54 protein-coding genes and 1 pseudogene (1 of these 55 only partly in view) are annotated in these 57,102 nt (G+C 52.2%); 25 read left to right on the plus strand and 30 right to left on the minus strand.

Annotated elements, in window-relative coordinates; translation table 11 throughout:
- Positions 1–306 precede the first annotated feature (306 nt).
- The 3 genes from RHH81_RS11980 to rsmI are packed head-to-tail and all read left to right on the plus strand — an operon-like array spanning position 307 to position 2,258.
- Positions 307–792, plus strand: a complete 486-nt coding sequence (locus RHH81_RS11980) for an RNA-binding protein (protein ID WP_206200366.1) — start codon at positions 307–309, stop codon at positions 790–792.
- A gap of 18 nt (positions 793–810) precedes the next feature.
- The gene (cbiT, locus tag RHH81_RS11985; protein WP_206200367.1) at positions 811–1,413 is read left to right on the plus strand and encodes a precorrin-6Y C5,15-methyltransferase subunit CbiT; all 603 of its coding nucleotides are present in this window, start codon (positions 811–813) and stop codon (positions 1,411–1,413) included.
- Positions 1,413–2,258, plus strand: a complete 846-nt coding sequence (rsmI, locus tag RHH81_RS11990; protein ID WP_206200368.1) for a 16S rRNA (cytidine(1402)-2'-O)-methyltransferase — start codon at positions 1,413–1,415, stop codon at positions 2,256–2,258. Before cbiT ends, rsmI begins: the two co-directional genes overlap by 1 nt.
- On the opposite strand, the gene cofG is transcribed toward rsmI, so the two are convergent.
- The 5 genes from cofG to RHH81_RS12015 all read right to left on the minus strand — a co-directional run bounded on the left by cofG (position 2,239) and on the right by RHH81_RS12015 (position 5,653).
- Positions 2,239–3,186 carry a 7,8-didemethyl-8-hydroxy-5-deazariboflavin synthase subunit CofG gene (gene cofG / locus RHH81_RS11995; RefSeq protein ID WP_302677417.1) on the minus strand — a complete coding sequence of 316 codons (948 nt, stop codon included), beginning with the start codon at positions 3,184–3,186 and terminating at the stop codon, positions 2,239–2,241. The genes rsmI and cofG overlap by 20 nt on opposite strands.
- A 58-nt stretch (positions 3,187–3,244) precedes the next feature.
- Positions 3,245–3,478, minus strand: coding sequence for a hypothetical protein (locus tag RHH81_RS12000; RefSeq protein ID WP_149819801.1), 234 nt, complete (start codon positions 3,476–3,478; stop codon positions 3,245–3,247).
- An 11-nt stretch (positions 3,479–3,489) separates the two neighbouring features.
- The gene (locus RHH81_RS12005; protein WP_302677416.1) at positions 3,490–3,735 is read right to left on the minus strand and encodes a ferredoxin-thioredoxin reductase variable chain; all 246 of its coding nucleotides are present in this window, start codon (positions 3,733–3,735) and stop codon (positions 3,490–3,492) included.
- A gap of 119 nt (positions 3,736–3,854) precedes the next feature.
- Positions 3,855–4,847 (minus strand): CHAD domain-containing protein, encoded by a 993-nt coding sequence (locus RHH81_RS12010; protein ID WP_310743103.1) that lies wholly within the window; start codon positions 4,845–4,847, stop codon positions 3,855–3,857.
- Between the two features lie 203 nt (positions 4,848–5,050).
- Positions 5,051–5,653 carry a superoxide dismutase gene (locus tag RHH81_RS12015; protein ID WP_149819807.1) on the minus strand — a complete coding sequence of 201 codons (603 nt, stop codon included), beginning with the start codon at positions 5,651–5,653 and terminating at the stop codon, positions 5,051–5,053.
- Positions 5,654–5,845: 192 nt separating this feature from the next.
- On the opposite strand from RHH81_RS12015, the gene RHH81_RS12020 reads away from it, so the two are divergent.
- The 3 genes from RHH81_RS12020 to folP are packed head-to-tail and all read left to right on the plus strand — an operon-like array spanning position 5,846 to position 9,633.
- On the plus strand, positions 5,846–7,324 hold the full coding sequence (locus RHH81_RS12020) for a phosphoglucomutase/phosphomannomutase family protein (RefSeq protein ID WP_302678410.1): 1,479 nt from the start codon (positions 5,846–5,848) through the stop codon (positions 7,322–7,324).
- Positions 7,325–7,360: 36 nt separating this feature from the next.
- Positions 7,361–8,794 (plus strand): MFS transporter, encoded by a 1,434-nt coding sequence (locus RHH81_RS12025; protein ID WP_310743104.1) that lies wholly within the window; start codon positions 7,361–7,363, stop codon positions 8,792–8,794.
- Complete coding sequence (gene folP, locus RHH81_RS12030; RefSeq protein WP_206200373.1) at positions 8,791–9,633, plus strand: dihydropteroate synthase; 843 nt, start codon at positions 8,791–8,793, stop codon at positions 9,631–9,633. The genes RHH81_RS12025 and folP overlap by 4 nt, the downstream gene beginning before the upstream one ends.
- Here the strand turns inward: folP and RHH81_RS12035 are convergent.
- Positions 9,630–10,229: a hypothetical protein gene (locus RHH81_RS12035; RefSeq protein ID WP_310743105.1), complete on the minus strand. Its 600-nt coding sequence runs from the start codon at positions 10,227–10,229 to the stop codon at positions 9,630–9,632. The two genes, folP and RHH81_RS12035, sit on opposite strands and share 4 nt — an antisense overlap.
- 162 nt (positions 10,230–10,391) lie before the next feature.
- On the opposite strand from RHH81_RS12035, the gene RHH81_RS12040 reads away from it, so the two are divergent.
- Positions 10,392–11,351 (plus strand): ARPP-1 family domain-containing protein, encoded by a 960-nt coding sequence (locus tag RHH81_RS12040; protein ID WP_310743106.1) that lies wholly within the window; start codon positions 10,392–10,394, stop codon positions 11,349–11,351.
- Between the two features lie 3 nt (positions 11,352–11,354).
- Here RHH81_RS12040 and RHH81_RS12045 read toward each other — a convergent pair whose 3' ends face one another.
- From RHH81_RS12045 to RHH81_RS12055, 3 genes are read right to left on the minus strand one after another with little or no spacing between them, the layout of a single operon-like run.
- The gene (locus tag RHH81_RS12045) at positions 11,355–11,825 is read right to left on the minus strand and encodes a hypothetical protein (RefSeq protein WP_206200376.1); all 471 of its coding nucleotides are present in this window, start codon (positions 11,823–11,825) and stop codon (positions 11,355–11,357) included.
- An 11-nt stretch (positions 11,826–11,836) separates the two neighbouring features.
- On the minus strand, positions 11,837–12,130 hold the full coding sequence (gatC, locus tag RHH81_RS12050) for an Asp-tRNA(Asn)/Glu-tRNA(Gln) amidotransferase subunit GatC (protein WP_206200377.1): 294 nt from the start codon (positions 12,128–12,130) through the stop codon (positions 11,837–11,839).
- Positions 12,131–12,140: 10 nt separating this feature from the next.
- Positions 12,141–12,662, minus strand: coding sequence for a photosystem I assembly protein Ycf3 (locus RHH81_RS12055; RefSeq protein WP_149819824.1), 522 nt, complete (start codon positions 12,660–12,662; stop codon positions 12,141–12,143).
- A 280-nt stretch (positions 12,663–12,942) separates the two neighbouring features.
- On the opposite strand from RHH81_RS12055, the gene RHH81_RS12060 reads away from it, so the two are divergent.
- The 3 genes from RHH81_RS12060 to RHH81_RS12070 are packed head-to-tail and all read left to right on the plus strand — an operon-like array spanning position 12,943 to position 15,560.
- Positions 12,943–13,797, plus strand: a complete 855-nt coding sequence (locus RHH81_RS12060; RefSeq protein ID WP_310743107.1) for a universal stress protein — start codon at positions 12,943–12,945, stop codon at positions 13,795–13,797.
- 15 nt (positions 13,798–13,812) lie between these two features.
- A complete protein-coding gene (locus RHH81_RS12065; protein ID WP_310743108.1) occupies positions 13,813–14,436 on the plus strand; it encodes a DUF4129 domain-containing protein in 624 nt (207 codons plus the stop codon).
- The gene (locus RHH81_RS12070) at positions 14,433–15,560 is read left to right on the plus strand and encodes a DUF4350 domain-containing protein (protein WP_206200380.1); all 1,128 of its coding nucleotides are present in this window, start codon (positions 14,433–14,435) and stop codon (positions 15,558–15,560) included. Before RHH81_RS12065 ends, RHH81_RS12070 begins: the two co-directional genes overlap by 4 nt.
- Before the next feature lie 28 nt (positions 15,561–15,588).
- On the opposite strand, the gene RHH81_RS12075 is transcribed toward RHH81_RS12070, so the two are convergent.
- Positions 15,589–15,915 (minus strand): 2Fe-2S iron-sulfur cluster-binding protein, encoded by a 327-nt coding sequence (locus tag RHH81_RS12075; RefSeq protein ID WP_206200381.1) that lies wholly within the window; start codon positions 15,913–15,915, stop codon positions 15,589–15,591.
- Between the two features lie 189 nt (positions 15,916–16,104).
- Between RHH81_RS12075 and psbB the strand changes: the two genes are divergently transcribed.
- The 4 genes from psbB (at position 16,105) to RHH81_RS12095 (ending at position 20,577) form a co-directional block, all read left to right on the plus strand.
- Entirely contained in the window at positions 16,105–17,637 is a 1,533-nt protein-coding gene (gene psbB, locus RHH81_RS12080; protein WP_149819834.1) for a photosystem II chlorophyll-binding protein CP47, read from the plus strand.
- 19 nt (positions 17,638–17,656) lie between these two features.
- Entirely contained in the window at positions 17,657–17,755 is a 99-nt protein-coding gene (locus tag RHH81_RS12085; RefSeq protein WP_011057371.1) for a photosystem II reaction center protein T, read from the plus strand.
- Between the two features lie 260 nt (positions 17,756–18,015).
- The gene (locus RHH81_RS12090) at positions 18,016–19,308 is read left to right on the plus strand and encodes a histidine phosphatase family protein (protein WP_310743109.1); all 1,293 of its coding nucleotides are present in this window, start codon (positions 18,016–18,018) and stop codon (positions 19,306–19,308) included.
- Between the two features lie 3 nt (positions 19,309–19,311).
- Positions 19,312–20,577, plus strand: coding sequence for a dihydroorotase (locus RHH81_RS12095; RefSeq protein ID WP_310743110.1), 1,266 nt, complete (start codon positions 19,312–19,314; stop codon positions 20,575–20,577).
- On the opposite strand, the gene fumC is transcribed toward RHH81_RS12095, so the two are convergent.
- From fumC to RHH81_RS12115, 4 genes are all read right to left on the minus strand, one after another.
- A complete protein-coding gene (gene fumC, locus RHH81_RS12100) occupies positions 20,529–21,932 on the minus strand; it encodes a class II fumarate hydratase (RefSeq protein ID WP_310743111.1) in 1,404 nt (467 codons plus the stop codon). The two genes, RHH81_RS12095 and fumC, sit on opposite strands and share 49 nt — an antisense overlap.
- A 232-nt stretch (positions 21,933–22,164) precedes the next feature.
- The gene (locus RHH81_RS12105; RefSeq protein ID WP_310743112.1) at positions 22,165–27,912 is read right to left on the minus strand and encodes a DEAD/DEAH box helicase; all 5,748 of its coding nucleotides are present in this window, start codon (positions 27,910–27,912) and stop codon (positions 22,165–22,167) included.
- Between the two features lie 2 nt (positions 27,913–27,914).
- Complete coding sequence (locus RHH81_RS12110; RefSeq protein WP_310743113.1) at positions 27,915–29,267, minus strand: hypothetical protein; 1,353 nt, start codon at positions 29,265–29,267, stop codon at positions 27,915–27,917.
- 17 nt (positions 29,268–29,284) lie between these two features.
- Positions 29,285–30,949, minus strand: a complete 1,665-nt coding sequence (locus tag RHH81_RS12115) for a hypothetical protein (protein WP_206200387.1) — start codon at positions 30,947–30,949, stop codon at positions 29,285–29,287.
- A 659-nt stretch (positions 30,950–31,608) separates the two neighbouring features.
- On the opposite strand from RHH81_RS12115, the gene RHH81_RS12120 reads away from it, so the two are divergent.
- Both RHH81_RS12120 and hisH read left to right on the plus strand, forming a co-directional pair.
- The gene (locus RHH81_RS12120) at positions 31,609–32,220 is read left to right on the plus strand and encodes a cation diffusion facilitator family transporter (protein WP_206200388.1); all 612 of its coding nucleotides are present in this window, start codon (positions 31,609–31,611) and stop codon (positions 32,218–32,220) included.
- 65 nt (positions 32,221–32,285) lie between these two features.
- The gene (gene hisH / locus RHH81_RS12125; protein WP_399375694.1) at positions 32,286–32,903 is read left to right on the plus strand and encodes an imidazole glycerol phosphate synthase subunit HisH; all 618 of its coding nucleotides are present in this window, start codon (positions 32,286–32,288) and stop codon (positions 32,901–32,903) included.
- Between the two features lie 49 nt (positions 32,904–32,952).
- Here the strand turns inward: hisH and RHH81_RS13100 are convergent, their stop codons facing one another.
- The 9 genes and pseudogenes from RHH81_RS13100 to RHH81_RS12165 all read right to left on the minus strand — a co-directional run bounded on the left by RHH81_RS13100 (position 32,953) and on the right by RHH81_RS12165 (position 37,599).
- The gene (locus RHH81_RS13100; protein ID WP_399379005.1) at positions 32,953–33,045 is read right to left on the minus strand and encodes an IS630 transposase-related protein; all 93 of its coding nucleotides are present in this window, start codon (positions 33,043–33,045) and stop codon (positions 32,953–32,955) included.
- A gap of 163 nt (positions 33,046–33,208) precedes the next feature.
- Positions 33,209–33,678 (minus strand): annotated as a pseudogene (locus RHH81_RS12130) (DUF2887 domain-containing protein); the annotation flags it as partial.
- A gap of 30 nt (positions 33,679–33,708) precedes the next feature.
- Entirely contained in the window at positions 33,709–34,368 is a 660-nt protein-coding gene (locus RHH81_RS12135; RefSeq protein ID WP_149819856.1) for a Na(+)/H(+) antiporter subunit B, read from the minus strand.
- Entirely contained in the window at positions 34,365–34,895 is a 531-nt protein-coding gene (locus RHH81_RS12140) for a DUF4040 domain-containing protein (protein ID WP_302678426.1), read from the minus strand. The genes RHH81_RS12135 and RHH81_RS12140 overlap by 4 nt, the downstream gene beginning before the upstream one ends.
- A complete protein-coding gene (locus RHH81_RS12145) occupies positions 34,888–35,166 on the minus strand; it encodes a monovalent cation/H(+) antiporter subunit G (protein ID WP_181496944.1) in 279 nt (92 codons plus the stop codon). The genes RHH81_RS12140 and RHH81_RS12145 overlap by 8 nt, the downstream gene beginning before the upstream one ends.
- Positions 35,167–35,180: 14 nt before the next feature.
- Positions 35,181–35,441 carry a hypothetical protein gene (locus tag RHH81_RS12150; protein WP_181495024.1) on the minus strand — a complete coding sequence of 87 codons (261 nt, stop codon included), beginning with the start codon at positions 35,439–35,441 and terminating at the stop codon, positions 35,181–35,183.
- Positions 35,438–35,827 (minus strand): Na+/H+ antiporter subunit E, encoded by a 390-nt coding sequence (locus tag RHH81_RS12155; protein WP_206200391.1) that lies wholly within the window; start codon positions 35,825–35,827, stop codon positions 35,438–35,440. Before RHH81_RS12155 ends, RHH81_RS12150 begins: the two co-directional genes overlap by 4 nt.
- Positions 35,824–37,248 (minus strand): cation:proton antiporter, encoded by a 1,425-nt coding sequence (locus RHH81_RS12160; protein WP_310743115.1) that lies wholly within the window; start codon positions 37,246–37,248, stop codon positions 35,824–35,826. The genes RHH81_RS12155 and RHH81_RS12160 overlap by 4 nt, the downstream gene beginning before the upstream one ends.
- 9 nt (positions 37,249–37,257) lie before the next feature.
- Entirely contained in the window at positions 37,258–37,599 is a 342-nt protein-coding gene (locus RHH81_RS12165; protein ID WP_149819866.1) for a cation:proton antiporter subunit C, read from the minus strand.
- Positions 37,600–37,911: 312 nt separating this feature from the next.
- Here RHH81_RS12165 and RHH81_RS12170 point away from each other — a divergent pair, with 312 nt between their 5' ends.
- The 5 genes from RHH81_RS12170 (at position 37,912) to RHH81_RS12190 (ending at position 43,253) form a co-directional block, all read left to right on the plus strand.
- The gene (locus tag RHH81_RS12170; RefSeq protein ID WP_310438608.1) at positions 37,912–39,513 is read left to right on the plus strand and encodes an NAD(P)H-quinone oxidoreductase subunit 4; all 1,602 of its coding nucleotides are present in this window, start codon (positions 37,912–37,914) and stop codon (positions 39,511–39,513) included.
- 127 nt (positions 39,514–39,640) lie between these two features.
- Positions 39,641–39,868, plus strand: coding sequence for a Calvin cycle protein CP12 (locus RHH81_RS12175; RefSeq protein ID WP_011057657.1), 228 nt, complete (start codon positions 39,641–39,643; stop codon positions 39,866–39,868).
- An 11-nt stretch (positions 39,869–39,879) separates the two neighbouring features.
- Entirely contained in the window at positions 39,880–40,737 is an 858-nt protein-coding gene (locus RHH81_RS12180) for a fructosamine kinase family protein (protein WP_310743116.1), read from the plus strand.
- 132 nt (positions 40,738–40,869) lie between these two features.
- Entirely contained in the window at positions 40,870–41,517 is a 648-nt protein-coding gene (gene lepB, locus RHH81_RS12185) for a signal peptidase I (RefSeq protein ID WP_225901585.1), read from the plus strand.
- Positions 41,514–43,253, plus strand: coding sequence for an FAD-dependent oxidoreductase (locus RHH81_RS12190; RefSeq protein ID WP_310743117.1), 1,740 nt, complete (start codon positions 41,514–41,516; stop codon positions 43,251–43,253). Before lepB ends, RHH81_RS12190 begins: the two co-directional genes overlap by 4 nt.
- Here RHH81_RS12190 and RHH81_RS12195 read toward each other — a convergent pair.
- The 3 genes from RHH81_RS12195 to rpsN form a co-directional block, all read right to left on the minus strand.
- Positions 43,250–44,887, minus strand: coding sequence for an acetolactate synthase large subunit (locus RHH81_RS12195; protein WP_206200397.1), 1,638 nt, complete (start codon positions 44,885–44,887; stop codon positions 43,250–43,252). The two genes, RHH81_RS12190 and RHH81_RS12195, sit on opposite strands and share 4 nt — an antisense overlap.
- Before the next feature lie 86 nt (positions 44,888–44,973).
- A complete protein-coding gene (locus RHH81_RS12200; protein WP_206200398.1) occupies positions 44,974–45,261 on the minus strand; it encodes a 4a-hydroxytetrahydrobiopterin dehydratase in 288 nt (95 codons plus the stop codon).
- 43 nt (positions 45,262–45,304) lie between these two features.
- Positions 45,305–45,607 (minus strand): 30S ribosomal protein S14, encoded by a 303-nt coding sequence (rpsN, locus tag RHH81_RS12205; RefSeq protein ID WP_011057663.1) that lies wholly within the window; start codon positions 45,605–45,607, stop codon positions 45,305–45,307.
- Between the two features lie 98 nt (positions 45,608–45,705).
- Between rpsN and cysS the strand changes: the two genes are divergently transcribed.
- Both cysS and pyrE read left to right on the plus strand, forming a co-directional pair.
- Positions 45,706–47,172, plus strand: a complete 1,467-nt coding sequence (gene cysS, locus RHH81_RS12210) for a cysteine--tRNA ligase (protein ID WP_206200399.1) — start codon at positions 45,706–45,708, stop codon at positions 47,170–47,172.
- Positions 47,173–47,186: 14 nt separating this feature from the next.
- Positions 47,187–47,756 carry an orotate phosphoribosyltransferase gene (gene pyrE, locus RHH81_RS12215; RefSeq protein ID WP_149819886.1) on the plus strand — a complete coding sequence of 190 codons (570 nt, stop codon included), beginning with the start codon at positions 47,187–47,189 and terminating at the stop codon, positions 47,754–47,756.
- On the opposite strand, the gene purB is transcribed toward pyrE, so the two are convergent.
- Genes purB through ftsH form a run of 4 tightly spaced genes read right to left on the minus strand, consistent with a single transcriptional unit; the run spans position 47,753 to position 54,308 of the window.
- Positions 47,753–49,048, minus strand: coding sequence for an adenylosuccinate lyase (gene purB, locus RHH81_RS12220; RefSeq protein ID WP_310743118.1), 1,296 nt, complete (start codon positions 49,046–49,048; stop codon positions 47,753–47,755). The genes pyrE and purB overlap by 4 nt on opposite strands.
- A gap of 52 nt (positions 49,049–49,100) precedes the next feature.
- Positions 49,101–50,189: an LOG family protein gene (locus tag RHH81_RS12225; protein ID WP_206200402.1), complete on the minus strand. Its 1,089-nt coding sequence runs from the start codon at positions 50,187–50,189 to the stop codon at positions 49,101–49,103.
- A gap of 31 nt (positions 50,190–50,220) precedes the next feature.
- Positions 50,221–52,365 (minus strand): ATP-binding protein, encoded by a 2,145-nt coding sequence (locus RHH81_RS12230; protein ID WP_302678436.1) that lies wholly within the window; start codon positions 52,363–52,365, stop codon positions 50,221–50,223.
- A gap of 14 nt (positions 52,366–52,379) precedes the next feature.
- The gene (gene ftsH, locus RHH81_RS12235) at positions 52,380–54,308 is read right to left on the minus strand and encodes an ATP-dependent zinc metalloprotease FtsH (protein WP_310743119.1); all 1,929 of its coding nucleotides are present in this window, start codon (positions 54,306–54,308) and stop codon (positions 52,380–52,382) included.
- 136 nt (positions 54,309–54,444) lie between these two features.
- Between ftsH and RHH81_RS12240 the strand changes: the two genes are divergently transcribed.
- Complete coding sequence (locus RHH81_RS12240; RefSeq protein ID WP_206200405.1) at positions 54,445–56,244, plus strand: aspartate kinase; 1,800 nt, start codon at positions 54,445–54,447, stop codon at positions 56,242–56,244.
- Positions 56,231–57,102 carry the 5' portion of a DMT family transporter gene (locus RHH81_RS12245; protein WP_310453778.1) on the plus strand. 43 nt of this gene lie beyond the right edge of the window, so only the first 872 of its 915 coding nucleotides appear in the window; the start codon lies at positions 56,231–56,233; its stop codon lies beyond the right edge, outside the window. Before RHH81_RS12240 ends, RHH81_RS12245 begins: the two co-directional genes overlap by 14 nt.

Consider the following 57,102-nt stretch of genomic DNA (forward strand, 5'->3'; position numbering starts at 1 on the left):
TTGGGCTTGCGCTGCCACAGCAAAATTTTTCCGCAAAATCCTAGCCCTAGGTGGAGGAACTGTGATACCCTAAGTAGGAACAATTAAGGAGCTAGGCGCTCTCATTGCTTTTGCTCCATTACGTCCATGCAGGTTCTCAATTAGCAACAATCGCTGTGAACCCATCCAGTTATTTTACACCACTAATCAAGGCAGGGGCTTTGCGTACCCTTGGGGGACGTAGACCTCAGTTGCGAGCGGTTTCTCACGCCCGACTGTCCATTTTTGAATCGTGTTGTTTTTAAGCTGCCTAAGGGAGGTTTCTTTATGTCCGTACGTTTATATGTGGGCAATCTGCCGCGTGAACTGAGCCGCGAAGAGCTAGAAGCCCTATTTAACCAAGAAGTGGGCGAAGTGGGCACCACCAAACTAATTACCGATCGCAAGACTGGTAAGTGCCGCGGTTTCGGCTTTGTCACCGTTGAATCCGAGGAAGTGGCGGATCAGGTGATTGAGAAACTCAACGGCTACACCTTTAAGGACAATCCCCTCAAGATTGAGAAAGCCAACGAGAAGCCCAAATCTGAAGCTAAGGAAAATAAGGAAAAAGAAGAAACAGTGGCCGAAAAACCCACTCCCAGCAACCGCAATAATCGCAAAAATAATAAAAACAATGGGCGGCGTACCCCAGCCAATTCGGCGCCGGCTGAATATAGCTCCATGGATACCGAGGCGGCTCAACCGGATCCCCGCTGGGCAGATGCCTTAGCACAGCTTAAGGAACGGCTCCTCGCCCAAAGCAGCAACGCTTAAAGGTTTTAGGCAGTTTCTATGACGGTGGATCCCTGGCCATTTGTGACCCCGGGTATCCCCGATGATCTCTTTGAGCGCTTACCAGGTATTCCCCTCACCCAACGGGAAACGCGATTATTGATGCTTTCCTATTTGCGGCTTGAGCCGGACTCTTGTCTTTGGGATGTGGGCGCGGGCACGGGTACGATCGCTGTTGAGGCAGCACGCTTGGCGAAGCGGGGACAGGTGATTGCCATTGAACGGGATGAGGAAGTCGTTGATCTGATCCAACGCAATTGCGATCGCTTTGGCGTCAAAAATGTGCAAATTGTTGCTGGTTCGGCTCCAGATTGCTTTCCCCAGTTACGTCGCACCCCGCAGCGCATTTGTCTCGAGGGGGGGCGCCCGATTAAGGAAGTTTTGCTGCAAGCGTGGGAGTATCTTGCGCCCGGTGGTCGCTTGGTGGCGATCGCCAGCAGTTTAGAAAATCTCTATGCCCTCTCTGAAGGGTTCGCGACAGTCCAAGCCCGCAGCCTAGAGGTGGTGCAATCGGTCATCAATCGCCTAGAAACGCGGGGCGGCCACCAAATTTTTGCAGCAGTGGAACCGATCTTTATTCTCAGTGGCGAGAAAATTTCCTAATGGGCAGCGGGCAACTGTGGGTGGTGGGTACCCCCATTGGCAATCTTGAGGATATAAGCGCTCGTGCCCTGCGCATTCTCAAGGCAGTGGATCTCATTGCTGCGGAGGATACACGCCACACCGGCCGCCTGTTACAGCATTTTGGCATTACCACACCCCAAATCAGTCTCCATGAGCACAATACCCAACAGCGCGTGCCCCAACTGCTTCAGCGCCTAGAGGCGGGTCAACAGATTGCCTTGGTTAGCGATGCAGGGTTACCGGGGGTGTCGGATCCCGGTTATGAACTGATCACGGCCTGTATTGCCGCAGCCATTCCGGTCACACCGATTCCCGGCGCGAATGCTGCCTTAACAGCCTTAATGGCCGCAGGATTACCGATGAATCGCTTTTGTTTTGAAGGGTTTTTGCCGACTAAGGGGCGCGATCGCCAGCAGCGATTAGCAGCACTGAAACAGGAAACGCGCACAATTCTTCTCTACGAAGCCCCCCATCGCTTGCTGCAAACGGTAACAGAGTTACGTCAAATCTTGGGGAGCGATCGCCCCCTCGTCCTCGCCCGCGAACTCACGAAGCGCCACGAAGAATTTTGGCGGGGAACCCTCGGCACTGCCTGCACTTATCTACAGGAGCATCCCCCCCGTGGCGAATACACACTGGTTTTAGGCGGTGCCCCTGAACACTCTGTGGCCGTGAATCCCCATCATCTCGCGGACGAATTAGCGACACTTCTTAGCCAAGGCCTTTCCCTTACCCAAGCCAGCCGTCAACTGGCAGATCTCACAGGGCTTTCGCGGCGCGACATCTATCAACTGGGACTCCAGCTCAAACAGGCATCCCCTTGACTTTCCCCCTCAATGGCGGCGGCAACCCATCCACAAACTGGGGATAGACGGGGAGTCGTGGCACTAATTCCCATCCCCACGCCTGTAATTGTTCCCTTAGGGCTGTCACATCGGTATGGGGATAGTCGGGATTGACATGATCCAAGGGAACGATGCCCCCCAAATCGCGAGCGCCCGCGTTTAGGCACGCCCGAAAGACCTCTGGATCTGTGACGAGATTCGCAGGAATTTGAATCGTGATGTCTTCAGGCAAGAGCGATCGCGCCCAGTGTACCACGTTCGGTAATTGCCTCAGATCAAAGGGGGGCAACGCTGCTTCCTGTTGCTGGCCGGGACTGTGGGGCTGCAAAATCACCTCCTGAATATGTCCCCACCGCCGATGACACTCAGCAATGGCCGTGAGCGTTTCTGCCCAATCCTGCGGCTCTTCACCAATGCCCAAGAGCAAGCCCGTAGTGAAGGGAATACCCAGTTCCCCGGCCTGTTCCAGTTGGTGTAAACGCAGTTGCGGATCCTTGCTAGGGGCATGGCGATGGACGCTTTGCAACAACTTCGGTGTTAATTGCTCTAGCATCAGTCCCATCGAGACATTCACCGCCTTGAGAGCGGCCATTTCTGCTCGATTGAGGGGACCCGCATTGGTATGGGGCAGAAATCCCTGATCTAAGGCTAAGGCGGCTAGATCATAGAGACGCTCTAACCATTGGGAACGCTGGGGACTGTTGGGGGCAACTTCGCCACTGAGAATCAAAATTTCTCGCACCTGTTGGGGGTCAAGCCCTGCCAACTGTTGAGCCGCCGCCTCTAAACTCAACCAACCACTCGTGCCAATATCCTGACGGAAGTTGCAGTAGGTACAGCGATTAAAACACTCGTACGTCGGTACAAGAGTAAAAGCTGGACTATAGGTGATGGTGCGATCGCTCATGGAGACTCACGAAAAAGTGCTCTTATCTCAGCACCACTGCGTTCAAGGAGATAATTTCTCAATAACGGGCGATCGCGAACACGTAGAGGGCATGGCCTGCCAATAACGTTAACCACACCAGCGTTACCGTTGGCATAAAGGGTACTGCCGTGGGTTGCACCTGATGCCAAAACCAGCCACCAGAGTTAAAAGCAGCAAAAAGGGCAACATGAACCGCAAAATTCATGCGATCGTCCAAACGGCGATAGCTCGGATCACGGCGATCGGGCTTACGGGGCCAACGGGGAGGCATATAGAGCGTACCTAAATCACTTCCAGCTCGTCGGGGTGCAAATGAGCAATGAACTTGGGACTAAACCGCACCTGAATCGGGTAGTTGGGACTAATGGGACGGCCCTGCCAGTCGCTGAGAATGGCGAAAATCTCTCCTTCCATTCCTTGAATGTCAAAGGGCTGATTGCGGTGATCAGGGTGGTGATAGACGATGGTAGGGGTCTTAACGCGTACCCGCAGGCCTACACTTAGGGTTGGTTGCTCTACAACGCTCATTTGCTTGTTGTTCTCCTGGACCGGCAAGGGTTTTATTTTTATCGTCGCATACGGATCGGCAAGGGCGATCGCCCTAGGACAATTGAACATCAATTGTTACCATTGCCGCCCGACCTCTGTCAGTTGGCAGAGGAGATCATCGGATGACCGAGGGAGTTGCCATTGGCGCTTATTGTCATTGGTGGCATGAGGAGTAGAGAGCGCACTTGATGGCGTTTTTTGGGGCTGAGGTATTCCTGCTGGACGGAGCGCCAAGTTTGCCACTGGCGTGTTTGCTCAAGGGCAATCATTTCTGCGAGGCAAGGAGAGGCTTGGCGAAGATTGAGTCCAAGTTGGGTACGGAAAAAGTCATGGAGGACAACGCCATCGTGAAGTGCGCCTAGGAGTTCTTGCAACTGAGCAAAGGCATCTACCTGTTCAGTGAAGGTGTCTCCATAGACACTGCTAAAGAGTTCCATTTGGTAGCGTACCCGCTTGGTTTGCTTGCGTAGATCGTGGAGATCTTCACCCGCTGTTTGCAGCCACTGGGGCGGGTTACTCACCGCAAGGAAAAGGGGGCGATCGCCCTGCCATTCAATGGCCACTTGCCACCCCGGATGCAGCAACAGTTGACACACCAAGGGCAACAAAATATCTGGGGCAATCAGTTCTGTGGGTAAGTTAGCAATCTCACGATATTGAGGGGCAGCTAGCCATTCTTCTAGCCCCTGTTGCAATTTGCGATAGCGATCGCTGCGCAGCAATTGAAGGGCTTTTTGTAGCAGTTCTGTCCGTTGCTTTTCGAGTTTTTTGATCAGTTTTGCCAGTTGTTGTTGCTCAGGGCGAGGTAGGTGAGGGTAATACTGCTCCTTGAGCGCCAGCATCATCACATCCAAATCCCGTACGGGACTGAGACTGCCGGCGATCGCCCGCACCCGTTGAATGGAGACTCCCTTGGGCAAACGTACGGTATTACAAAACACTTCCAGAGCCGTTCGCAGGCGGCGCAAACCTACCCGCATCTGGTGAATTGCCTCAACATCGCGATCGCGAATCACCCCCGGCTCGTGTTTGCTAATTTTGCGGTAGTACTTTTCAAAAGCGGCGTACGCGATATGCCCTAGGGTTTCCATAAGACCCCCTCCCTGCTCAACGCCTAAAGGAATACCACTATTAAATTAACGTTTATTAACCAAGGTTACTTTTATCTTAATTTTAACTTAACCATAGTTGTGGCCGAATCATGGCTCAGCAAAAAAAGCCCCGCTCGATCAGAACGGGGATCAGTGAAATCAGTGAAGTAGTTCAGTAAGAGCGGAACAAAAAATTGGGAAACTTAGGCAGCCGCTAGATTTTTAGCAACAAAGTCCCAGTTCACCAGTTGGTTGAGGAAGTTATCAATGAAGTCTGGACGGCGGTTTTGGTAGTCGAGATAGTAGGCGTGCTCCCAAACATCAATCGTCAGGAGGGGCACTTGACCGTGAACCAAGGGGTTTTCGGCATTGGGGGTTTTGGTCACTTTCAGCGTACCCGCTTCGAGCACCAACCATGCCCAGCCACTACCAAATTGGGTCGCCGCTGCATTTTTGAACTGGGACTTGAACTCATCGTAGCTACCAAAGGCACTGTTGATCCGGGCGGCCACATCACCCGTAGGAGCGCCACCGCCACCGGGCTTGAGGCTATTCCAGAAGAAGGTGTGATTCCACACTTGAGCCGCATTGTTGAAGATGCCCACCTTGGCAGCATCGCCATAGGTCATGCGAATGACATCTTCAAGGGATTTGTCAGCGAGTTCCGTATCTTGAGTCAGTTTATTGAGGTTGTCCACGTAGGCTTTATGGTGCTTGCCATAGTGAAATTCAAAGGTTTTCGCAGACATCCCATAGGGTTCAAGGGCACCCGGATCAAAGGGAAGGGGTTCTTGTACAAATGCCATAGTGCTCAATACCTCTCTAAAGGTGATGCAGGTTTAGGCTACTAGAGATCAGTCATCGCCAAAAGGCACCTAGCAGCAGTGCCCATCGCCTAATTAACAATTCGCAATAATTATATCATCCTCCTTTCCGCTTCAGAAAAGAGCTGTCTCGCAGCATGATATGTTCAGAGGGGTTCTTGGGTCTTGGGTTCTATGGTTGCTTCTGTCCTTCGCCTCGATCAGGTTTTGATTCCTGAGGATGCCCCGATTCGCTTTGGTACCGATGGCTGGCGCGGCATCATTGGCGCTGAGTTTACTTTTAACCGTTTGCTGCGGGCAGCCAAGGCAGCAGCGGCAGTGCTCCATCAAACCTATGGCAAGGGCACAACGCCTCGGATCATTGTGGGCTACGATCGCCGGTTTTTAGCGGAACAGTTTGCCGCAGCCGTTGCCCAATTACTGGCGAGCCAAGGCTATGAGGTGTGGCTTTCAAATTGTGCGGCGCCAACCCCCGCCTTTAGTTGGGCTGTCAAAGCCGAGGGAGCCATTGGCGGCTTGGTAATGACGGCAAGTCACAATCCCGCCATCTATGCAGGACTCAAGGTGAAGGGCGCCTTTGGTGGCTCCGTACCCACGACCGTCACCCAAGCCATTGAAGCGCAGTTAGCTCAGGGAGAGCCGCCACCCGTGGGTGAGGCCAAAACAGACTATCAAGCCTTTGATCCGTGGCCCAGCTATTGTGCGGCCTTGCGCACTCATGTTGATCCAAGACCCATTCGTGAGGCGATCGCCAGCGGTAAGCTGCGGATCTGTGCCGATGTTATGCATGGGGTGGCCGCAGGAGGGCTAGAGCGCTTGTTGGATTTAGCGATACCAGAGTTTCGGCGCGATCGCGATCCCCTCTTTGGGGGAGGTGCTCCTGAACCCATTGGCCGTTATTTAACCGCAACCCAAGAGCAACTGCGACAACAACACAGTGCCACCCCAACAGTGTGTTTCGTCTTTGATGGGGATGCCGATCGCCTAGCAGTCATTGATGGCGAGGGGGTGCTGTACACTGCCCAAGAAATTATTCCCATCTTGATTGATCATCTGGCACAACACAGTAGCTACCGAGGGGCTGTGATCAAATCCATTAGCAGTTCTGATCTGGTGGCGCGAGTGGCCGCCCACCATGGTTTAGCGGTGATTGAAACGCCCATTGGCTTTAAGTACATTGGCGATCGCATGCTGGCAGGGGAAGCTGTCCTCTTAGGTGGTGAAGAATCGGGGGGAATCGGCTATGGCCATCATCTTCCTGAGCGAGATGCCTTACTCTCAGCACTGTACCTACTACAAGCCCTAGTGACATCTGGCTTGAGCGTAGGGGAATACTATCAACAGTTGCAGGCAACGACGAACTTTTACAGTGCCTACGATCGCGTTGATCTCACCCTCGCGTCCTTAGCGCAGCGACAACAACTAGAAGCAATCCTAGCAGCGCATCCCTTCACCCAGATTTTGGATAGCCCCGTGAGCCACTGGGAGAGCATTGACGGCTACAAGTTTCATCTAGCTGATGGCGGTTGGTTACTGATTCGCTTTAGCGGCACCGAACCCCTGCTACGCCTCTACTGCCAAGGGAAAACGCCTGAAGAAGTGCAGCGCATTTTAGAATGGGCAAGTCAATGGGCAGTTGCAGTGGCTAGCTAATCGTTAAAAAAAAACAATCGTAATGGACAACGCATCATGCCACTAGACCCATCCAGCCCAAATTCCCCTGCCACCGGTGCCCGTTCGCCCCTTTCCCTATGGACAAAACTTGCCTTTGGCGCCGGTGATCTCGGAACCGCCATCACTGCCAATTTACAGGTGTTTTTCCTGATGGTGTTCTTGACCAATGTGGCTGGCCTCAATGCGGGCTTGGCAGGCAGTGTGTTGATGATTGGCAAAATCTGGGATGCCATCAATGATCCGATCATCGGCTACCTCAGCGATCGCACCCCTGTGGGCAAGTGGGGACGCCGCCACATCTGGATGATCCTAGCAGCCCTTCCCTTTGGCATTTGCTTTTTCTTGAACTGGTGGGTACCAACGACGGATCAAGGGTTGCTCTTTGGCTACTACGTTCTCATGGGTCTCCTCTTTAACACGTTTTACACCGCAGTCAACCTACCCTACAGCGCCCTAACACCAGAACTAACAGAAGACTACAACGAACGTACTAGTCTGAATAGTTTTCGCTTTGCCTTTTCCATTGGCGGCAGTATTGGCTCACTCCTATTGGCGCAAATTCTCTTCCAAGTCATTCAGGAACCCAAAACTCAGTACATTGTCCTGGGGGGCATTGCCGCTGTATTATCTGTGCTGCCCATCTATTGGTGTGTCTGGGGCACACGGGGACGGGTGCGCGAGTTTGAACGGCATACCCCCAGCAGTGGCCAAAGCCCTTTACCCTTGAAGACGCAACTGCGGTTGGTCTTTAGCAATCGGCCCTTCCTATTCGTGATGGGCATTTACCTCTGTTCTTGGCTGGCGGTGCAAATTACTGCCTCACTGATTCCCTTTTTTATTGGCGATTGGTTGCAAATGTCCCCCGCTGAATATACGCAAGTGGCGCTGGCGGTGCAATCGACGGCGATGATCATGCTTTTTGTTTGGAGTGCCGTGAGTCGGCGTATTGGCAAGAAGGCGGTCTATTACATGGGCATGGCACTGTGGATGATTGCCCAAGCTGGCTTGTTTTTATTGCAGCCGGGACAAACAACGCTGGTCTATATCTGCGCGATTCTGGCGGGGTTTGGGGTTTCAACGGCCTACCTTGTCCCTTGGTCAATGATTCCCGATGTGATTGATCTCGATGAACTCAACAGTGGCCAGCGGCGGGAGGGGATCTTCTATGCCTTTATGGTGCTACTGCAAAAAATTGGTCTTGCCTTGGGGTTATTTCTCGTCGGTCAGGCCTTGCAGTGGGCAGGCTACCTCTCCAGCGTTGCCGGTGAACCGCGCCCCGTTCAGCCCCCCTCGGCACTGTTGGCAATCCGCATTGCCATTGGACCGCTACCGACTTTTTTTCTCATTATTGGCATTGTTTTGGCCTACCTCTATCCGATTACGCAAGCGGTACACCAAGAGATTCTCTTAAAGCTGCACGCTAAACGGCAAGGAGAGGCTAGTGCATGAAGGGCTGGTACGTGGGCGATCGCGCTTTTGTTTGGGGGGAGCGCACCTACATCATGGGGATCTTAAATATCACCCCTGACAGTTTTAGCGATGGCGGTGACTTTTTTAATCCCGCCAGTGCCGTTGCCCATGCCTTTGAGATGGTGGCGGCAGGGGTTGATGTCATTGATATCGGCGGTGAGTCCACCCGTCCGGGCGCCAGTGAAGTGCCCATTAGTGCTGAGTTAGCGCGGGTGTTGCCCGTGATTGAGGGCATCCGTCAGCAGTCGCAGATTCCCATTTCCATTGATACCACCCATGCGGTGGTGGCGCGCGCAGCGGTTGAGGCAGGGGCGAATATTGTCAACGATGTCTCCGGCGGGCAGGCGGATCCGGAAATGTTTGCCACGGTAGCGGCATTGGGGGTGCCCTATATCCTCATGCATCGGCGGGGAACGCCAGCCACCATGCAGCAATTAACAGACTACGGGGATTTGATTGGTGATTTGCTTCGCTATTTTCAGGAACAAACGCAGCGGGCAGTTGCCAGCGGCATTCCCCCCGAGCATCTGATGATTGATCCCGGTATTGGCTTTGCCAAAACCACGCCCCAGAATCTCACCCTTTTACGAGAACTGCGACAATTTCACAGCCTTGGCTATCCTCTCCTGCTGGGGCCATCGCGCAAACGCTTTATTGGTGACGTGCTGAACCTGCCCAATCCTAAAGACCGGGTTTGGGGTACTGCAGCGGTCTGCTGTCATGCCATTGCCCAAGGGGTCGAGATGGTGCGTGTCCATGATGTGGCGGCCATGGTGCAGGTGTGTCGGATGGCCGATGTGCTCTGGCGATCGCCCTAGGGAGACTCAAGCCACTTGAGGACACCCACCGCTATGAGAAAAAGACTCGCCAAGCCCTCTAAATAAGGGCCAAAGCGCAAGGGGGTTTGTTCGCGGAGTTGCTGCCCCAACCAAAAGCCACTACCAATGCAGACCCAACTGGTTACTGTACTCGCTATCACAGCACTAGCGATCGGTAACTGTGCCAAACCCGCAGCTACCCCTGTAGCAAAGTTTGTGAGAGTCAATGCTAAACCCAACAGCAGCGACTGGTAGAGCGTGAAGTCATAGGCATAGTCAAGAATTGGTAATAAGTTCGGCTTTGTGGTTTTAGAGGGATGATTCAAGTTGAGCCAGACTCCCCCCAGTGCCGATGCCCCCATGACTATTAGTAAGCCACTGCCAAGCCGCTGTGTCCAAATCAACGGCACATACTGCTGTACCCACCCACCCAACCCCATGGCCAAAAAGGTACTGCTACCCGAAAGAGCCGCAATCAGGACATTCCCCAGCCAACTCATACGATAGCGGCGCAGACCATAGCTAACGGCCACGCTAAAGTTATCCATATTGGTGGCAAAACCAAAGAGTAGGGAGGCGATCGCGACTGGGAGCATTGGAACTTCTCAAGAATTCACCCTGAGCATAAGCGATTTCTAAGGACAAAGGCACCTGTTAATTAGGATGGTCTGGCGGGGCGATCGCAAATTTTCTGGGTGGATGCATATCCCTAACAACAGCAATGGATAACCAGATGTACACCCTTGCGAGGTGATCCCATGAATCTTCTCCAAGAACTCCTACAAACCGTTGAAATTGGCACTCCCCAAACCTTTGGTGGCATGACGCTGTTTCCCCTGCTGCACGCGATCGCGGCAGAACCCGACTATTGGACGCTGACGGAAGCAATGAACCAAAACCTGCTGAAGATTACCGAGGTGTCTGAAGGGGGGCATGTGCCTGAACTCCTGTGCCATAACTGGAGCGATCGCTCGGTACTGCTTGTGGATGGGGAAGAACTCGTCGGTGCCAAGCAAAACCGTATTCTTAACCTCACAGTACTGGTGCCCGCCCACACTGATCTGAAAATTCCCGTTTCCTGTGTTGAACGGGGTCGCTGGCACTACCGCTGCCGTGAGTTTGCCGCTGCTGATCGCGCCTACCATGCCACAGGGCGCGCCAAGAAACTCCGCTATGTTACAGAGTCGTTGAAACGCAGGGGAAGCCGCCTTGCTGATCAGGGGGAAATCTGGGCGGATGTCGATGACCATCTGCTTTTCTTTGCTTGCAAGTCCGCCACCGATGCCCTCGCTGATGTTTATGAAAAAGAAGCCCACTCCCTCGATGAGTACGTCCAAGCATTTCGGGCGATCGCCCAGCAGATTGGTGCGCTTTTCGTCGTGCACGGTCAAATTTTGGGCTTGGAACTCTTTGACTTCCCTGCTACCTTTGGCAAACTGCTCCCCAAATTCAGCCGCAGCTACGGCCTTGAAGCCCTGAAACCCTCTCTTTCTCACGGTTCAGAAGTCACAACTGCCGATGCTAAAACCTTTTTGACGACTGTGGCGGCTGCAACGGCTGAAACCTTTGAGGCCTTGGCCGAAGGCACGGATGTGCGGCTCACCCATCCCGAAGTCATTGGTAGTGCCCTTGTAGCCAAGGGGCGAGTAGTGCACTTGAGCGCCTTTCCCACCGAGATCACCCAGTCCAAACGCCGGCGGTCAGGTTGGGAAATTTAAGTCCTAGGGACAATTGCTGCGCCCCGGTGCCGGCACACACAACTCCCATTCCGCATTGAAGGGTTCGTAGCCGAGAGCCACCCCCGCCCGTTCTGCTTGGTAGCGCACCTCCTCAAAGCAGTCAAAGCCATCGGGGCGCACGGCAATAATAATGTACTCGCGATCGCGCTGACGGCGGAGATTGGCCAACAAAATGGCCAGTGGCGAGGTCGGTTTGGCCAGATCTGCTGCCCGCACAAGCACCTTTCGCGGATGAATGATCACCCCCTCGCGACGGCACTCTAGATAGCGGGGGGTACGCCCGTCATTTTGGGCATTTTCCCGTGCCAAAATTTGCACATTGGTACGTTCTCGCCCAAGGCTGCTGGCACTGATGACCACCACTAACAGGATCAGCGTGCCAATGGTGCAGGCCAAGATCGACAGGAAGGGAAATAAGTCCAGTTGTAAATGGTGGGATTGACGCCGCCGCACAGCCTGATGCCTTACATAATTTTGGGCACACGGAAAAAGTCATCCTCGCGATCCGGGGCGATCGCCAGCAAGTCCTCCCGATTTGGCCAAGGCTCCAACACGTCGGGACGGGTTACATTACTGACTTCAATCGCACGGGTCGTCGGTGGAATATCCGTGACATCCAGTTCCCTGAGTTGATTCACATAGTCGAGAATGCGATCCAATTGCTGGGTGAGGGCTTCAATTTCGCTTTCCTCAAGGGCGAGGCGAGCCAAGTGAGCCACCTTGCGCACATCCTCTGTGGTAATAACTTTTGTTGCCATGGGTAATCCCTTAGAAATAAACATCCATGCTGGAGCGACCCGTGGTCTTCAGCCAGTTTTGCGCCTCGATATAGTTATTGGGCGCCAGTTGAATCGCCCGTTTCCAGTAGTCTGCGGCGCGATCGAAGAGTTGTTCAGCCTCCTCGGAGCGCTGTTGCTCCTCTGCCTGTGTGCCCAAGTAGTGGTAGATCACCGCAATATTATTGAGGGCTTGGGGCATGCGGGGATTGAGTTCAAGGGCTTGGTGATAATACTCTAGGGCTTTTTCATGATCGCCGTTACTGGCGTGGATCAGGCCAATGTTGTAGAGAATGTAGCTGCGATCGTTGGGGTCTTCCTCTAGTTCTAGGGCTGCTTGGTAGTTCTCCAGTGCCTCAGCATATTCCCCGTCCGCTTGGGCAGACATGCCATCGCGATAATAGGCAAAGGCGGTTTTTGACTGCGAACTGGTGGGCAAGACCTTGAGAATGAGGTCAGCCATGACCGTAAAGGTTTTGTCAATAAAATTGTCGTTCCGTTGCGATCGCGGCATAGGGCTTCCTTGAACGGCCTCTTGCCTAGTGTATCAAAAGCACCCCCAGCGATCGCACCCCTAGCCAATGCCTAAGATTTGTAGCGTTCCACCAAGAAGCCCCTAACCCAGACCTAAGATCGTCATACAGCCCTTTTCTTGAGATGTGGCGTGTACGAATGAGGAGAGCATCCTATCCTCCAGCAGTTTTGACTGTTTTCAGCGTGTGCCATCCTTGGGAAAAGGGCTGTAGTGGCCATCCGTGCCTTGATGCTCACCAGATGTTGGGAGTTTGAGATTTATGATTGAAAATATTCTATTGGCAGACTCAGGAACTGGACAATCCGAACAAATGCTCAAGTCGCTGATGGAGTTGCCAGCGATTCAACGCGCTGCCGTCACTGTTTTGCACGTGATTCCACCGAAAATTACTGCCGAGGAGATGGCCGAACAACGTCAAGCGGGTGCCAAACTCCTAGCGGAAGCCGTTGCCCGACTGCATCTTGACCCCGTCATTAGTGTCAATACCATGCTGCGGGAGGGGGATCCCAAAGATACCGTGTTGCACGTGGCCGATGAAATCAATGCCGACTTAATCATCATGGGATCGCGGGGACTCAAGCGCCTGCAATCCATTCTCGAAAACTCTGTCAGCCAGTATGTGTTTCAACTGTCTTCCCGACCGATGTTGCTGGTGCGCGATGACCTCTTTGTGAAGAAAATCAACCGCATCATGGTAGCGCTCAATAATTCTGCTGCAGCCAAGGCCTCCTTGGACTTAGCCGTGCGCCTAATAGAGGGGGTCAAGGGGGGCAAACTCATTCTTGCCCACGTCAATCCCGACCTCAAGGGTCATGCTGATACCCCTAGCACGGCTGCTGAAAAAGATCCGATTCTCTCGGAAGCCGCAACGGTGGCCAAGCAGCGGGGTGTGGAATACCAGTGTGTGCTAACCACTGGCAAGCCCGGTGAAGAAATCTGCCGCATTGCTGCTGACACCAATGCCGATCTCCTCGTTCTGGGTTCCCCGGATCGGCGTCCGTCCATCGCTCGCAGTTTACCCGACTTGGATCGCCTTTTGGGCACCTCCCTTTCTGACTATGTGCGGGTCTATGCCGAGTGCCCCGTGCTCTTTGTGCGACAATCGGAGGCGTAGTCTGGTCTGGCGACGGTGACCTTTTTCGATGATCTGCGCTGGCAGGGCGATCGCCAGTGGCGACAATTGGGTGAAGCCCTTGAGTACAGCTTTCTCCAACTCTTTCGCCAGCAAACGGAGCCATTTTGGCAGGACTCCCCCTCCTTAGAGGCATGGCTACGCTGGTTCTTGCAAGGGGTCTTGCTCGTTGGCCTTGGACTCGCCCTCTATTTCCTAGGGCGCAGCCTGTGGCGATGGTGGCAGCGGCGATCGCGATCCTCCTCAGCAACACTGGCTTCTACCCTTGAGGAGCGCCCCAGACCCGTACGGGAATGGTTAGAACTCGCCCAAAGCCTACAATTGGCGAGAGACTACCGAGGGGCCTGCCGTGCCCTCTACATGGCCTTGCTCTATCGGTTGCAGGAAGCGGGCTGGCTACGGCTACAGCCCCACTGCACCAATGGCGACTATCTACGGGAATTGGAGCGACTCTTTCAACTGGGGGAGCGATCGCCAGCCGTGCGGCGGAGTATTCAGCACCTCTTTCAAGTTCACAGTCGCAGTTACTATGGCGCCGAAGCGGTGGATGCCCAAACCCTAGCCACCTGTCAAGCCGCCTATTTTGAGGTGGAACCCTTCCTGCGGGAGCGCCAGCAATGATCGCGATCAACCGTCGCCAGTGGTTTTTCCTCGGCTTCGCTGTCCTTGTGCTGTTGGTGGTTGGTCTCCTGATTTTGGCGGTGGCGCCCAGTAGCCGCGCTGGCTCCTCCTTTGATCCCTCCCCTTGGGGCACGCAGAAATTTTATGCCTATCTGGAGCAGCAGGGGTTCCAAGTGGCGCGTTGGCAGCGGGACTATGCCAACCTCAAGGGTGAGGGGCACGTTTTCATTCAAATAAGTAGTCGTCCCATTGGCTGGTCACCGCCTCTTTTGGAGTGGCTGGCTCAGGGCAATACGCTGGTGCGCTTTTACTGGCATGGGGAACCCACCGCAGCCCCCTTTGTACAGCGCCTCTCCACTCCTCAGGGCAAGGTGTTGATTGAAACGCGCCGCCGCGTCCCCCGTCAGCGGGGCGATCGCCCCCTGCTCAAGGATGATCATGGTTCAATTGTCTATCTCAGGCAAGCCACTAGTCCCCAGAACCATGGACAACGAATCCTTGGGGTCTATCCTTGGCTGGTGGCCAATGTCTATGGCGGTGACCCCCCCCTTGCGAACTTTGCCGTTGTGGCCGAGATTTTGCAGAACGTGGTTACGCCGGGGGCAACGATTTACTTTGATGAATGGCTCCACGGCTATCGCCAACGCTCCCCAGAGGATGTGGTCAGGGAGACAGTGCCTCAAACCCTCTTCGACTACTTCAGTCGTACCCCTTGGTTGGCGGTGGGGTTGCAACTTGCCCTCTTGGTTCTCTTTTTGCTATGGCAGCAAAGTCAACGTTTTGGCCCACCCTTATTGGAGAAAGAACCCGTCTCCAGTAATAGTGCCGCCTACATTGAAGCACTAGCGGGCGTTTTGCAACGGGCACAGCAGCGGACGTTTGTTCTAAAACAGCTTCAGGATCGTCTCCGCTATGATCTGGCAAACCAATTAGGCCTTGCAACCACTGCTGCCGATCTGCCCAAGGATGCTGAACTCCTACAAGCTTGGCAACGCACCACCGGGCGATCGCCCGAACTCCTGCAAGATCTCTTCAGTGTGACCAACAGCCTCGACGATTCTCAGTTACTCAGGTGGCTAGAGCAGGCCGCCAGTGTTGTGCAGGCTCTGCAAACGGTTGACTAGTCTAATTGACCCCATCAGCAAGCCTCACCTAGCTTTTGGGCTTTGTCTTCACACACACGGGTCCATAGACAAGGGTTTGGCAAGCCAAGCGATAATTCTCTGGCTTACGGCGGAGCTTGCGTTCTTCCACTGGTGTGCGGGGGGAGAGGTTTTCCATACCCTCGACGATCTCAACAATACAGGTGCCACACTGGCCATAGCCCCCACAATTAAAGAGCTTGCCCTTGAGGGTATAGAGGTCAACCCCCGCTTCCATTGCTTTTAAGCGCAGATTCGCGCCGTCGGCAGCAATCACTTCTTTGTTTTCGTTAACAAACTTAATATTTGTGCCCACAAATTCAGCTTTGCTTGCCATAGGAACCGACGCTAGTTACCATTCTTAATACATTCTCATTTTGGCAGAAAAACTGCCCAACCGTAGCTGAAGTTACGGGTAAATTGGCCGTTAAACTCTTAGTAGGGAAGCGGTTGTTACCGTGATCCGGCTGCTTAATAAAATTTGTTCATGCAAACGCTAAATTTTTGTATAGGAGGAGCGTAGTCAATGGGACTACCCTGGTACCGAGTCCACACTGTCCTGATCAACGATCCAGGACGGTTGATTGCCGCCCACCTGATGCACACGGCATTGGTCGCCGGTTGGGCAGGGTCGATGGCTCTTTATGAGCTAGCTATTTTTGATCCCAGTGATCCCGTTCTCAACCCAATGTGGCGGCAGGGAATGTTTGTCTTGCCCTTCATGGCACGGTTGGGGGTCACGGGGTCTTGGAGCGGTTGGAGTATTACTGGCGAAACAGGGATTGACCCTGGTTTTTGGAGCTTTGAGGGGGTTGCCCTCGCTCACATCGTCCTGTCAGGTCTGTTGTTCTTGGCGGCCTGCTGGCACTGGGTCTATTGGGATTTGGAACTCTTCCGCGATCCTCGCACCGGTGAGCCTGCCCTCGACTTGCCGAAAATGTTTGGCATTCACCTGTTCCTTGCCGGTTTACTCTGCTTTAGCTTTGGTGCTTTTCACCTGACCGGTCTCTTTGGTCCTGGGATGTGGGTCTCTGACCCCTATGGCTTGACGGGCAGTGTCCAGCCTGTGGCACCCGAATGGGGACCCGATGGCTTTAATCCCTACAACCCCGGTGGTGTGGTTGCTCACCATATCGCCGCAGGCATTGTCGGTATTATTGCTGGTTTATTCCACCTGCTGGTACGTCCACCCCAACGGCTGTACAAAGCTCTGCGCATGGGGAATATTGAAACGGTACTCTCCAGCAGTATTGCTGCCGTCTTCTTTGCTGCCTTTGTTGTTGCCGGCACGATGTGGTATGGCAGTGCCACCACGCCCATTGAACTCTTTGGGCCGACGCGCTATCAGTGGGACAGTGGCTACTTCCAACAGGAAATTAACCGCCGTGTGCAGGCCTCCCTCGCCAGTGGCGCCACCCTTGAAGAGGCTTGGTCAGCCATTCCAGAGAAACTGGCCTTCTACGATTACATTGGCAACAACCCCGCCAAAGGTGGTCTCTTCCGTACTGGCCCGATGAACAAAGGGGATGGCATTGCCCAAGCTTGGAAAGGCCATGCCGTCTTCCGCAACAAAGAGGGTGAAGAACTCTTTGTCCGTCGCATGCCTGCCTTCTTTGAAAGCTTCCCCGTCATCCTCACCGATAAGAATGGCGTTGTCAAAGCCGACATTCCCTTCCGGCGTGCCGAGTCGAAGTATAGCTTTGAGCAACAAGGCGTGACCGTCAGCTTCTACGGTGGTGAATTGAACGGCCAAACCTTCACCGATCCACCCACCGTCAAGAGCTATGCCCGTAAAGCTATCTTCGGTGAGATCTTTGAATTCGATAAGGAAACCCTCAACTCCGACGGGATTTTCCGCACCAGTCCCCGTGGCTGGTTTACCTTCGGCCATGCAGTGTTTGCCTTGCTCTTCTTCTTTGGTCACATTTGGCATGGTGCCCGCACGCTGTTCCGCGATGTCTTCTCTGGGATTGATCCCGAACTGTCGCCGGAGCAAGTGGAATGGGGCTTCTACCAAAAAGTGGGCGATGTCACCACTCGTCGCAAAGAAGCTGTCTAGTCATTCCTAGGGGACTACTATGGAAACCATCACCTACGTTTTCATCTTTGCCTGCATTATCGCGCTGTTCTTCTTTGCCATCTTCTTCCGTGAGCCTCCTCGGATCACCAAGAAGTAGCCTCTGATCCATCAGCGAATAGGTCTTTAATACTTGCCGATCGCCCCTGCGGTCGGTTTTTTGATTTTTATGTGATGCTCAAGAGATGATGCCCGCCAATTCTCGAATCTGTCGCTCCTGAAGCCACAGTTTCTGCTAAAGTCTGTATGGCAAGGTGGGATGGCCAAGTTTGTTGTCTGTGAATTGTTAAGGAGAAACCTCTGAGTACCCGAGTCATCATTGTCCGCCACGGTGAAAGCACGTTTAATGTCCAAGAGCGGGTGCAAGGTCACAGTGATGCTTCTTCGCTCACGGAACGCGGTCGTTGGATGGCAGCCCAAGTGGGTCTCGCTCTACAGGGCATTCCCATCCGCAAGATTTACACCAGTCCCCTGAAACGGGCAAAGGAAACCGCAGAGGGCATCCATGCTCAGCTCCAAGACCCGCAACTCAAGCCACCCCATTCCCTTGATTTACTCAAAGAGATTGCGCTGCCCGCTTGGGAAGATCTGCCCTTTGCCGAAGTGAAGGCACGGTTTCCCGAGGACTATCGCCGCTGGCAGGAAGCCCCAGAAACCTTGATGATGAAAATCACCACGGAGAGTGGCCAAACCCAGGAGTTTTTTCCGCTATTGGATCTCTACGATCGCGCGGGCATGGTTTTGGAAGCGCTGCTGACGGCTCACGAAAATGAAACGATTGTCATTGTCGGCCACAGCGGTATGAATCGTGCCCTGATTTGCACGGGTCTCGGCTTGGGGGTCAAGGGCTATTTACGGCTCCAGCAGGCCAATGGCGGCATTAGTGTCCTCAATTTCAGCAATGGCTTGCGGCAACCCGCACAACTAGAAGCCCTCAATCTCACGAGCCATCTCAATGATCCTTTTCCGCAACCCCGTTTCAAGGAGCAAACGCTGCGCATCTTTCTGGTACGCCATGGTGAAACGGACTGGAATCGCGAGGGACGCTTCCAAGGGCAAATTGATGTGCCCCTGAATGAAAATGGCCGTGCCCAAGCGGCGGCGGTGGCCGAGTTCCTCAAGGAGGTGCCCTTTCACCATGCCTTGAGTAGTCCCCTACGGCGGCCCAAGGATACGGCCTTGGCGATTTTGCAGTATCACCCTGATGTCGAGCTAGAGCTAGAACCAGCCCTTGCCGAGATTAGCCACGGGGATTGGGAGGGCAAGTTTGAACCGGAGGTGGCGGCGGCCTATCCGGGGGAACTGGAACGCTGGCGCACCACCCCGGCTCTAGTGCAAATGCCCAATGGGGAAAACCTCGAACAGGTGCGCGATCGCGTGGTTAAGGCATGGGAAGAGTGGCTGAAGCGCTGGAAAACCAATGCTCCCACCCCCCACAATGTTTTGGTTGTGGCTCATGATGCCACTAATAAGGTCTTGCTCTGCCACATTGTTGGCCTAGGCATTGAAAACTTCTGGCTCTTTAAGCAGGGCAATGGCAGCGTCACGGTAATTGACTATCCCCTCAAGGGCGGTCTGCCGCGATTGCAGGCAGTGAATATCACCACCCATTTGGGGGGCGTGCTGGATCGGACGGCGGCGGGAGCCTTGTAGGCGATGGTGTGGCGACTGTTGCAACAGGTGCGGCTGCTGGATCCGGTCAACCGCCAAGATTATCGCGCCGATGTGCTGCTGGCGGCGGATCAATTGGTGGCGATCGCCCCCCAAGAGGTACCTGCTGACGCCGAAATCATTGATGCCTCAGAATGGGTGTTGGCTCCCCCCTTGGTAGATCTCTATAGCCACAGTGGTCAGCCGGGTTATGAGGCGCGAGAAACCCTTGAGACACTCTTGGCCGCTGCCGCTGCCGGTGGGGTGCAGCATTTAACCCTCTTACCGACTACAAACCCCGTGATTGATGATCCTGCCGTCTGGCAAGGGCTGCAGCAGGAGATACCGCGGACGACTTGGTCACAGGTACGGGCTTGGGGGGCACTCACCCAAGGATGCCAAGGGACGGCTTTAACCGATTTAGCGGAACTGGCCGCCAGTGGGGTAGTTGGCTTTTGTGATGATCGGGGGTTGACCCATTGGCCTTTGGTGCAGCGGGCACTCACCTATGTCCAGCCCCTAGGCAAACCCGTTGCCCTTTGGCCCTTTGACCCGGCCTTGGCCGCCAATGGGGTGGCACGGCAAAGTGGGGTAGCCACTCGTCTCGGATTGGTGGAGCAACTGGTCTGCTGTGAAACCATTCCTCTATTGGCGATTTTGGAGCTGGCCCGCACCGTCTCAACCTCAATTCACCTCATGCGCCTGTCAACCGCTCGCAGTGTCGAGATTCTTGCTAAGGACAAACCTGAACAGGTCAGTGCCAGTGTGTCGTGGTTACATTTGCTCTTTACGGTTGAGGATCTAGCCAGTTACGATCCGCATCTGCGCCTTGACCCGCCCCTAGGAACGGCCAGCGATCGCCAAGCCCTGATCGAAGGACTCAAAACGGGGGTTATTGAGGCGATCGCCATTGACCACACCCCCTTGCTCTATGAAGAAAAAATGGTTTCCTTTGCCGAGGCACTCCCCGGTGCCATTGGTCTCGAATTAGCCCTACCCGCCCTCTGGCAGGAACTGGTTGCCAAGGAATACTTGAGTGCCCTTGACCTGTGGCATGCCCTCAGTACGTCACCGGCGCGGATTTTGAGCATTGAGCCACCCCGCCTCGAACTGCACAGTCGCCACTTTGTGCTTTTTGATCCGACGGTGACTTGGACAGTGACGCACCAAAGCCTGCGATCGCGCGCTCGCAATACGCCCTTTTGGCAGCACTCCCTGCGGGGTCAATTAGTGCCCTTTTCACCCAGCATCAACTCTGGCCGCACCCACTGATCAAATTCCTCAGCCGTAAGATACCCCAATTCCACCGCCGCTTCCTTCAGGGTTTTACCTTCGCTGTAGGCCTTTTTCGCGACGGCTGCTGCCTTGTCATAGCCGATGTGGGGGTTCAAAGCCGTCACCAACATGAGCGATCGCTGCAAATGGCGCTGAATTTGCTCCCGATTGGGTTCAAGGCCGATTAGACAAAACTCAGTAAAGGCTTGACCGGCATCACTCAGCAGTTCAATGGAACGCAGCACATTGTGAATGATCAGGGGCTTATAAACATTGAGTTCAAAATTTCCTTGACTGCCCGCGATGCCCACTGCGGCGTCGTTGCCCATCACTTGCACACAGACCATTGTTAGGGCTTCACATTGGGTGGGGTTGACCTTACCCGGCATAATCGACGACCCCGGCTCATTAGCAGGTAAGATCAGTTCTCCTAGACCACAACGGGGGCCTGAAGCCAGCCAGCGAATGTCGTTGGCCATTTTCATCATTGCTGCGGCCAAGGTTTTCAGGGCACCACTGAGCATCACCAAGGGATCATGGGCGGCCAAGGCAGCAAAGGGGTTCTCGGCTTTGCAGAAGGGATACCCCGTCATTTGGGCTAATTCTGCCGCCACGCGATCGCCAAAACCGGCGGGGGCATTCAAACCCGTCCCCACGGCCGTACCGCCAATGGCGAGGGGATACAGATGCTGGAGTGCGTACTCAATATGGGCTTGACAGGCTGCAATTTGACTGGCGTAACCCGAGAATTCTTGGCCAAGGGTGAGAGGCACGGCATCCATCAAGTGGGTGCGGCCAATTTTAATAATGTCGGCAAAAGCGGTGACCTTTTCCTGCAATACGGCCAGTAAGTGCCGCACCATCGGCAGCAGTCGCTCCTGCAGCTCAATCACTGTGGCAATATGCATCGCCGCCGGAAAGGTGTCATTAGAAGACTGGCTACAGTTCACATGGTCATTGGGATGAATTGGCGTTTTGCTCCCCTTCACCCCCCCCGCCAGTTCAATGGCACGGTTAGCAATCACCTCATTTACATTCATATTGGTTTGGGTACCACTGCCCGTCTGCCAGATGGAGAGGGGAAACTGATCATCCCAGCGCCCTTCAATGACCTCATCGGCCGCTTGCATAATCCATGCCGCTTTATCGGCAGCTAAAACCCCGAAATCGCGGTTGGCGATCGCGGCTGCCTTTTTCAGCCGTGCCATGGCATGAATAACCTCGAGGGGCATGCGCTCGTGACTGATGGGAAAATACTTTAGGGAGCGCGCCGTCTGGGCACCCCAGTAGCAGTCCGCTGGTACCTCAATGGCGCCGAGGGAGTCGTATTCTAGGCGAGTTGCAATTGTCATGATTCGTCATACCGAGGGGGAAAACCCATCTCTCATCATTGCAGAAGAAGAGCCAATGCTTACCTTAGACCTATCAGAGATAGAGTGGCAACAACTGAAATAGTCTAAGTCAATATTCCGAGTCAGAGAACTTAGCGTCGGGAAATTTGGCTGGGAATGATTTAAGTTATATTGTAAAGCCGATTTTATTGCCTGATCTCTCATCAAATCAAATGAATTTACCAGTGCTCATCTAAACATAATCTCCGGGTCGTCGGAGGGCAATCAGAGGATTAGCATGTTCAATCTGATAGTTAGGGTATCGTGTTCTAGCATCTGCCACAGCTTCTATCCATTCAGGATGCTGATCGTTCCACAAGGGATGGCGGATAATTCGAATCACACTGTTGTTTCTCTGATTTTTCACAAAACCAGTTAGATTAGCAAACTGAGTAGGACTGCCATAACCAAGGTGTTGAAAAGTTGTAGAAATTGCACCAGTGACTAAACTTTGCCAAGGATTAGGGACATTCCCCCAATTAGAGGCTAAGTCTATAGTAACGGATGAGTCTCTGACCAATCGAGCCATATCCAAAGCCAATCGCCAGTCTAGGAGACCATGATAGGCAAGATTTCGATAATCCCGCAAACAGTCATTACAAGAAGTATCACAGTTTCTGCCGTGACCTTGAGAATTCAGCCAACGGTAGGCTATTGACAGAGAATTATTAGGGTCTGATTGAGCCATGACTTTCTCAAATTGATGAGGATTGGCTAAAAAATTGCAGTAGCCTGCACCATTCTCCAAACTGTCACAGAGAAACGCTTGGCCTACAACTTTGCCATCTTGAGCTAATGTACGAAATCCTGCTTGCAATTCCAGCGGATCGACATCTAAATAAGCAGAGGCGGCAATCCTGAGCCAAAAAGCGAAGGAATACCATGCCGCTCTCCCTTCTACCGTCATTGGATCAGCAAATACCCCCTCACTCCACCGGGCAATGCTTACCAAGAGAATATCACTTTTGCGGCGTGCAAGGAGTGCAATTCTATATTTCTGTCCTGAACCAGTAACAGGACTGCTCTCTTCAATGGCATCGGCAACTACATAAGCTCCTGATTTGCGTTCATTGAATACTAAAGCATCTTGAAAATTGAACCCTCCCCTCCCGCCATTATCATTGATTGAAATAATATGATCGCTTACAGAAGAAACATTAGCGTTCAAAACTAAGATTGGATTACCAGCAGGAGAATTGATACTAACAGTGGGACGTGTAGAACGAGGTTGCCACTCAAACTGCCCATCATAATTCTCTGGTTTCAAATTCGTAAAAAAACCTTTTGGTTCTCTAGCATCCAAAGATCGTAAACTTTGTTGATGGCACACAGGGCATTCAAAAAGTTGATCTATTTTACTGCCAGTAATAGATTGATCAGGTTGATAGGGATAAACTACGGCTTGACAATTACTGCATAACCCCAGTGCTTGGTTAGGCTCAGGTAAAGGGGGCGAAAAACCAGGCTTAACATCAACGTAGTTACCATTGTTTTGAGGTACTAATTCCACAACTCCACAGGCGGTATGCACTGCTCTATCTCTTACAGTCTGAGAACCAGGCGCAAACTGACCAATCGCTATATCCAAATCACGATCGATGGTTTCTCTATTTGACCATTTGGTGTAAAGCAACCTTACCCTAGTTGGAAACCCAAACATGGGCAAGTATCCTGCATTTGCCAATCGCTCGCTCAAATTATTTTGAGTGTAGGTAGCATCTGCTACAATACGATCAATTTCAGGAATAAGATCATTACGAAGATAAGTCAGAAATTGAGAGTCTTCTGTGCTTAAATCAACTTGGATTTTTAATGCCTTTAAAATAGATAGAATTTTTGACTCATTAGAATTATCCTGCAACCAAGCAATAATTTGAGGTTTGTATTTATGCCAATCGTCAACTTTGCCAAACTCACCATGCACGCTATCAGTTAGCTCCAAAGAGCTACTAGTCCCTTTTTCTTTAAATGACTGTCGTAAAACTTCCTTGATCAACACTCGCTTAAAAATCTCCTCACTACGCATATCCACATAGGGTGGGGGAGGGGAATCACCCGTGATGCTTTCTGGGCGCTGAAAATAAAAATCGTCATGACTTCTACCCCTACAGAAAGTAACCGCTAGAGAAACTCCTGCACTACGCCGTCCCGCCCGTCCTACCCGTTGCTGATAGTTGAATCTGCGGGGGGGCATATTAGACATCATCACCGCCAATAACGCTCCAATATCTACACCAGCCTCCATTGTGGTAGTTACGCTTAAAAGGTCAATGCCTTGAACTCTGGGAATTTCCTGACTGATGAATACATCTTGAAACCAGCGCTGGCGCTTTAGTCGCTCATCCTTATCCGTTTGTCCTGTGAGTTCTGCCGCATTCATCCGAAAAGGATTCCCCGACTGCTCCGAAAGATAAGTGTAGTAATCAAAATCCGATCTGCTTTGGCTAGGTTCAAGCCTTACTATTGGCGCATTTTTATTTTTGGAAGTATTGCATTCAGGACAAATTTCACCCGCAGGATGAAGATAAAAAGCATTGCATTGGGGACAGCGATAACCGGGGCGAGTGCCATCACTATTCAATTGTGTAGGAGGAGGTACAAGATAAAGTCTGTCTGGATTGAGAGCAAGACAATTACCACTGGCTATACCTGCCTTAGAGTCAGCAAGCTGTCGTAGAACATCAGCGGAAGAAACATTAGCGATACGGTTACAATATCTTTCAGAATAGCCGGGCAATTTTTGATTAGTCCCTTCATGGAAATAACTGGAGTACCTATGAAGTCGGCGGGTGCCTAATTGGCGAACGACAGCATCCACGACTTGAACCAAAACATCAGAGGCATTCCCGACAGGTGAATAGCTAACCCACCCTTGTCCAATATTCTCAAGTACCCTAGCTGAATGAATGAATATAGCGTACATCATCTCATCAGCTAATTTTGCTTCTAGGCGATCACAATGATTAGTCTGTTCAGGAGTAATAGGATATACTTGAACCACTGGTTTGCCCCAGTCATCTGGCCAGTCATAGCACTCAAACCAAGGATGCCATTCTTTTCCAGCGCCCTGACCTACTGAGTAGTTTAGAGCACTGAGATCAGTCCCCCCTGGACAAATTCCATACTGCAATAAAGCGTCTCTTAATTTGCGCCTTAAATCCAAGAGGGGCACACGATTTGGATAGTCTCGGAGCATTCTTAGCCATTCAGTTCTAGCACTTTCATTTTGCGCACGTTGATTTCTCATCCATCGTTCAGCTTCTCTTGCGATTTCTAAATATCTATTGCTAAACTCATCTGCTTTATGGGTATCAAATGTCTCTGGAGCAGTGATAATTTTCTCATACAAAGCTGGATTGGCATTTTGGATTAAACTAGAATTAAGGGAAGGGTTTTCTGCGTAGAAATTTTTTAGATATTCTACGAAGTCTGTCCAATAATCTTTGAAAGATTGAATTAGTAGTAATCGCACCATATCTCGATAGTGATCTCGCTCCATCCCCGCCGCCAGTTTTGCCGCATCTTGACGACTATCAGAAAAAATCACCAATTTACGGGAAGACCGAATACTTTGAGGGGAAGGAGCAGGCATTTCTCTCAACAAGCCGCTTGCAATCACCTGACAAGCCTTCTGAAAACCTGTGCGATGGGTACGCAGTGGAGTTGGAAATATTTTTCCTTTGCCGTAGTCTGCATCACAACGAGGACATTTACTAGGAAAAGCGGAAGCTTCATCTGAGCGACTACCCATCACTTGATAAAGCCAACCTGGTACCTGATTTTTCCTTGGCGGTGTATTCGACTGATCAAGCATTCCAGTTACATGATCTAGTTTTGCTTTAGTCCATTTACAATTAATTCCATTGTGAGTCCATTGCTCATCTTGAGGTTGAGTTTCCCAAGGATTGCGATCATTAGGTAGGGGCCAAAAAATGCGATAGTTGCCATACTTTTGACTTAATATAACTGCATCTGGAATTCCTTCCAAGTCAGGTTGATCAGGAGTGAGAATTTCCACAGTAGTATTTCCTACCTTTCTTGTAGCTTTGTATCCGCCCACTAGGACTTCGCCACAGACTTCACAAACAATTAAATCTAAGACACGAGAACCGCAGGAGCAAGATAAACTATGGTTGGCATGAATTGCTCCTATAGTTGGTCTACTTGGTTTTGGCTGACTATTTCGTAACTCTCGATCAACGGCTGGATCAGTACAATTGGGATTAGTACAAGCCCAAAGATTTTGCAAATTACGGAAAAATAAATGACCTCTCACTGGTTGGGGCGATCGACCGTTAGCTAAGGTACTCATTCCCAATGCCATTAAAAATCCTCGCATAGCATCAGAAGTAAGCTGTCCTGGTTCTCTAGCATTCGGAAAAAGCTGATCATCTAAATCTCTTACATCAGTAGCACGAACACTACCATTGACGGCTCTACAAGCATCTCTGATAGCATCTGCCGCTTCTATTTTTTCTAGAGCTTCACCCAGTTGTCTGCGTGGGTCAGAGTCACCATTGGAAGTTCCTAAATTTTCTGCCAAAGTGGTTATGTATGGCAGTGATGATTCAAGATCAGGTGGCTGCATGGGACGAAACGGATCGGGCTGAACTGAGCGAGCAAACTGAGCAAAAACATCGCTATATTGATTGATATTTAACCGTGCTCCTTCTCTAGGCGGAGTTTGCTCCCCAGTAATAAACCTAAAGTCCCCCCGACCAAAAAACTGCCGCAGAAAGTCATTTCCCTCTTGTCCTGCTTCTAAACTAGCTGTGGTCGTTAAGATTCTCAGTTGAGGTGAATCAGCAGTTAAACCGAGGCGATGGTATAACAGGCGAAGGATGTAGGCAACTTCTGTACCCGGTGTACCCCGATAGGCATGCAGCTCATCAATAATTAAGTAGAATTTATTTTCTGAATTGCTTTCTAACCATCTCTTTGTAGCATCAAATATATTGTTTTCGATACTTCGCATCATCATGATATTCAGCATTGAATAGTTGGTGATCAAAATATCAGGGGGATGGTCTTGCATATCCCAGCGCGATCGCATTTCACCACCATCTAATCTTGGAAAGTAGAAGCGTAAATCTGGCATGTCATTAAGCACTGATGGATCACTTTCAATACCACTTTGAAGATTTTTATATTCTTCTTCCATGCGTTGCATGATCGTTCTCAATTCCCCGAGCTTTTCCGAATTTTGTACTCGCCCATGACTATGATTTAGCCTAGTTTTTGTTCCAGGTACAGGGGTAAGCCCTGTGTAGCGTCCAAAGGTAATGCGGTTTCCTGCTCTAGTACGATCGAGCCATTCATGCACAGTAGGACTATCTAAAACTTTGCGTAATCGGCGTAATTGGTCTTCTACCAAAGCATTCAAGGGATAGAGAATCAAGGCGCGTACAGCCGCAGGACGAGTTTCATGGCTCCTTTGAGCAACCCAATCACCACGAGGATTATCAGTTTCATCCCACCAGCGTTGATTTGCAGGTTTAGCATTAGGTGCTGTCCAGCTTTGAGATTCTTTGGCTAACTCAGCTAAAAGTGGCAAGAGAAAGCACTCTGTTTTACCCGATCCTGTTCCCGTTGTAACCACAATATCTCTTTGATAAACGATCACCTCTTGTAAACTTTGCCATTGATGCTGATAAAGCTGAATTCCATCATCAAAGAGAGTTTGTCCAAGTTGGTCTAAGTCTTGATACTCTCTTGGTAAATTTCTTGCAGCCTCAGACAAGCTCATGCCTGATGGGGGATAAATTGGTAATGGCTCAACTAGGGGTGGAATACTCAGGACAGGATTATGGGGATCACGAAGAAATTGCAAGCGGCGATCGCGTTCTTTGGCTAGGGCAGGATACCGCAAGGGAAATGCACTCTTGATGTAAAGTTGATAAATGCGATCAAGTCTTTGGTATGTGCCAAGTAAGTCATGCATAACTACTGCTCAGTCAGTGTAATCTTGAGAGCTTCTGAAATTTCTCTAGCCAGCCGTGAACTAATTCTAGTGTAAATCAAGAAGCCATCTCGGTAGGTAGGTAACATGCCAGATGCCATAACTAAATGAGATTCATAAATCTCTGGCAACCTTTGAGCCCTAGGAATTGCCAAAGTTTTTTCTTGACGATTGTAGTAAAACTCAACATTCTGCCCAAGCGATAGAATTGCCAAAAATCTTAATCCATACCAATCACCCTGTAACCATGATTGTGTATTTTGATTGTAGAAAAAATTATATCTAAGCCGTCTAGAGTCTTTTGTCCAAAACTGATAAAATCCCGTTTCATTTTGGAAAATACAATCAATAAAGTTTGCTCCATCAAATCTCTTCAGATCAAAATTAAAAGGGAGAACACCATCAATTCTATTCAAACTATTCTGCCAATCATTAAGACTGAGAATACTTGAGGATTCAGCTAAATTAATAGAATATCCAATCTTTTGAGCTAGAATTTCAATCGTAATTTGACTGGGCAATATTAGCTTAATTCTGGGAGGTGCTTCCCCTCTTGGCTGATGTCTTTCCTTTAGTGATCCAAATTCTCTAAGCCTCTGTAAAAAGCAATGGCTACGCTGACCATGAAGTAAAAAAGTCTGATCGCTAGGTTCAGAATCAGTACCCACATGTACTAAAGAGGGCGGATTAACTTGCCATTTAGAGCCATTATCAGAGGTAGTTAAATGATTCAGTAGTTTTAGCCGCCTTAAAATGCGCTTTGGCTCATGGAGATCAAGAATTTCACAGGTTTTCTTAAAGGATTCCCATGTGCCGCTTCCTGAAGCAGATAGCCAATAAAGCAGATGTTCATGCTTAGTTGAGAATTGCCTAATTTGCTCATCACTGAGATTTTGAGTTTTAGTACTATCAACTAAGGCGAAAGGACTCTCACGAATAATTTTTTGGGATCGGTATGGAATAGGATTTGTGTAATCTTGGACATCATGTGCTGCCCCAACCATTGGTTTAATATCGTCAATAGTAAATTGGTTGCGTTCCTTGCCAACAGGAAAATTAAAACATTGTTCCTTTAAGCCTTTAATAAAACTATCTACTTCAGGTGGGATATCCCCCATTTCTATGCTCTCAATCGCGATAAAAAAGTAATATTCCCCTTTTGGTTCTTTTTCGATTCTTAATAATGGTATGTACGGTACAAGATTTCTAGACTGAACTGACCTAGATATAACTTCGATTAGCCGTTTAGGTTTTAATTTCTTTGTACTTTGCTTAAATCCCATATACCATCTCACTGATCTTTGTCTACTTGTTCTCTCTTGTCTGGATTGGGTCATGATTAACTCCCTGCTGATTAAGCACTAAAACTTGTAAAATCAATTTCATCCCATGTTACAACTTTTATTAGTCCCTGAGCAGATTGCCCTGAACAGGTGGCACTAACTATAAAACTACCTTGAGTCAAATTGGGAATTGAATGCCGTTGATTAGTTGAAAAAGACTGATCAGAGTAAACCGTTTCGTTGGTAGTAATGTTAGTAATCTCTACCGCAACGGTTGGATGAAATGCAAATACTGTTACCTGTGGGAGATGATCACTGATCCATGTATTATTCTTCTTGGGTACTCTTAACCCTCCTGAAAAACTAATAGATAGCGATGTTTTCGGTTGTAGTTCATTTTTCAATTCTGCTGATTGAATAAATACTGCATCCCATGCTTTAGAAAGGACTTGACACTGATAAACTTCATACCAATCTGAGTTATCACCAAAAACTAGATATTTTGTATCACGATCGCCTTCCCATTGAATTAGGTTTTCATCTCTCAATCTTTGTAAATCTGTAAATAGTGATTCCCTGAAAAGGATAATAAACTGCTCTCCCAATTTTGGACTACTCCAGCTAGCATATACCCCTGATTCAGGGTTATCTGGATCGGGCACTAAAATCCAAAAGTCTCGCTTGGGTAAAATTAACTTCTCAGCTTGGGTATTGGGATTTATCTGATATGTTCCGCCGTTAGATATTTCTTGTCTCGACAAAGGTTGTCCGATCGGTAAATACCAGCCCGCTCTGTCTTCTCGTAAATCCCATCGTTCTCCATTGGCTTCTACTGTTAATGAACCAAGCGATCGCCCTTTTTGTTGCTTTGGATACAGGTAGTACTCAATATTTCCCAAAAAATCCTCAGTGCGATATATCCCTGCGTACAACTGGCGACTCCACTCTCTACGCTTTGTTCTACCGGTTAAGGTGTTTGGTGATCCTTCCGCCAGCCAGTCTTCGTAGGTTTCATGAATTACCTGAGCTACTGATTCATAGCGACTACGATCATCTATTAACTTTTTGAGATGCTGGGTAAATGTTGAGTATTCATTAGCCACTTTCGTAAATAATGTTTGCTCATCCCATCTTGTTTGCCATTGTTTTTCATGAAAGAGTCTTCTCAATCGATCCTTATCTGCATTACGAAGCAATGACTGGGATATTGGATAGTTAATGTATTTTCTTTGTTTACTAGAACCCTCTTCAGCTGTTGGGATAAAGCCTTTTTGAAACAACCAGCTATTCCATTCTTTCCACAAATATATTTCAGGAGCATCTTCATTAGGCCTTATTTGTAGCCCCTTTGGTCTAGATTGTCTATCCTCAGGAAGGCACAGGATTTTGCGAAACCTAGAAAAATAATTTTTCTCATCTAACTTATTATCTTCATCATCCGCCATTTCATTGGCTGCTAAAACCATAATCCCTAAAAATGCAACTCCAAGAGGGTAACCCGATTTGTCCGAATAAGACACAGTGCTTAGGTCTATTTTTTCACCTTTGACTACTCGACTTCTTACAACATTGCAGAAGCTTACAGCCCAAGATTCATGTTCACACTTTTGGGAAAAAGAACTGCCAATTTTTTCTAAGCTATCACTATCTAGGCTCAGGTAAATTTTTGTGCCGTAAGGTACATTTTGGGTAAAGTAGTTGATGAGAGCAGTATTCCAGTCAGAGTAGGTAACCATGAGACCAATATTTCTTTCATTCCTATTGGTATATTTTTCTTGCTTTACTCTTTACTTAAGAAATGTAGGCATTGATGATGAGCAACCTTAGAAGATGGATTTGAATAATCCCTAAACGGCTGACCTGATCGACTACCTTTTGGTAAATCTTGACCAGAATAAATTAAGCTGTAACCACGGATTGATTTAGGTCGAGAAACCCCTACAACATTTGTTCAACACGTTCAACATTATAGTCTACCTCTGCATAGCCCCAAAAGTTGACCAGTATAGAGCTTGGTGTTGCTGAGTCATACAGTCTTAACGCTTGAAAAAGATGTTCTAGAAAAATTCTATGGTCAAACGATCTGATTTGAGGCAGAAATATTGAATCTTGCAATAAAAATTAACATATCAAGTGACAATCAGACCTGCTTGTCAATCAAAGTGCCAATGTTATTGTTGTATTATCGAATACCAGTTAGTACCCTAAGTAGCTGTAGCTGCTAGTTAAAGCCACTTTGCGTCAAAAATTGTGACAGTTTAATTTAAAAGAATAACTCTGACCGTTGTACGGCAAGTCACATCTTCATTGACTAGCTAAACAATTGTGCTATTCGAGGTCTAGCAACCCTATAGCTACTTCAGTCATGATATTTAGATACGTTTGGGAATAGCCCATGTCCGATTGTAGTTGCCACATCGAAGCAAGAAATGCGGCGGAGCGCAAAACCCTGCGAATTGTGCTGCTGATCAACGTGCTCATGTTTTTTGTGGAGGTGATTACTGGCGTCCTTGCCCAGTCCACTGCCTTGATTGCTGATTCTCTTGATATGCTGGCCGATGCTCTCGTCTATGGCCTCTCCCTCTATGCCGTGGGGCGATCGCTCAAGCAGAAAACCCGTGCAGCAAGTCTAAGTGGCCTGTTTCAAATAACCCTAGCCGCCCTAATTTTGCTGGATGTGATCCGTCGCTTTGTCAGCGGTAGTGCCCCAGAGGCAGATTGGATGATGGCGATCGCCCTCCTTGGGCTAGTAGCCAATACTTGCTGTCTGTATCTAATTGCCCAACATCGGCGGGGGGAGGTGCATATGCGGGCGAGCTGGATTTTTACCCAAAACGATGTCATTGCCAATGTCAGCGTGATTGGAGCAGGGGCGCTAGTGGCCGTTTTTCAGTCTCCTTATCCTGATTTGATTGTGGGGTTTGGCATCGCCAGCCTTGTGCTTTGGGGCGGGATTCGCATTATTCGGGATGCAAGGCAAGCAGGGATGAGTACCCCTGTAGAATAGGTAGGGTTACCCTTTGGGAGAGGCTTTCTGTGAGCACACCCGCGATCGCCATCATTGACTACGATATGGGCAACCTGCATTCCGTGAGTAAAGCCCTTGATGTAGTGGGGGCAACACCCTTAGTGAGCGATCGCGCCAGTGACATTTGTGCTGCGGATGCTGTGGTTCTCCCCGGTGTCGGTGCCTTTGACCCCGCCATGACCCATCTCCACGAGCGGGAACTGGTGCCTGTCATTCAGCGGGTGATTCAGCAGGGGATGCCCTTTTTGGGGATTTGTCTGGGTCTGCAAGTTTTGTTTGAGTGTAGCGAAGAAGGCAGGGAACCCGGCCTTGGTATTTTTGCGGGGAAAGTCAAACGCTTTCAATCTGAACCCGGTCTCCCAATCCCCCACATGGGCTGGAACCAACTGACCTTGACGCAACCCGCCTGTCCCCTCTGGCAGAATTTACCGCCAACCCCTTGGGTGTATTTTGTTCACTCCTACTTTGTCGCCCCTGAGGATCCAGAGTTAGTGGCCGCCACCGTCCGTCATGGTCAGCAAACTGTCACAGCCGCGATCGCCCGCACCAATGTCTTTGCTTGTCAATTTCACCCCGAAAAGTCGGGCAAGATCGGCCTGCAACTACTGCGCAACTTTGTCACTCTCGTCAAACACCAGTATGGCCATTTTAATCAAGAATGAGATATTATCCAGTCCAATAATTGCGAATCACCTCATCACACCGTTCTTGCTAGCGCATCTGTTTTTTTCGGGTGATGCCCATCTGATTGAGGGTGTAACCAACGGTGGAAACTTGTACCCCAAATCGCTGGACACGATCGATTAAACGGTCATCGGGATGCTTTGAGTCGCTTCACTGATTTTGCCGCCTTGCTTGATATTAGGAGACAACCCGCTCTCGTAAGTCCGAGCTATAGCTCATAAGGGAGTCAGGGGGCATGGGCTAAGCATAGAAATCAAGCCAATCAGACACTTCCCCAAGGTCAGTCCTGATAAAACCGCGTCCACTTCAGCTCTTCAGTCGTAAACCCCAGCATCCGCAGCACCTCCTCGCGACTTAGTGTGGTGAACTTGTACAGGACAGTTGTTATGATTAACTCTATTATGGCTTGCTGCTTCAGGTCTGTTTCTGTCTGACTCCGCTGCGCAAGTAATCGATTGGGATAAATGACCACGGCTTGCCCATCAGAGAAGGTCTGGCGATACAGACGCAAATAGAGAAAGATTTCAGCAAAGAAGCGTTCGTAGAAGGTATTATCTCTTTGAAACTGGACTTCACAAAAATAGACCACTCCTGAGGGATCAGGGGGGACAAAGACACCGTCAATGCGGAAGGCGGTTTGCTTGAGTTCAACGGAGTCAAAGCGGTAGCCCCTAGGATAGTCAATTCCAAGCAGCTCAAAGAGCGTCTGAGGCAGTTGAGCAAAAGTTGGTAAAAGAGGGAGTCGCGGCGCATGGGCTAGGGAATATATCACGGGAGCATGGATTAAAGCAGGCCGCGATAGCGAATAAATGTCAGCACTGCCGCCCACGACCCCAAAGCCACTTTCAGGGCAATGAGGATATTCAGCCAAGGAATCCAGCCACCACTGAGGAGCGTGCCAAACTGACCCGCCGGCAAGGCCACCCCCATCAACAGGCTGGCACCGCAGAGAATGAAAACAATCACGGAGATTTTTTCCCATGTGGCGGCATGGAAGCGACGATAGATGCTCTCTAGCCATTCTGGAGCTGAGGTAATGGCCACAAGCCCGATCGCCGTCCCGCCAGCAACGCCAGCCGCAAATCCACCCCCCGGACTCAGGTGCCCCCGCAAGGCCAACTCAATACACACAAGGGAGCAAATGGTGGCGCCAAATCTTGCCAAAACAATCGAGGGCTGATCATTAAAGCGGCTAACGTGGCCAAGGGGTTTTTCATTGCTGAGTAGATACTGTGCCCCCATGATGGCAAGAGTGAATACCACCACTTCAAAAATGGTGTCGTACAGGCGATTGCGCAAAATCACAGCCGTAACGGCATTGGGAATGCCACTCTGGTTAACAAGGGTTTCGACAATGGGAAGCGTTGGTACCGCAGGTAGGGTGGGGATCATCAGCATTTTCACCAGCAGCAGCACTGCCGCAATGCCATAGAGCCAAATCATGTCGCTGACTCCTCTTCACTGGGCAAGGGGTAATACACGAGTTCTGTGAGATTGGTGAGCTGGGGCTTGAGGATGGTGTAAAGGCGTGCTACACGGGTCATCGTTAATAATTGAGTGGTTTCTTCAGCACATAGGGCATGAATCTCGCGATCGCGGAGCGCTATTTTAAGTTGCTCAAAGGTGGGATAAATGATTAATTCAACACGCAAATGATAGGGAGCAACGGCTTCACGAATGGCTGCCAGTAAGTGATCCAAGCTATCGCTGGAGAGTGCCGAAGCTAAGATGCCCAATCGCAGCACCAAGGAAGAGCGTACTGCAACGGCGTAGAGCATAATTGAGAGCATTGTTCCCACAAGGGCTTCGGTCAGCGCCACATCGGCAGCGCCGAGAATGGCATAGAGCAGGGCCGCCACCGCACCAATAATGCCACGAATGACAAGGGCGTGGTAGGGATTCTCCTGAAACACCAGCATCAGAGCTGTTAGAGGCAAGAGTGCAGTGACAGCAATGAGCCAGCTATCCATCAGTGTCCTCCCCTTGGGAGCAGTAGGCCAAAACGTAGCCCAGAATGGTGTTCCAGAGGGCGAGGGAGATCAACGCCAAGACCAGAAGCGGCCATTCGCGGGGAATGCGCAGTAACACCCCGATCATGATCGCCATCGAACCTAAGGTATCGGAGACTGACAAAAAATGCAGTTTATAGAGGGGCGATCGCCGACCCACCAGCGGCCATGTTCCCCACAGCCAAAGAAAGAGACCAAAACTAATACAGGCATAACTGATCCACTGTAAAATCACTGACCCCCTCCCTAAAGATTGGCGACATCCCGTAGTCGCCGCAGAATCTGCGCCAAGAGCATCAGGGCACCATTGCCCACACTAAGGATGATCACCCCCACAATGCCAATCATCCAATCATCCCGCTGCACCGACACCAGCAAGATCATAATGGCTGCCTTTGTGGCAATACTGGCAAAGGCCAACATCTTCGACCAGATGTGCTCCCCCTTCCAAGCAGCATAGAGGGGAATGCCCAGAATCAACAGCATGATGACTAAAAAGGCGGTCATTTTTCGGGTCTGTGCTCCACTAGTTGATGCACTTCAAACCAGCCCTCCTCGTCGTAGTGCAGCACGATCGTCTTGGGGGTGAAGGTAATCGTAAAAATATCCAGAAAAATCAGACCGGGGGCACGGGTAGGATCAACGGGTTCACGGACGATCGCTTCATGACGATGGGGACGCACCATCATTTCAATTGTCTCAAAGTAGGCACGGGGAACAGCCATCGCCACTTTTCCTAGGGTACTCAGCCACTGCCGCAGTGTTGCCACACCCCCTCGCCCTTGGGGCAGCAGGAGCGAAACCAAAATCCCAATCGCCAGATTGACCAAGCCAAAGTCCGCCGTCAGCAGTAGCCAAATCGTCAGGCGCAGGGCAAAGTTCAAATAATTCATAGCGCTAACCCCACCAAGCCAAGTAAGAGTAACAGCATCACCCCTAGAAGATGCTCTAGGCGCTCCCAAGCCCCTCGCCAAGCGGATTCCCAGCGGGAGACCCCCAAGGCCACTAGGCCACACCCCACCAAGGGCGGCAAAAAGGCGCGTAACAAACTCATGCCACTACTGTAGGCTTCCATGTAGCCGGCATTGGCCAGAAATAGCCCACCCAAGAGCACCATTGTGGCGGCACTATAGCCCATAGGGGTCTTGCTGGGATAGCGGGGCAAAAAGAGGAATTTGCTGTAAATTGTGGCGGTCAAAAAGCCAGCACCATAGAGCAGTCCCTGCTGCCACGGGTCAAGGTAACTCAGGGTCAAGGCCTTAGCGGGGAATCCAGCAAGGAAGGGCACACCGATAATGCCATAACCGGCAATAATCAGGGCGATCGCCACTGGGCGCGGCAGACCCTCTTGGCGCAATTCACTAAGACGATAGTGGCACAGTTCCCCCACACTCAAAAAAAGACTTGCCTTGGCTAAGCCGTGCATCAGAGCATACAAACCCGCTGCCGGTGGGGCAATGATCACCCATCCTAGGTGGCCAAGGGTACTAAAGCTGAGCATCCGTCGTACATCATCGGCCACCAAGGCAAATATTGAGCCAAAAAAGATCGAGGCGAGGGCAAACAGCTGCACAATATCGGCAATGTTGCTATGGAGCAGACTGACGCGAGCAAGGCTAAACACCCCAGCATTTTCGACAATGCCGGCCAGGAGAGCAGCAACAATGGGAGCAGCAACGACGTTAGTTTGGGGCAACCAAAGCCCACTAATGAAAATGGCGCCCTTGGCCAACAATGCCATCAAAATCAGCGCCACAGCCTCTGGCGGTGCCTGCATCAGGGCACTAAAGGCAAAGGTATGGTTTGTCTGATAGACGAGCGCCACCCCCATTAGATAAAAGAGCATGGCCACGTTGCTCACCATCAGGTAGCGTAGGCCAATCCAGAGGGGGCGATCGCTACGGGGATAGGCAATCAACAAAAAGACAACAATCCCCAGCACCTCAATATTGACGTAGAGACTGAGGAAATCCGCTGAAATAAAGACGGTGTTGGCACAGCCGTGGAGCAGACACAGCAGCACATAGAAGAACGCTTTATAACCCTCCTGCCACGTATGTAACAGTGCTGCCAAAATGACGAGGGCATTGGTGACAATAAAGTAGCCACTGAGGGGGTCAATGCTCAGGGAAATGCCAAAGCTATCGAGTAGGACAAACGCAGTGTTGACTTGGTTAATGGTGATGCCTAAGCCGACACAGAGGGAAACAAGGGCGATCGCCAGCGGCAGACCCTGCGCTAAGGAGGGCAATAAGTAAAGCGTTAAACCCGCCACAAAGGGCAACAAAATCCAAGCGATCGCCAGCGCCGTCATTGCCGCTCCCTACAGGTACTTTTGATCAATTTCTGGGGTTTCCAACGTCGGGTTATCCCGCGCTAGCTTCATTGCTGCCACCAGCATCAGCGTTTGAATCGAAAGGCCAATCACGATCGCGGTTAAAATCACGGCTTGGGGTACGGGGTCGGCATAGGCAGCATCAAAGGCTCCGCCACGGGCAATGGGCGTGACCAGACCACTGTGGGTGGCAATGACCACAAACAAAGCCACTACGCCGGTGCTCATGACATCCATCGTCACAATCTTCATTAGCAGGTTTTTCTTGACGATCGTTGCTAGAAACCCGACGAGGATAGTGACAAAAACACTGGCTTCCAAGAAAATCATGAGACCCCACCCCCAGACACTCTGGTATTTAGAACAAACTGTAACATTCTGCTTTGCCGTTACACCTTGCCTGTTGCTATAAAACTGCACTGCCGCAACCAACGGTGAGGAACCTTAAGCCCGTCAACCCCCATCTTAACTTTATTCAGATCAATATTAATTCTTTATAGAATAGATTTTTGTCAATAGAAGTGCCACAAACTTTATAATTTAGAAAAATGCTTAACAATTTGCAACATTTGGCAAATAGGTATATATTCTTATTCAGATGCGTGAACAGAGTACTGGACTCGTCCCTTGGGGGGTTGTCTGATGAATGTCCAATTTCCTTGGCTGACTGTACTGACACTGCTGCCTTTAGTGGCAGCCTTTTTCATTCCCGTATTGCCCGACCGTGAGGGGAAGACAGTCCGCTGGTATGCCCTAGCGATCGCCCTCCTCGAATTTGGCCTCTCGGCAATGGTTTTCTGGCAGCACTACGATGCCCAATCTGCCCAGATCCAAATGGTGGAAACCGTGCCTTGGCTGCCGCAAATCGGCCTGAACTGGTCCCTAGCGGTTGATGGCCTTGCCGTCCCCCTGATGTTGCTGACGGGTCTGGTCAACACAGTGGCAATCTTTGCGGCTTGGCAAGTAAAGCAGAAGCCGCGTTTATTTTATTTCCTGATGCTGGCGCTCTACAGTGCCCAAATTGGCGTCTTTGCCGCCCAAGACCTCATCCTCTTCTTCCTGATTTGGGAATTGGAACTGGTGCCCGTCTATCTACTCATTTCCATCTGGGGGGGAGCCAAACGCCAATACGCCGCTACAAAATTCATCCTCTACACTGCCGTTGGTTCCCTCTTTATCCTCATTGCTGGCCTCGGGATGGCCTTCTATGGGGGGGACTTTACGCTCAGCATGGCGGCCTTGGGTCTCAAGGACTATCCCTTGGCGCTGGAACTGCTGGCCTATGGTGGTTTCCTGATTGCCTTTGGTGTCAAGCTGCCGATTTTTCCGCTACACACTTGGTTACCCGATGCCCATGGTGAAGCCTCGGCGCCCGTGTCAATGGTGCTGGCAGGCGTGCTCTTGAAAATGGGGGGCTATGGCCTGATTCGCTTCAACCTGCAAATGTTGCCGGATGCCCACATCTACTTTGCCCCTGTTCTGATTGCCCTTGGGGTCGTGAATATTGTCTATGGTGCCCTGACTGCTTTTGGCCAAGAAAACCTGAAGCGGCGGCTGGCCTACTCCTCGATTTCCCACATGGGCTTTGTGCTGCTGGGCATTGGTGCCCTCAATGGCATTGGTCTCAATGGGGCGATGCTGCAAATGCTTTCCCACGGTTTGATTGCGGCTGTTCTCTTCTTCTTGGCCGGGGTGACCTACGATCGCACCCACACATTGGCCATGGCAAAAATGAGCGGGATTGCCCAATCCATGCCGAAAACCTTTGCCCTCTTTACTGCTGGCTCTATGGCCTCGCTGGCACTGCCCGGTATGAGTGGTTTTGTCAGTGAACTGACGGTCTTTTTGGGCTTGACCAACAGTGATGCCTACTCCACGACCTTCAAAGTGGGGGTGATTTTCCTTGCCGCTGTTGGGGTGATTATTACGCCCGTCTATCTGCTCTCGATGGTGCGCCGTGTCTTTACGGGCAAACAAGCGGGCGATATGTTTGACAAACTGCTGTTGGACATCAATCCCCGTGAAACCTTCATTGCCCTGTCCCTGTTGGTGCCGATTATTGCCGTGGGGATGTATCCCAAGCTAGCCACCCAAACCTACGATGTGACCACGACAGCGATCGCTAGCCATGTCCATGCGGCTCTGCCGGCGGTAGCGCAGCACCATCTGCCCCTCTATGCCCAACTGACCCAATCCGCCCCCAGCCTAGTTAGTGAAGCAACCGTTGCCGACAGTACCCTCTAGGGGTGAGGGGTGGGGATGCACCGTCTCCAACTGGCAGTTCAGGGCATTCATTGCTAGAGTGGAGTAACGGCATTCCTGCCCTTGGGCAGATTGCATAAACTGAATACGGTGATTCAATAAAGGCTCTATGAGTAATCTCGAGAAACAAATTGAACAAGCCCGCGAGGAAGCCCACAAAATCTGTGATACCGAAGGGGCAACCTCTGGACAGTGTGCCGCCGCTTGGGATGCCCTTGAGGAACTGCAAGCGGAAGCTGCCCACCAACGCGCTGAGCAGCAAGATCACAAAACCTCCTTCCAGCAGTACTGTGATGACAACCCTGATGCTGCTGAGTGCCGCATTTACGACGACTAAGGGTTGAGGGTGTGGGTCGCTGGCAACAGTTGTGGGATCAATTTGCCGCAGCGACGGGTCAGCGGCTCCATGGGGGTAAAGCCCTTGCGGTAGGGGGCGGCAGTATCAACACCACCTATGTGTGGCAACATCCTGAGCAAACCCTCTTTGTTAAATTCAATCGCCCTGAACGGCAGGCCATGTTTGCTGCCGAAGCCAATGCCCTGCGGGCGATCGCCAAGGTTCAAGCGATTCGCGTTCCCCTTCCCCTGCTATGGGGAGTGGTTGAGGACGCGAGTTTTTTAGTGTTGGAATACTTGCCCCTCACCAGTGCCGGAGATTGGTGGCAAATGGGGGTAGAGCTGGCACAGTTGCACCTCAAGGGCACTGGCGATCGCTATGGCTGGTCGGAGAATAACACCATTGGTGCCACTCCTCAAATCAACCCTTGGTCAGACAACTGGGGGGAGTTTTTCCGCGATGCTCGCCTGCGTTATCAGTTTGATCTGGCTCGCCGTCGGGGTGGACACTTTCCCAAGGCGGAGCAGCTCCTAGCAGCCATTCCAGAACTCCTGAACCATGAGCCAACCCCTACCCTAGTGCACGGCGATCTCTGGTCGGGAAATGCTGCCTTTTGTCGTACGGGGGAACCCGTCATTTTCGACCCCGCCAGTTACTATGGCGATCGCGAGGTGGACTTGGCCATGAGTGAACTCTTTGGTGGCTTTCCTGCGGCCTTTTATGAGGGCTACAACGCCACCTATCCCTTAGCGGCTGGCTATAGGCAACGGAAAACCATCTACAACCTGTACCACATCCTCAATCACTTCAATCTCTTTGGCGGCAGTTATGGGACTCAAGCCCAGTACATGATTGAGCAGATCCTTTAACTACAAGCTGCCCTGTGGAACAGAACATTTGCCAAAGCACTCTAAAATCAAACAGTGCTCCCTCGCCTCACATCCCTGTAGTATCGTGGAGTGCATGGCTTCAATTTTTGAGTGTTTGCGAGATTCCTTCCTATGTCCGATGGCAAACTGCCACCCACAAATGCTTCTACCCCTGAATCAGTGACAGCCAAGGCCGAAAAGACGACAGAACCTTGGTGGCTGGAGATGGCCAAAACCTTGGGGCTGGCTGCTCTCTTGGCTTTTGGTATTCGTACCTTTGTAGCAGAAGCGCGCTATATCCCCACCGGCTCGATGGAAGAAACCCTGCTGATTAACGATCGCCTGATTATTGAAAAGATCAGCTACTATTTCCATGCCCCCCATCGCGGCGACATTATTGTTTTCAATCCAACTCCGGCCTTGCAACAGGCAGGCTTTCGTGATGCCTTTATCAAGCGGGTGGTGGGCTTGCCTGGGGATCGCGTGGAACTCCGCCAAGGGCGCGTCTATATCAACAATCAACCCCTACCCGAACCCTATCTAGCTCCCTCGACATTGACCTCCGTCGATACCTGTGCCGGTATTCAGCCCTATCTGGCTCAACCGCAGGTGATTCCTGCCAACAGCTACTTGGTCTTGGGGGATAACCGCAATAACAGCTTTGATGGCCGCTGCTGGGGCGTGGTACCGCGCAATTACATTATTGGTCGTGCGGCGATTCGCTTTTGGCCCCCCGATCGTTGGGGGTTGATTACCGATCCCAAGGAACCGCAACAGTGAGGCAAACCCTGCGCACCGAGGTACTCGTTGTGGGTGGTGGCACAGGGGGGGTAGCTGCTGCTTTAACGGCGGCTCGTATGGGAGCGCAAACGGTGCTGGTCAGTGAAACGCCGTGGCTAGGGGGCATGCTCACCAGTGCTGGGGTGGCGGCGCCCGATGGCAATGAACTCATGGCGTGGCAAACCGGGCTGTGGGGTGAGTTTCTGCGGGCGATCGCCCAACGCCAAGTGGGGGGGCTAGATCATGCTTGGGTGAGTTTTTTTACCTTTGAGCCAAAGGTCGCCGCTGATCTTTTTGCCGAGTGGGTCAAGGCAACCCCCAACCTGACGTGGCTTGTCGGTGAACTTCCCCAAGCGGTTTTGCGCCAAGGCGATCGCGTCCTCGGGGTGGAATTGACCACCCTCACCCTCCATGCCCAAATCACGATTGACGCCACAGAACTCGGGGATCTCCTTGCCTTGGGGGAAATTCCCCATCGCTGGGGGTGGGAGTGGCAGGCAGACACCCAAGAACCCTCAGCCCCCCCAGCACCCACAGCCTTGACTCAAACCTATCCCGTTCAAGCCCCCACATGGATTGTCGTTTTACAGGACTACGGTGAGGGTGCCACTGCCCCAGAGATTCCCCCTTCTCCCCTTTGGGATGAGCACAAGTTTAACGGTGCTTGGGCAGGCTATGACCCGCTGCACTTTCTCAACTATGGCCGCCTGCCGGGAAACCGCTTTATGCTCAACTGGCCGCAGCAGGGGAATGACTATGGGGTGGGTCTGGAACGGCTGATTGGCTCTGCCCAAGAGCGACAGGCCTTTTGTCAAGAGGCACGCTGGCACGCCCAGGATTTTGCCCGTTATGTGCAGCAACAGTTGGGTCGCCGCTATGGTTTAGCGGAGGATACCTTTCCCCAATTCCCCAGACAGCTAGGGGGGGGAGCCTATGCCCTCCATCCCTATTACCGCGAAAGTCGGCGCCTGATGGGTGTCACCACAATTCACGAGCAGGATATTCTCCCCACTGCGCCACCGCCCGTTGATGCCCAAGGTCACTACACGGGCATTGCCATCGGCAACTATCCGAACGATCACCACTATCCGGGGATGGAACTCCCCCTTGTCCCTAAGTCCATTCGTTGGGGCGGTCGTTGGACGGGGACGCCCTTCGTGATTCCCTATACGTCGTTGATTCCCCAGACGGTAGAGGGCTTTCTAGTGGCAGAGAAAAATATCTCGGTAACCCATATTGCCAATGGTGCCACTCGCTTGCAACCGCTGGTAATGGGCATTGGACAGGGGGCAGGGTGGCTAGCCGCCACAGCCATTCGCCAAGGGAAATCGCTGCACCAACTGGTGGGCACCCTTGATCTGAAGCCCCTGATTCAGGAGTGCCGACAGGCAATCTTTCCCTTCTTTAACCTGCCGCCGCAACATCCCGAATGGGAAGCTTGGCAACTCCAGACACTCAATACATTTGATCCCACAGTTCCCCTACCGCCGACGGTGGCGATCGCCCAACCGACACCCATGATCGTGAGCGCCGGCATGCAAACGGTTAGCGGCGAATTTGTGAAACTAGGGGAACAGGCGTATCAACTCCGCACGGATCAGTGGTCTTGGCCTTTGGTAACACTCCACCCCACCGTCAACGAGCAACTGCAAACCTATCAAAGTGGGCAGCGAATCACAGTAACGGGGTTTATGAACCCCTACGCCCCTTGGATTCGGGTGGCGTGCGTGGCCTAAGTTTCGCAGCTTAGCTCCCCAAGGCGTTGATTAAAACGCAGATTCTCACTGTAGTCCACGGGGACATCAATAATGCTGGGCACAGACTGCGCAAGGGCAGTTTTCAACGTTGGGATAAAATCAGCGGTGGCTTCAATGCGATACCCCTTGAGTCCCATGCTCTCGGCCAACTTGACAAAGTCCGGGTTACCAAAGTGGACATAGGCAGATTCACCAAAGTAGCGCTGCTGCTTCCACTCGATGAGGCCATAGCCGCCGTCATTAAAGACGATGGTTGTAAAGTTGGTTCCTATGCGCAGCGCGGTTTCCAGTTCTTGGCAATTCATCATGAAGCCGCCATCGCCGGTGACTGCCACCACATGCCGCTGCGGATAGACTAATTTCGCCGCTATTGCCCCTGGTACGGCAATCCCCATTGCGGCAAAGCCATTGGAAATCAGGCAGGTATTGGGGCGATCGCAATGGTAGTGACGGGCAATCCACATCTTGTGGGCACCCACATCAGAAATGACGATATCCTCTGGCCCCATGACTTGACGCAGGTCGTAGATGAGCTTTTGCGGCTTGACGGGAAAACTCTCATCTTGGGCATATTGGCAGTAGTCAGCCACAATGTCTTGGCGCAGTTGCACGGCATAGGGGGTGGGCTTATCTTGGCGATCGGCCCGCTTGAGAATTTCATAGAGGGAATCAGAAATATCTCCCACCACCTCAATCACAGGAATATAGCTGCTGTCAATTTCGGCATGGGTGGCCGCAATATGGATAATGGGCAAGCGGCCATCGGGGTTCCAGCTTTTCGGGGAATACTCAATCAAGTCATAGCCAACGGCAATCACTAAGTCAGCATGATCAAAGCCGCAGCTAATGTAATCCCGCTGCTGGAGTCCCACCGTCCACAGGGCAAGGGAGTGCTGATAGGGAATGACCCCTTTACCCATGAAGGTATTGGCCACGGGGATATTCAGCTTTTCGGCAAAATGGGTGAGGGCAGCGGCAGCGTGGGCACGAATAGCGCCATTCCCCACTAAGATCAGGGGGTTCTCAGCAGCATTGATCAGTTCAGCGGCCTTGAGAATGCTCTGGAACGAGGCATAGGTTTTTTCGGGCGGGCTAGGCTTGAGGGGATAGCCCTCAGCTTCCATGGCGGCAATGTTTTCGGGCACATCAATGTGAACCGCCCCTGGCTTTTCATTCTGGGCAATCTTAAAGGCCTTGCGGACAATTTCTGGCGTAATGCTGGGGCGGACAATCTGGGCATTCCATTTGGTTACCGGGCTAAACATGGCCACCAAGTCTAGATATTGGTGGGACTCGATGTGCATGCGATCGGTGCCTACCTGCCCTGTAATGGCCACAAGAGGAGCACCATCGAGGTTAGCATCGGCAACACCGGTCATTAAATTCGTAGCACCGGGACCGAGAGTAGAAAGACACACCCCCGCTTTGCCGGTGAGACGACCATAGACATCGGCCATAAAGGCCGCCCCTTGTTCATGGCGGGTGGTGATAAATTGAATGGGGGAGCGACGCAGCGCTTGCAGAACATCAAGATTTTCTTCCCCCGGCAGACCAAAAATGTATTCTACGCCTTCATTTTCAAGGCATTTCACGAGTAATTCGGCGGTATTCATAAGGATGGGCGATCGCGGGCACTACTCCCTATCGTAGTTCTGTCTTTTTCGCCCAATCCTTAAATATTGGCAAATGCTGACGAAAGTTATGCCGCGGCCAGATCGGAGATCACCTTGGCCAGATCAATGTCCTTTTGGGTAATGCCGCCGGCATCATGCGTCGTAAGGCAGACCGTCACCCGATTCCAAGAAATGGATAAATCAGGGTGATGTCCAGCTTGCTCAGCGGGATCCACCAGACGATTGACAAAGGCAATGGAGCCAAGAAAATCCTTGAAAACAAATGTTTGCTCAAGGCGATCGCCCGCCAATTTCCAGCCCGCTAGGTTTGCTAGTTGTGCCTCAATATCGGCTGGAGAGAGTCGCTCTGCCATGGTTGTGCCTCAACCCTATTAGCTCTAGGGTAGCAGAGGCAATTTACCAACTGGACTTGACCACTCCCGGCAGCAACCCTTGGTGAGCCATTTCCCGCAGGGCATTGCGGCAGAGGCCAAAATCACGATAATAACCACGAGGACGACCTGTCAACCAGCAGCGATTCCGTAGCCGCGAAGGGGCACTATTGCGGGGCAACCGTTGCAGTTGACGATGGATGCTCATGATCTCTTCTTGGGTTTCGGCGCTGGCCAGTTGAGCCTTGAGTTCTTGGCGTTTGCTGGCGTATTTAGCAACAAGCCGTTGCCGCTTTTTTTCCCGTTCGATCATGCTTTTTTTGGCCATGGGGGTGTGTTTGTCCTCGATAATGATGAATTTGGTATCCTATATCCTATCAAAGAGCGATTTGCTGCTGCAACTGTTGATCCTTGCGGGGTGTTTCTGTGCCCTTACATCTGTACAACACACTGTCTCGCCGCCTTGAACCCTTCTCGCCCCTGCACCCAGAGCGGGTGACGATCTATGCCTGTGGTGTCACGGTGTATGACTACTGCCATTTGGGGCACGCCCGTTCCTATGTGGCTTGGGATGTGCTGCGCCGCTATCTCACGTTCTTGGGCTACGTGGTGCACTATGTGCAAAATTTTACCGATATTGATGACAAGATTTTGCGCCGCGCCCATGAAAACGGCGAGACGATGGCCACAGTGAGCGATCGCTACATTGCCGCCTACCACGAGGACATGGCGGCCTTGAATATCCTACCTGCCACTGCTTATCCCCGCGCGACAGAGGTGATTCCAGAAATTATTCACCTCATTCAAGGGCTACTGGATCGCGGCTATGCCTACGTGGCCGGCGGGGATGTTTACTATGCCGTGGCACAATTTCCCAGCTATGGCAAGCTCTCCGGGCGCCAGCTTGAGCAACTCATGGCCGGTGCCAGTGGCCGCATTGAGGAAGAGGAGGAGCAGCGCAAACGCCATCCCCTTGATTTTGCCCTCTGGAAAGCCGCAAAGCCGGAGGAAATGGCTGTTTATGACCCGTGGGAAGCCCCTTGGGGTAAAGGGCGCCCCGGCTGGCACATTGAATGCTCGGCAATGGTGCGACAGGCCTTTGGGGCAACGGTGGATATTCATTGCGGTGGCATGGATTTAATTTTCCCCCACCACGAGAATGAAATTGCCCAATCGGAGGCGGTGACGCAACAGCCCCTAGCCCGATTTTGGCTCCACAACGGCTTTGTTACCGTCAACACTGAGAAAATGTCCAAGTCCTTGGGGAATTTCACAACCATTCGTGATCTGCTGGCTCAGGGGGTGGATGCCATGGCCTTGCGCCTGTTGGTTTTGCAGGCTCAGTACCGCAAACCCTTGGACTTTACGCCAGAGGCACTGACCGCCGCTGCCAAGGGCTGGCAAACCCTGAAGGAGGCGCTACAGCTCAATCGGCAGCTCTCCCTGCCCGTCATTGATCCAGAGGGGGTCAAAGCTCACCCCAGTACCCAAGCCTTTTGTCAAGCTATGGATGAGGACTTGAACACCGCAGCAGCTCTAGCGGTCATCTTTGAACTGGCCAAAGTCCTGAATCGTGAGCAGCATCGCTATCTCCACGGGGGAGACTGGGGGCGATCGCCCGCTGAAATCAGCCGCGACTGGCACACCCTAGTCACTCTTGCTCAGGTTTTGGGTCTAGAGGCAAAAGCAGAGGCACAAGCTGCGTCAACGTTTGGCCTAACCGATGAGGAGATTCGAGAGTTAATTGCTGCTCGCACCGCTGCCCGCCAAGCCAAGAACTATGCGGAGAGCGATCGCCTGCGGGATCTCCTTTTGGCTCAAGGGGTCAAACTCGTGGATCAAAAGGACGGCACCACCCATTGGTTTCGCGTGCCCGCTGGCTCAACCCCCTAACTGTGGAGAACACTATGCACGATTCCCTTGCTGACCTGCGTCAGGAACTCTTGGCGCTGCTGTGCCGCGATGCCTACCGTGCCGGCGAGTTTATCCTTTCCTCTGGCCAAAAAAGCCACTACTACATCAACTGCAAACCCGTGACCCTATCAGCGCGGGGCGCTTACCTTGTGGGGCGGCTCTTCTTGGCGCAGTTAGCCCCTGAAGCGGTGGCGGTGGCGGGTCTCACCCTTGGGGCGGATCCCTTGGTGGTGGCGGTGAGCGTGCTCTCCAATGTGCAGGGGCAGGATCGGGCAGCGCTGATTGTGCGCAAGGAAGCCAAAGGCCACGGCACGATGAGCTTTATTGAAGGTCCCCCCTTGCCCCAAGGGGCGGTGGTCACGGTGCTTGAGGATGTGATCACGACGGGGGGGTCTGCCCTCAAGGCGGTGCTGCGGCTCCAAGAGGCAGGCTATGTGGTCAATGAGGTTCTGGCCATTGTCGATCGCCAAGCGGGCGGGGAAGCTGCCTTTGCCGCTCAAGGAATACCCCTGCGATCGCTCTTTCGGATTAGCGACCTCGAAGCCTACCTCAATGCGGTCTAAATTCCCAACCGCTGGTAAATTTCCTCGAGGTGCTTGAGGTGATGTTCAGGGTTAAAGCAGGCCTCGAGTTCCTCTGGTGTCAGGTAGCGCTGAATCTCTGGATCCCCTTTGAGGTTGGCAGCAAAGTCACCGTTGGGTTGATTCCACGCGGCATGGGCATGTTTTTGCACCAAGGCATAGGCAGCTTCGCGACTCAGCCCCTTCTCCACCAGCGCCAAGAGCACCCGCTGACTAAAGATGACACCGCCGTAGCAGTTCATATTGCGGCGCATATTTTCGGGATAGACCTGCAGCGTTTGCACCAAGTCAGTCATTTCCACCAGCATAAAGTGGGCAAGGATGGAGCTATCGGGCAAAATCACCCGTTCCACCGCACTGTGAGAAATATCCCGCTCATGCCAGAGGGCAACATTTTCAAGGGCAGCCAAAGCATTCCCCCGCAGCACCCGCGCTAGACCGGTCAGTCGTTCGGAACGAATGGGATTGCGTTTGTGGGGCATCGCAGAGGAGCCTTTTTGTCCCTTCGAGAAGAATTCCTCGACTTCAAGGACATCGGTGCGCTGAAGATTGCGAATCTCAACAGCAAAGCGCTCGAGGCTGGCTCCCAAGAGGGCAAGGGTTTGGGTATAGTCGGCATGGCGATCGCGGGAAATCACCTGTGTTGAAGCGGTATCGGGTTGGAGACCGAGTTTTTGGCAGGCGATCGCCTCCACCCGCGGATCCACATTGGCATAGGTGCCCACTGCCCCCGAAATTTTGCCTACGGCCACGGTGCGCTGCAATTGGCACAGGCGATCGCGATGGCGCAGCAATTCCGCCAGCCAACCCGCGAGTTTGAACCCAAAGGTAATGGGTTCGGCATGAATCCCATGACTGCGTCCCACCATCACCGTATAGCGATGTTCTTGGGCACGGTGGCGTACTGCCTGAATGAGCTGCTCCAACTGCTCTTGAATCAGCGTCAGACTGGCCACCAATTGCAGGGCTAAACCGGTGTCGAGGACATCGGAACTGGTCAAGCCAAGGTGAATATAGCGGCCGGCATCGCCAACATGTTCGTTGACATTGGTGAGGAAGGCAATGACATCGTGCTTTACCTCTGCCTCAATTTCCAGCACCCGTTGGGGGTCAAACTTGGCCTTGGCTTTGATTTCAGCAACGGCGTCAGCAGGAATATGTCCCAGTTCCGCTTGGGCTTCGCAGACCGCAATCTCAACATCCAGCCATGTTTTTAATTTGTAGGCATCCGTCCAGAGATTCCCCATTGGGGCAAGGGTATAGCGTTCGATCATGGGCGTATGTATCTCTAAGGGTGATCAAAAACGGTCATCTGGGGGCGATCGCCTATTTGCGTTCGGGATGGTACACAGTTTCCGCCGTGGCAAAGCCATTGAGGCGATAGATGAGTTGGTAAAGACGGCTGTAGTCCCGCTGGTTAAAGTGCAGGATCAATCGCGGCAGGTGGAGCGTGTGGGTCAAGGCAGGACGGTTAATGGGTTGCTCGTCTTCCACTTCCCGAGGCAACGGTTCAGCGCGTTCAATCTGCCCCGACACGAGGATGTCTTGAAAATCGCGATTGAGTTCTGCCAAGGCGGCATCACTAATGTCTTGGTTCAACCGCAGCACCAAGCGATCGCCCACATAGCGGCTAGAGTGATAGACACGATAAAAGCCACTGAGGTAAGCCAACCCCTCCTCAACACTGGTGCAGATGCGGTAGAGTTCCTGATCTTCACGGTTAATTAGTCCCTTGGCTGCCAGTTCTTCACGAATAAATCGATCCCAATGTTGCCAGTAGGTACCACCGGGAATGTCCATCAAGACCAAGGGTTTAGGGGGGGCTTTGCCCGTTTGACAGAGAGTCAAGCATTCAAAGGCTTCATCTTGGGTGCCAAAGCCACCAGGAAATACAGCAATGGCATCGGTTTCCTTGAGCAAAAAGAGCTTGCGCGTAAAGAAGTACTTGAAGTGAATCAGACGCGGATCCCCTTCAATATAGGGGTTAGCCCCCTGCTCAAAGGGGAGTTCAATGTTCAGGCCAAAGGACTTATTGGAGCCTGCCCCTTTGTTGCCAGCCTCCATGATGCCACCCCCGGCACCGGTGATAATCATAAACCCCGTGGCACTCGCCGCTTGGGCAAAGGCCACCGCCATTTCATAGACAGGCGCCGTGGAGGGAGTGCGTGCCGATCCAAAGATCGAAATTTTGCGGGTATGGCGATAGGGGGCAAAGACCCGCAGGGCTTGGTGCATATCCCGCAGGCAGGAACGCAGAATCTTCCAATCTAGTCGTTCCAGTTCCTCATCGGCAATATCCAGAAAAAGTTGCAGGGCTTGGTAAATCACGTCGCCGTGGGGCACCCTATCCAAGCGACGAATTAACTGTTCAAGGTCTTGCTGTAGGCTACTTAAAGCGACTCGCGAAAGGGTCATGGCACCCTAAGAACGTTAGCACCCTATTTTATCAGGCAGCGGGATCACCTGATGCAGTGGGTAGGCTGAGGGTAAAGGTGGTAATGCCCGCTTCACTGTCGGCGCTAATTTCACCCTGCAATTGCTCCACGAGTTTTTGGGTGAGGGCAAGGCCTAAACCCGTTCCCCCCTGTTGCCACGGATCGGCATTGGGAATGCGATAAAACTTTTCAAAGATGCGCGGTAGCTCCTCACTAGGAATCTCTGAGGGATTACTCACTTGAATTTGCAGGCGATCGCCCCCGATTGGATCAAAACGGACAACAATCTGTGCGCCAGCAGGGCTGTACTTACAGGCATTGTTGAGTAACTCTGCCAAGATGCGGGCTAAGGCATGGCGGTTGGAGAGGAGGGGCGGCAACGTGGCGGGGCGCAAAATCTCAAGGGATTGCTGCCGCTGTTGCATGCGGTTGCGGAAGGGTTCGAGCACCGAGGGCAGCCAACTGTCGAGATCAATCACCTCCTGTTGAATCTGGCTGCGCCCTGCCTCTAGGCGTTGCAGATCCAGCAAATCATTGATCAATTCCGTTTCGCGGTTGCACTCATTGGCGAGAATGTCGAGGTAGCGTTTCTGGCGATCGTCGGTGGCAAATTGCTTCAGCATATAGATGGCCATTTTCATATTGGCCATGGGGGTACGCAACTCGTGGGAAACGGTGCTCAAGAAATCATCCTTAATGGCATTGAGCCGCTCTAGCTCCTGCATTTTCTGTTCCAGTTCGGCAGTACGGGCGCGCACTTGGCGCTCCAAATCCGCATTGAGTTCTTGTACCTGTTGGTAAAGCTGCGCTTGGTGAATGGCGAGGGCACACTGATCGGCAATGGTTTTGACGAGGCTTAAATCTTCTGGTGTCCAAGACTTGGGCAGGGTTTGTTGCCAAAGCTGGCGATCGCTCGCCAAAACGGACGTTGCCTCACTGGGTTCCCACTCCCAATCGAGGAGCGTAATTTGGCCGAGGAGTTGGCCAAGGTAAACTAGGGGAGTGATCACCAAGGCATTGACATTTAAGGTTCTGAGATCCGTTTGCAGCGGCTCTGGCAGATCTGGGCGACTGGCAGCTAAGACCACCTGTTCACCGCTGCGAAGGGTAGATTCAAAGAGGACGATCGCCTGCTGGTTGAGAGCAATCAAGTGGTTGGGTAAGCTGACAAATTGAGGACGGCTGGCATAGGTAGGGCTATTGGGCGCATGGGTTTGCGTAATCAGGCAGAGGGTCGATCCCAAGGCTTCTAGGAGTAAATCAGCGGTAATTTGCAGAACTTCCGCTGCCACCATAGTGGTACGCATGGCTTGAATGATGCGGTTAATGATGGCCTCACGGCGGGCTTGGTTGCGCAGTTGTTCCTCGGCTCGCTTGCGATCGGTGACATCCATGACATAGCTGCGGATCAGCTCACTTTCATAGATGTAGTGAATGGATTGCTCGTAGATGCGCCCTTGGTACTCCACCTCCCGCACATGCACTTTTTCTTGGGTTTGCTTCATGTAGCGTGCGAGTTCCGGCAATCCCAGCAATAGAGGATGAGTCAACTTCTGTTGCTGTAGATCTCGAAACTGTATCACTGCCGCTGGATTGAGATACGTCACCCTCCCCTCTAAATCCACTTCCAAAATTGGGTTGGGCGTCAGCTCCGGATAGGAGGCCAAGCGCACTAAGGCCGCTTCACTAAAATTCTCGATATTACCTTCACTGAGGGGGACAAGTGTTGCAAAGGGATTGGTGCTTTTGGAGAGAAATCCTAAGACATCGGTACTGCGGCAAAAATCCTGAAACTCCGTATCCGTCATGTTCGTCAAGGTCAAGTAGCGGGCACGCACATCGCCGCCAAACACAATCATGTCACCGCCACGCAAATCATGGGCAACAATCCGCTGGCCATTGACCAGAGTGCCATTCGTACTGCGCTTGCCCTGCAAATCACCATCAATGAGGCGAAAAAGATGGCTATTGGTTTCAGGACTGGTCACCCGTAGGAGAATAGCGTGCTGCCGTGAGACCATCTTCGAGTGAAGCACAATTGAATTCGTTGGATCGCGACCGATGGAATAAGTGGCTGCCTCTAGCAAAATAGGTCGCCGCCCCTCACTGTCTTCGAGGACTAACAGGTGGCGGACTGCCTGCCGCTCGTGGCTCACCGTTGCCTCCTTGCCTAGGACGGCTGGGCACCCTGACGAAAGGATACTGGTGTCGCTGTCACCTTCCAAGTGGGTTCTTTGACAGGTAGGGTAGTATATTGGCGCACCAAGGCACGGAACTCATCACCGTCAATGGTTTCTTTCTCAAGGAGCAGCTCCACCAGCTTATCAATGGCCACCCGATGCTCGCGGATCAGTTTGCGGGCAATCTCGTAGCAGTGCATAACAATCTCGCGCACTTGGTGGTCAATTTGCACGGCCACAGCTTCAGAATATTCAGCGCGCGGCATGAGATCTCGACCCAGAAAGACCTCGTTGCCCGGCGTTTCAAGGGCTAAGTGTCCCAAATCCGACATGCCGTAACGGGTCACCATTTCCCGCGCCAGATTGGCCACTGCTCGCAAGTCGCTACTGGCACCCACGGTGACTTCAGCATCGCCAAAGATTTCCACTTCGGCAGCGCGTCCCCCCAATAGAATGGTGATCTCATCGAGGAGCCATGCGCGGGTATAGAGGCCACTATCCACCCGCTCTTCATCAAAGATCTGCTGGGCAAAGCCGCCAACGCCCCCAGACCGGGGAATAATGGTCACTTTATTGAGGGGATCCGCATGTTTCAAGAGCGTCATCAGTAGAGCATGACCCACTTCGTGGTAGGCAATCAGCCACTTTTTCTTGCTGTCGAGGAGGGGAGTGAGCGTCATGCCAATCGTCACGCGATCAATGGCATCGTCAATTTCGGCATTGGTAATGGCCGGTTTGCGACGCCGAGCAGTGAGAATTGCGGCTTCATTGAGGAGGTTGGCCAGTTCGGCACCCGAAAAGCCGGGGGTACGGCGGGCGATCGCCTCTAGGGACACTTCGGGAGCAATTTTCTTGTGCCGCGCATGGACTTGGAGAATTTGCAGGCGTCCCTTGTAGCTGGGCAAATCAACGGTAATTTGGCGGTCAAAGCGACCCGGACGCAGGAGGGCAGCATCCAAAACATCGGGGCGGTTCGTTGCCGCAATCACAATAATGCCCGTATTCCCCTCAAAGCCATCCATTTCCGTCAGGAGTTGATTGAGGGTTTGCTCGCGCTCATCATTGCCACCGCCAATGCCGGCACCCCGTTGGCGACCGACGGCATCAATTTCATCAATAAACACCAGACAAGGGGCGTTTTCTTTAGCCTTTCTGAAGAGATCCCGCACACGGGAGGCACCGACGCCCACAAACATTTCCACAAATTCAGAACCAGAAATGGAAAAGAAGGGAACCCCGGCTTCACCGGCGATCGCCTTGGCAAGGAGCGTTTTTCCGGTTCCTGGTGGCCCAACTAGCAGCACCCCCTTGGGAATACGGGCACCAATGGAGGTAAATTTCTCTGAATTCTTGAGAAAGGTCACAACTTCCTGCAGCTCTTCTTTGGCCTCTTCAATCCCAGCCACATCGCCAAAGGTCACCCCCGTTTGTGCCTCCATTTGAAAGCGGGCGCGGGATTTACCAAAGTTGAGAATCTGCCCAGGGCCGCCGGGGGCATTACTCGCCCGCCGCAAAATCATCAGGAATAAAATCAGCAGAAAGAAGCCCAGCATCAAGTTAGAAATGACGCCAACCACTGCCCCATCACTGCTAGAGGGCACCACCCGCACCGTCGTGTCATAGCGGGTACTCACTTGGCGCAGCAGTTCTACAAGTTCAGGATTGCGATCAAAGAGCCGTACCTCTTGGGGGGGAGATTGTTCGGGTTGATCTTTACGGCGAAACTTGGCTAGCCCCTGTTCCTGATAGAGTTCGACGGAGCTGACTTCACCCGCCTTGAGGGCATTGAGGAATTGACTGTAGGAAACGGTGTTGTTATTGCTCGATTGCGCTAAACCAATGTGAGTGGGAGCTAACGAGAGACCCACGACCAAAGCCAGTTGACTCAGCCGTTGGGAAAGGCGTTGAGCGTATTTCATCGGCACCCGTTTCCGAAATTCAGTTCTAATTTCCAGTTTAACAGCGATTTTTTAGTTCCCTAGCGCCCTGGATCAGCCACAGCCAAGAATCACCGCCCTAAATATAAAATAGGACAGCATTCTCTTTAGAACGCCCATGGGACTGATTGTACAAAAGTATGGCGGCACGTCCGTCGGTAGTGTCGAGCGCATTCAAGCGGTAGCCCGCAGAGTCAAGGCAACTGTGGCAGCGGGACATCAGGTAGTGGTGGTGGTCTCGGCCATGGGCAAAACCACGGATAGCTTGGTGCAACTGGCCTATGCCATTAGCGATCGCCCCAGTCAGCGGGAAATGGATATGCTGCTTTCCACGGGGGAGCAGGTCTCGATCGCCCTGTTGACGATGGCGCTCCATGCCTTGGGGGAACCCGCCATCTCCCTCACCGGTGCCCAAGTGGGCATTGTCACCGAACCGGCCCACACCCGTGCCCGCATTCTCCACATTGAGACCCAGCGCCTCGAACGGCACCTCAAAGAAGGACAAGTGGTGGTTGTGGCCGGCTTTCAGGGGATTACTGCTGCTGCGGATTTTGAAGTCACCACCCTTGGGCGGGGTGGCTCGGATACCTCGGCTGTGGCCTTGGCGGCGGCGCTGCGGGCGGATTGCTGCGAAATTTACACCGATGTCCCCGGCATTTTGACCACGGATCCGCGACTGGTGCCCAATGCCCAACTCATGAGCGAGATTACCTGCGATGAAATGCTGGAGTTGGCGAGCCTAGGGGCAAAGGTCTTGCACCCCCGCGCCGTGGAGATTGCCCGCAACTATGGCGTGGATTTGGTGGTGCGCTCCAGTTGGACGGATGATCCCGGTACCCGTGTCATTGCACCATCGCGGCCGCCGCGTCCCGTGGAAAATCTTGAACTGGGCAAACCTGTGGATGGGGTGGCGCTGGATACGGATCAGGCGAAGGTGGCACTACTGCGGGTGGCCGATCGCCCCGGCGTTGCGGCACAGCTTTTTGGTGAACTGGCACGGCAAAATCTTGATGTGGATTTAATTATCCAATCCATTCACGAAGGTCAGACGAACGACATTGCCTTCACCGTGCAAAAGCGCGTTCTTAAACAAGCCGAGGCTGTTGCTGTGGCCTTTTATCCCCGCTTGAATCCACGGGTTGAAGAGACGGATGTGCTCGTGGATGCCGACATTGCCAAGGTGAGTATCACCGGTGCCGGGATGATTGGCCGACCGGGGGTGGCCGCTCAGATGTTTTCGGCCTTGGCGGCAGCGGGCATTAACCTACAAATGATTTCCACCTCTGAAGTGAATGTCAGTTGTACAGTGGCCGCAGCGGATGCAGGTCGAGCGATCGCTGTTCTCTCCCAAACCTTTGATGTGGAAGCCGCCACCACTGTCCCCCAAGAAACCCCCGATGCCCCAGCGGTGCGGGGCGTTGCCCTTGATCCCAAGCAGGCGCGGATTGCGATTCGCGATGTGCCCGATCGCCCCGGTATGGCGGCGGCAATTTTCCAGACCCTTGCGGATGCCGCCATTAGCGTGGATATGATTATCCAATCCCAGCGATCGCGCTCCCTCGGGGGTGTGATGACCCGCGATATTGCCTTTACGGTGGCCTCTGCCGATGCCGAGCGAGCCACGGAACTACTCAAGGGGGTTCAGAGCCAATTGGGCTACGGCGACATCCTCATAGATACGGCGATCGCCAAAGTGAGCATTGTTGGTGTGGGGATGATCCACCGTCCGGGGATTGCAGCGCAAATGTTTGCGGCCCTTGCCCGTGAAAACATCAACATTCAAATGATTGCCACCTCGGAAATTCGCGTGAGTTGTGTGGTGGCAGAATCGGAGGGGGTGCGGGCGCTGCGGGCGGTGCATACAGCCTTTGGTTTAGATGGTGAGGCTCCCGTCGTCATTCCCGATGTCGGTAAATAGACCGCCCCATTGGCAAATTGCCCTTGTCCTCGGCGTGGGCGTGTTGGCGGTTTCTACAGCTGCTGTGCTGGTGCGCTGGGGGGTTGCTGATTTAGCCACCGATTCCCTAGGCATGACCGTGGGGTTGAGCATTTTCTTGGCCAGTGGTCGCCTCAGTTTGGCTGCTCTCTTTTTGACCCCGCAACTTTACACGTGGCCGTGGCTAGACCTGACTCGCCAAAATCTGCGTTGGGCACTGGCGGCTGGGGTTGCCCTTGCGGCGCACTTTAGCCTCTGGTTCACCTCACTGCACTACACCTCGGTGGCAGCCTCAACCACATTGGTGACCACAACGCCCATCTGGTCGGCGCTCGTCGGGTACCTTTGGCAGCGACAAACCCTTCAACCCCGTGCTTGGGTGGGCATGGCGATCGCCCTTGGCGGCAGCGCCCTAATTGGGACGGCAGAACCGACGAGTGCTGTGGCAAGGAACCCCCTACTCGGAAATGCGCTGGCGATCGCGGCGGCGTGGGCGGTCAGTGCCTACTTTATCTGTGGTCAAGCGGCTCAAAAGGCGGGTCTGGCGATTCACCACTACGCCCTTGTGGCCTATGCCACTGCTGCCTTGGTTCTCTTGCCCCTGCCGCCACTGCTGGGTCTGACTTACGGAGGTTGGCCGCTGAAGCTCTATGGTGCGATTCTCCTGCTGGCTTTGATCCCCCAGTTGGTGGGGCACACCAGTCTCAATTGGGGGGTGCGTTGGCTTTCCCCTACATGGGTAACTCTTCTGGTGTTGGCAGAACCGATTGCTGCGAGTCTCTTTGCCTTGCTGCTCTTTGGTGAGGTGCCGACAACGGTAGTGATGACGGGGGGCAGTCT

The organism is Thermosynechococcus sp. PKX95 (assembly GCF_031583295.1).
GTDB lineage: Bacteria > Cyanobacteriota > Cyanobacteriia > Thermosynechococcales > Thermosynechococcaceae > Thermosynechococcus.

Bases quoted from the DNA above. Each gene is read 5' to 3' on its own strand.
- RHH81_RS12015 (WP_149819807.1), bottom strand. From the start codon at position 5,653: ATGGCATTTGTACAAGAACCCCTTCCCTTTGATCCGGGTGCCCTTGAA.
- RHH81_RS12195 (WP_206200397.1), bottom strand. From the start codon at position 44,887: ATGAATACCGCCGAATTACTCGTGAAATGCCTTGAAAATGAAGGCGTA.
- cbiT (WP_206200367.1), top strand. From the start codon at position 811: ATGACGGTGGATCCCTGGCCATTTGTGACCCCGGGTATCCCCGATGAT.
- RHH81_RS12095 (WP_310743110.1), top strand. From the start codon at position 19,312: ATGGTGTGGCGACTGTTGCAACAGGTGCGGCTGCTGGATCCGGTCAAC.
- rsmI (WP_206200368.1), top strand. From the start codon at position 1,413: ATGGGCAGCGGGCAACTGTGGGTGGTGGGTACCCCCATTGGCAATCTT.
- RHH81_RS12025 (WP_310743104.1), top strand. From the start codon at position 7,361: ATGCCACTAGACCCATCCAGCCCAAATTCCCCTGCCACCGGTGCCCGT.
- RHH81_RS12160 (WP_310743115.1), bottom strand. From the start codon at position 37,248: ATGACGGCGCTGGCGATCGCTTGGATTTTGTTGCCCTTTGTGGCGGGT.
- RHH81_RS12070 (WP_206200380.1), top strand. From the start codon at position 14,433: ATGATCGCGATCAACCGTCGCCAGTGGTTTTTCCTCGGCTTCGCTGTC.
- RHH81_RS12110 (WP_310743113.1), bottom strand. From the start codon at position 29,267: ATGACCCAATCCAGACAAGAGAGAACAAGTAGACAAAGATCAGTGAGA.
- RHH81_RS12240 (WP_206200405.1), top strand. From the start codon at position 54,445: ATGGGACTGATTGTACAAAAGTATGGCGGCACGTCCGTCGGTAGTGTC.
- RHH81_RS12035 (WP_310743105.1), bottom strand. From the start codon at position 10,229: ATGCTCCCAGTCGCGATCGCCTCCCTACTCTTTGGTTTTGCCACCAAT.
- RHH81_RS12060 (WP_310743107.1), top strand. From the start codon at position 12,943: ATGATTGAAAATATTCTATTGGCAGACTCAGGAACTGGACAATCCGAA.
- RHH81_RS12020 (WP_302678410.1), top strand. From the start codon at position 5,846: ATGGTTGCTTCTGTCCTTCGCCTCGATCAGGTTTTGATTCCTGAGGAT.
- pyrE (WP_149819886.1), top strand. From the start codon at position 47,187: ATGCACGATTCCCTTGCTGACCTGCGTCAGGAACTCTTGGCGCTGCTG.
- purB (WP_310743118.1), bottom strand. From the start codon at position 49,048: ATGATCGAACGCTATACCCTTGCCCCAATGGGGAATCTCTGGACGGAT.
- RHH81_RS12200 (WP_206200398.1), bottom strand. From the start codon at position 45,261: ATGGCAGAGCGACTCTCTCCAGCCGATATTGAGGCACAACTAGCAAAC.
- RHH81_RS12075 (WP_206200381.1), bottom strand. From the start codon at position 15,915: ATGGCAAGCAAAGCTGAATTTGTGGGCACAAATATTAAGTTTGTTAAC.
- RHH81_RS12005 (WP_302677416.1), bottom strand. From the start codon at position 3,735: ATGAGCGTTGTAGAGCAACCAACCCTAAGTGTAGGCCTGCGGGTACGC.
- ftsH (WP_310743119.1), bottom strand. From the start codon at position 54,308: ATGAAATACGCTCAACGCCTTTCCCAACGGCTGAGTCAACTGGCTTTG.
- hisH (WP_399375694.1), top strand. From the start codon at position 32,286: ATGGGCAACCTGCATTCCGTGAGTAAAGCCCTTGATGTAGTGGGGGCA.
- RHH81_RS11980 (WP_206200366.1), top strand. From the start codon at position 307: ATGTCCGTACGTTTATATGTGGGCAATCTGCCGCGTGAACTGAGCCGC.
- RHH81_RS12225 (WP_206200402.1), bottom strand. From the start codon at position 50,189: ATGACCCTTTCGCGAGTCGCTTTAAGTAGCCTACAGCAAGACCTTGAA.
- rpsN (WP_011057663.1), bottom strand. From the start codon at position 45,607: ATGGCCAAAAAAAGCATGATCGAACGGGAAAAAAAGCGGCAACGGCTT.
- RHH81_RS12170 (WP_310438608.1), top strand. From the start codon at position 37,912: ATGAATGTCCAATTTCCTTGGCTGACTGTACTGACACTGCTGCCTTTA.
- RHH81_RS12165 (WP_149819866.1), bottom strand. From the start codon at position 37,599: ATGATTTTCTTGGAAGCCAGTGTTTTTGTCACTATCCTCGTCGGGTTT.
- RHH81_RS12155 (WP_206200391.1), bottom strand. From the start codon at position 35,827: ATGAATTATTTGAACTTTGCCCTGCGCCTGACGATTTGGCTACTGCTG.
- lepB (WP_225901585.1), top strand. From the start codon at position 40,870: ATGTCCGATGGCAAACTGCCACCCACAAATGCTTCTACCCCTGAATCA.
- RHH81_RS12115 (WP_206200387.1), bottom strand. From the start codon at position 30,949: ATGGTTACCTACTCTGACTGGAATACTGCTCTCATCAACTACTTTACC.
- RHH81_RS12010 (WP_310743103.1), bottom strand. From the start codon at position 4,847: ATGGAAACCCTAGGGCATATCGCGTACGCCGCTTTTGAAAAGTACTAC.
- RHH81_RS12040 (WP_310743106.1), top strand. From the start codon at position 10,392: ATGAATCTTCTCCAAGAACTCCTACAAACCGTTGAAATTGGCACTCCC.
- fumC (WP_310743111.1), bottom strand. From the start codon at position 21,932: ATGACAATTGCAACTCGCCTAGAATACGACTCCCTCGGCGCCATTGAG.
- RHH81_RS12140 (WP_302678426.1), bottom strand. From the start codon at position 34,895: ATGGATAGCTGGCTCATTGCTGTCACTGCACTCTTGCCTCTAACAGCT.
- RHH81_RS12135 (WP_149819856.1), bottom strand. From the start codon at position 34,368: ATGATTTGGCTCTATGGCATTGCGGCAGTGCTGCTGCTGGTGAAAATG.
- cofG (WP_302677417.1), bottom strand. From the start codon at position 3,186: ATGAGCGATCGCACCATCACCTATAGTCCAGCTTTTACTCTTGTACCG.
- RHH81_RS12120 (WP_206200388.1), top strand. From the start codon at position 31,609: ATGTCCGATTGTAGTTGCCACATCGAAGCAAGAAATGCGGCGGAGCGC.
- RHH81_RS12175 (WP_011057657.1), top strand. From the start codon at position 39,641: ATGAGTAATCTCGAGAAACAAATTGAACAAGCCCGCGAGGAAGCCCAC.
- RHH81_RS12105 (WP_310743112.1), bottom strand. From the start codon at position 27,912: ATGCATGACTTACTTGGCACATACCAAAGACTTGATCGCATTTATCAA.
- RHH81_RS12000 (WP_149819801.1), bottom strand. From the start codon at position 3,478: ATGCCTCCCCGTTGGCCCCGTAAGCCCGATCGCCGTGATCCGAGCTAT.
- RHH81_RS12085 (WP_011057371.1), top strand. From the start codon at position 17,657: ATGGAAACCATCACCTACGTTTTCATCTTTGCCTGCATTATCGCGCTG.
- psbB (WP_149819834.1), top strand. From the start codon at position 16,105: ATGGGACTACCCTGGTACCGAGTCCACACTGTCCTGATCAACGATCCA.
- folP (WP_206200373.1), top strand. From the start codon at position 8,791: ATGAAGGGCTGGTACGTGGGCGATCGCGCTTTTGTTTGGGGGGAGCGC.
- gatC (WP_206200377.1), bottom strand. From the start codon at position 12,130: ATGGCAACAAAAGTTATTACCACAGAGGATGTGCGCAAGGTGGCTCAC.
- RHH81_RS12055 (WP_149819824.1), bottom strand. From the start codon at position 12,662: ATGCCGCGATCGCAACGGAACGACAATTTTATTGACAAAACCTTTACG.
- RHH81_RS12150 (WP_181495024.1), bottom strand. From the start codon at position 35,441: ATGACCGCCTTTTTAGTCATCATGCTGTTGATTCTGGGCATTCCCCTC.